Origin of the sequence: Streptomyces sp. NPDC001848 (assembly GCF_042891915.1) — a bacterium.
GTDB lineage: Bacteria > Actinomycetota > Actinomycetes > Streptomycetales > Streptomycetaceae > Streptomyces.
The window spans coordinates 56460-112472 of sequence record NZ_JBIATP010000001.1 but is presented as its reverse complement, the minus strand read 5'-3'; the positions used below and the strand labels follow the sequence as shown (position 1 = coordinate 112472).

Below are 56013 nucleotides of genomic sequence, written 5' to 3'. Positions count from 1 at the left end.
AGGAAGACCGCTCCGAGCAGCGCCACCAGGATCAGGGTGATCAGCATCTGCCGACCGTGCAGGACCCCCGTCAGATGCGGGTTCTCCACCAGGTGGGTGGAGGCGTCGGCGGCCGACAGGGTGATGGTGATCAGGAAGTCGGTGGCGGCGAAACCGAGCAGCGTGAGCACGAACAGCTTGCCCTGCCAGAAGGACAGCAGCCGCTCCAGCATGGCGATCGACCCCTCGCCGTGCGGGCTCTCCACGGCGACCCGGCGGTACACGGGAAGCGCGCCGGCCAGGGTGACGACGACGAGGACGATGGTCGCGATCGGCCCCAGCAGGCCGGCCGCGAGCGCCGCGATGCCCGGCTGGTACCCGAGGGTGGAGAAGTAGTCGACACCCGTCAGGCACATCACCCGCCACCAGCGCTGCCCCTGGTGCGGGGGTTCGGGGACAGCGTGGGGCCCGGTGTGGCCGCCGTTCCTGCCCATGTCGGACAGGCCCTCCAGCATCCACGTCCGCAGGCGGCTGGTACTGGGAGGGTGTTCGGTGGTGGCCATCGACGCGCTCTCCTGATGTGGGGCTCAGTTGATGTGGGGCTCAGCGTGGGGTTTCGGCCATCACACGGACGGCCGCACCAGCGTAAGCGGAGAGTGACGCCTGAGCCCACGGATCATCTCGCCGGAGGGCGTCAATCTTCCGTTAAGACCAGTGGGGTGAACGCTGCCCGCACATCAAGGTCTCAGGCTTCCCCTTGCCCGGAGAGCGACTGCGCCCTACAGGGGAGGGCGCCTTACGCGCTGAGGCTGCGCCGGCTCCCCACCGGCTGCCGACGGCGTAGTGGACGTATTGGCGGACCAGCCGGAAGCCGGCGTTCCAGGCCAGGAGTCGACTGGCCCTGTTGTGGACCGAGCAGTTCCAGCTGGGGAGGTGTCCCCGGGCGCCGATGTCGACACCCAGAGCGTTGACGCGGGCCAGGGCTAGGTGGTGGCGTGTGCGGCCGGAAGCGGTGTGGACGGCCACGTCCCCGTAATGGGTGCCGCGGAAGTAGGTGCAGGCCACCGCCTGGATGCGTGCCGTACGGTCCACCGCGGCCCACGCGTGCCCGGAGGCGGCGAGACCGCGCGGTCCGCCCCAGCCGGCCGAGAGCCAGGACGCGTCCGTGCCGAGGACGCGCACAGCGTCGGCGTCCGTCCGTTCCAGGCGCCGGACGGTCATCGCGCGCGGGATACCGGCGGGCTGTGGTGCGGCCTGAAGCGTCCAGATCATGCGCTCCCACGGGGTGAGCCGGTCGAAGGCGGCCCCGAGGGCGGGCAGGAAGCGGGCCGGAGCCTCGACGCGGTTGCCGGCGAGCGGGGCGAGGAGGTCCGGCGTCAGCTTCTCCGGACTGCCCCGCAGCACGGCGTGGCCCGCGCAGGAGACGGCGACCGCCCTCGGCGAGCTGCCGGGCGGTCTCGTGACCGATGCCGGAGGTGGCGCCGGTGACCAGGACGGTACGGGAGGAAAGGGGGCAGTCGGGCGTGATCCCATCCGGGGTTGCGGGCACGCGGACGCCGCCCGGTGAGGGCGGTGGGCGTGCCGCGGTGAAAGGGAGGGCGAGGGGCGCCGGGAGCCGATCACGGCGCCCCTCGGGTCTCGGAAAGCGGCGTCGGCGGGACGCGGCTCAGCGCGGCATGGCGTCGGCGGGACGCGATGCCGGCGCGGCGTGGACGCTTCCGGTCAGCGCGGCTCGCGACGCGACGGCCGAGCGGGACTCGGCGGCCGCTCGAAGAGGAGCCAGACGCTGTTCACGAGGTCCATGGAAGCCGTCCCGCACAGCCCGGGCAAGCCGGAACCCCATCCTCTGACGGGGTTCTGACGTGCGCATACGGGACGTTGAAGGCGAGCCAGGACACCGGACGTGGCTCACGCAAGGCCGGGCACCCCCGAGATCAGCAGGTCGATCAGCTTGATGCCCACGAAGCGCAGTACGAGGCCGCCGAGGCCGTAGACGAGGAGGTTGCGGCGGAGCAGGTCGTGCTGCAGGAGGGGGCGTAGCACACGCCGCGTAGGGCGAGCGGAATCAGCGCCACGCTGATCAGGCCACCGTCAACGTGCCGTCAAACAAAGCTGATTCGCCATCAGGGAGCCGTCAAGACGAGACATGGGTGGCTGAATCCGCTCGCAGACTGATCGGCAACGGGGGACGGGCGACCGTCCGTGGCGGTGACGTTGGAGGGACCGTGGCTCTCACGGCCGGATCAGCGCAGGGTTCTCGGACCGAGCAAGGAGCACCGCCACGAAGAGTGGTCGCCCAACCCGGGGGCAGCCCCGGACTGCGAAGACGAGGGTATTCGCGGACGGCCGGACCGGGTCCGGAGCAGCGAGCCCTGGCCACGCGGGCCGCTCTGCGCCGCCGCTTGTGGGCCACCGTGCCCGCGCGGCTGCGCCTTCTGCGCGCGGCCACGCTCCTGCTCACCATCGCCGTGACCGTGCTGCTGCTCGTGGCGGGGCTCGCCGTGAACAGCACCTGGAACAGCGTCGCCGGACAGGACGCACCGCGCACCACCAGCGCCGCCGACCTCAACCTCGCCCTGAACGACATGGACGCCCAAGCCGCCGACATCCTGCTGTCCGACGGCGAAGCCGGGAAGGGGCGCCTGGGCACCCCGTACGACAAGGCGGTCGGCTTCTACGGCAGCTCCCGACGCGAGATCGGCCACGACCTGCGCACCCTCGCCGTCGCGGCCCAGGGCGACCGGTCCGACGAGGAGACCGTCGAGAACCTGACCGACGACTTCGCCGAGTACCAGGAGCTGATCGGCCGCGCTCTGGAGAACGACGGACATGCCGGCGGCAAGCCGGCCGCCCTGGCCGACTACCGCAAGGCCACCGACCTGCTGCAAGGCAAGCTGCTGCCCGAGTCCCGCACGCTGGTGTCCGCCAACGACCGCGCCTTCGAGGCCGAGTACAGCGCCGCCCGCTGCACGCTGTCCGCACAGCTCGCCGCCACGGCCGCGCTGGGTGTGCTCCTGCTGGCCGTCGTCGGTGTCCTGCAGTGGTACCTGGCCCGGCGCTTCCACCGGATCCTGAACCCGTCCCTCCTCGCCGCGACCGTCTGCGCCCTGCTCGCAGTGATCCTCGGCACCCAGATGCTGACCTCGTCGTCAGGGAACCTGCGCGGCGCCCGCCGCGACGCCTTCGACTCCGTCGTCGCCCTCTCCCGTGCCCGCGCCATCGCCTACGACGCCAACGCCGACGAAAGCCGCTACCTCCTCGACCCGCAGCGCCGCGACCAGTACGCCCAGTCGTTCCTCACCAAGTCGCAGAAGCTGTACGGCATCCAGGACGCCACACTCGACACGTACGACGACGGGCTGACCACCAGCTGGCGGGCGTACCGGTCCGACCACCACGATCTGCGCTTCACCGGCGAGTTCCGGCGCGAGCTGGACAACGTCACCTTCCCCGGGGAGCGCGCTGCGGCCGAGCAGACCGTGGAGACGTACGCCGTCTACCAGCGCGACGACCGCAGGATCCGCGCGCTGCTGGCTGCCGGGAAGGAACGCGAGGCGGTGGAGTTCTGCATGGACTGGAAGCCGGGCACCTCCAACGCGCACTTCGGCGCCTGGATGGACGCCCTGGGCAAGGTGACGGACATCAACCGCGCCCACTTCGCCTCCTCGGTGCGAAACGGCCGCTCGGCGGTGAGCGGCCTGCTTCCCTGGGCGGGCGGCCTGCTGCTCGCGGCAATGGTCCTCACCGTGCTGGGACTGCGGCCACGGCTGGCGGAGTTCCGCTAGGCATCCGCCAGCCGTGCTTCCTCCAGATCAAGGGACCGCTGGAGCCGTCTCCGGGTCGTGTCGCTGATCCGGTGCGTGTCGTACAGGCGCTGCAGTTCCGCGGTCTCCACGGTGATCAGGTCGCGGCGCAGCTGGCGGTACACCAGGTCGGCGGACTCGGTGGCGGCAGCGGTGCCGTTGTGCTCGGCGAGGCGGTCGCGGGCGTCGTCCAGACGCGCTGTCAGGCCGCGGCGGAGCCGGTCGAGGACGATGTCGGGTACGGCTTCCAGCTCGGCGAGCTCCTCGAGGCGGGCGAGTCCGGCGTGGGCGAGGTGGGAGCGGGCCTCGACCTCCTCGCGTTCGGTGTGGGCGGGCTCCAGGGCGATACCGGAGGCGCGGACGACCGGGGCGAGAGTGAAACCCTGGACGACCAGCGTCATGACCACCACGGACGTGGTCAGGACGAGGACCAGGGGGCGGTCCGCCAGGCCGGTGCCGTCCTTGGCAACCTCGGGGATGGACAGCGCGGCTGCCAGCGGCATGACGCCGCGTGTGCCGGCCCAGGTCAGGACGACTGGCACCCGCCAGTTCATGCGGCTGATCCCGCCCTTGCGCTGCACGACCGCCGACAGGGGAGCGAGCCACAGCAGACGGACGGCGATCACCGTGGCGGCGACGGCGAGGGCATACACCGGCCAGGCCCGGTCACCGTCGGCCAGCGCCCGCACCTGCGCGGGCAGCGCCAGCCCTATCAGCGAGAACACCACGCTCTCCAGCAGGAACACCACCGTGCCGTACACCGCGTGCAGCTGGAGACGGATGCGGGCATTGGTGAGCCGGTCGCCCCGCCCGCCCAGGATCACCCCGGCCACCACACAGGACGTCACCCCGGAGGTGTGCGCCGCCTCCGCCAGCAGATAGGACGCGTACGGCGTGACCAGGGCGATCACCGTCTCCAGCACCGGTTCCTCGGTACGGCGCCGGATCAGCGCCACCACACCGGCCACGGCCGCGCCGATCACCGTGCCGCCGCCCGCCAGCAACAGGAACTCGCCCCCTGCCGCACCCCAGTTCGCCGCCGCCGACGCCACCGCGATGCCCGCCGCCACCCGGACCAGCACCAGGGAGGTGGCATCGTTGAACAGGCTCTCCGCCTGCACGAGCACCTGCACCTTCGGCGGGAGAGCGAGCCGACGGCCGAGCGCGGTGACCGCCACCGGATCGGTGCTGGCCAGTACCGCGCCCAGCACGAACGCCATCTGCCACGACAGGGGCGTGAACAGCGCCGCCACCGCGGCGACGGCCGCCGCGGAGGCGAGCACGAGGCCGATGGCGAGGATCCCGACCGGCTTCCACACCGCGCGCAGCTCCCGCCAGGGCATGTCCTCCGCGCTCGCGTACAGCAGCGGGGGCAGCACGACCAGCCCGATGATCTCCGGGCTGATCTCGATCTGCGGAGTGCCCGGCAGCAGCGCCACCGCGAGACCGGCGACCACCAGCAGCGAGGGGGCGGGCATCCGCCAGCGGCGCGCGAAGGTCGCCACCACGGTGGCCAGAATGACCAAGCCGAGAACCGTACCGACGCTCCGCATGCCGTCCCCCTGGAACTACGAGGGGAGCCACCCTGGCTCCCCTGCCGACCAGACTTCCCGGCACACCGCGGTCACTCTATCGGCCCAGCTCACGTCAAGACAGCGTCAATGTCCTCGGGACCGGCGCCAAGGATTCGCCAACGCGTCCCACCCGGCCCTCGGAAGGGCTCTCTCAGGAGCAGTCCCCCTCGACCACGGGGGAGTTGAGCCAGTGAGCGGAGCGCGTCGGCGGCGATGAGTGACGTACGGCCCGGACGACGGAAGGTCTACCTCGGGGCGGCCCCGGGGGTCGGAAAGACCTACCGGATGCTCGACGAGGGACGGCGCCGTGCCGCGCGCGGGTCCGGCGGGGACACCAACACCCTGGTGCCGATGTTCGCCATCGGGGTCTTCGTCGGCTTCACGATCGCCCAGGTGGGCATGGTCCGGCACTGGCGCCGGGAGCGGGGCCGTGGCTGGCGCGGGAAGGCGCTGTTGAACCGCTTCGGCGCGCTGCTCACCGGTGTCTCGACGGGCGTCGTCACGGCGAGCAAGTTCGCGGAGGGGGCCTGGCTGATCGTGGTGGCGCTGCCGCTGCTGATCGCCGCCTTCGCCGCCGTCCACCGTGCCTACGACCGAATCGCCGAGCGACTCGGCCTGGGCCGTGTCCCCGAGCCCCCGCACCGCGACCGCTCCCTGGTGGTCGTGCCGGTGTCCTCGCTGTCCCGGCTTACCTCCGAGGCCCTGACGGCCGCCGCCTCGCTGGGCGACGAGGTCCGTGCCGTCACCGTCTGCCACCCGGACCCGGAGGACCGCGCACAGCTGCACGCCCTGGAGCGAGCCTGGACCGAGTGGGACCCGGGCGTGCCCCTGGTGCGGCTGTCCTGCGAGAGGCGCAGCCTGGGCCGCCCGATCGCCGCGTACGTCCGTGAGGTGGCCGCCGCCGAACCGGCCACGCGGGTCACGGTGCTGATCCCGGAGGCCGAGCCGGAGCGGCTGTGGCTGGGGGTGCCCCCGCGCGAGCGAAGCCGAGCGTGGGGGAGGCTGCTGCAGAACCAGCGGGGTGCGCTCGTCGCACACGCCGTGCGGCGGGAGACGGACGCGGTGATCTGCCGGCTGCGGTTCCGGCTGTTCTGACGACAGACGCTCTGTTACTGGCGGTAGGGATCGGTGGCCGTAAGAGCCCCGTCAAAGCCGTGGGCGAGGCCGTAAGAGGGCCGTCAACGAGTGTCCGGATCCGGCCAGGGAGGCGGTTTCCTCTAACCGTCCTTGTTCCACCCCCGAACCTCTTCAGGAGTTCACGATGGCCGATCTGGCCTTCGTCGTCACCGTGCTCGCGGGCTTCGCGTTGGTGGCTCTCGTCGCCAAGGGGGTGACGAAGCTGTGACCGTCGAGAACGTCGTCGGCCTGGTTGTGGCCGTCGCCCTGCTGGGCTATCTCGTCCTCGCCCTGATCTTCCCGGAGAGGTTCTGAGCACAGACATGGGTCCAGAAGTCGCGGGCTTCCTCCAGCTGTTCGCCCTCATAGGCGCGCTGGCGCTCGCCTACCTCCCCCTTGGCACCTACATGGCCAAGGTCTACTCCTCGAAGAAGCACCTGCGGGTGGAGAAGTGGATCTACCGGGCCATCGGTGCCAACCCCGACGCCGAGATGACCTGGCCCGCGTATCTGCGCGGTGTGCTGGCCTTCTCCGCCGTCAGCGTCCTCTTCCTCTACCTGCTGCAGCGGCTGCAGGGCGTGCTGCCCGGCTCGATGCACTTCGCCGCGGTCAACCCGGCGCAGTCGTTCAACACGGCCGTGTCGTTCGTGACCAACACCAACTGGCAGTCGTACTACGGCGAACAGACCATGGGGCACGTCGTGCAGACCGCCGGTCTGGCCGTGCAGAACTTCGTCTCCGCCGCGGTCGGCATCGCCGTCGCGGTGGCGCTGGTGCGGGGCTTTGCCCGCTCGCGCACCGGTGAGCTGGGCAACTTCTGGAGCGACCTGGTCCGGGGCACGCTGCGGATCCTGCTGCCGGGCGCCGCGGTCGCCGCCGTCGTGCTGGTGGCGTGCGGTGCGATCCAGAACTTCTCCGGGATCCACGAGGTAGGCCAGTTCATGGGCGGCTCGCAGCAGTGGAACGGCGGTGCGGTCGCCTCGCAGGAGGCCATCAAGGAGCTGGGCACGAACGGTGGCGGTTACTTCAACGCCAACTCCGCCCACCCTTTCGAGAACCCGACCCCGTTCACCAACCTCTTCGAGATCTTCCTGCTCCTGGTGATCCCGTTCTCGCTGACCCGCACCTTCGGTGTGATGGTCGGGAACGTGAAGCAGGGATACGCGATCCTCGCCACGATGGTCACCATCTGGCTGGGCTTCACCGCCCTGATGATGTGGACCGAGTTCGCCCACCACGGCCCGGCGCTGCAGGCGGCCGGCGGGGCGATGGAGGGCAAGGAGACCCGGTTCGGCGTCGGCGCTTCCTCGATCTTCGCGGTGTCCACGACGCTGACGTCGACCGGCGCGGTGGACTCCTTCCACTCCTCCTTCACCGGACTCGGCGGCGGCATCACCATGCTGAGCATGATGCTGGGCGAGATCGCGCCCGGCGGTACCGGCTCCGGCCTCTACGGCATCCTGATCATGGCGGTCATCGCGGTGTTCATCGCCGGTCTGATGGTCGGCCGCACCCCCGAGTACCTGGGCAAGAAGATCGGCGGCCGCGAGATGAAGCTCGCCGCCTGCTACATCCTCATCACCCCCGCCCTGGTGCTCGTGTTCACCGCGGCCTCCATGGCGCTGCCGACCCCGCCGCACTCGATGCTCAACCCGGGCGCGCACGGGTTCTCCGAGGTGCTGTACGCCTTCACGTCCGCGTCGAACAACAACGGTTCGGCCTTCGCCGGTCTGAACGCGAACACCGACTGGTTCAACACCATGACCGGGCTCGCGATGCTGCTCGGCCGCTTCCTGCCCATGATCTTCGTCCTGGCACTGGCCGGCTCGCTCGCCGAGCAGACGCCGGTCCCGGTGACGGCGGGCACCCTGCGCACCGAGAAGCCGCTGTTCACCGGCCTGCTGGTGGGCGCAATCCTGATCATCACCGGTCTCACGTACTTCCCGGCGCTGGCGCTTGGTCCGCTGGCCGAGGGGCTGGCGTCATGACGACCCGAACGGAAAACCAAGAGGACGCCATGTCCACACCCACTCTGGCGCCCCACGAGGACGCGCCGACCGGGCACAAGCCCGCCGAGGGCCGTGTCGGAGCGGGCCTCTTCGACCCCAAGGCACTGGTGAAGTCGCTGCCGGAGGCCTTCCGCAAGCTCGACCCGCGGGTGATGGTCAAGTCGCCCGTGATGTTCGTGGTGTGGATCGGCTCCGTGCTCACCACCGTCTTCTCGTTCCAGCACCCGGGCGACTGGTTCGGCTGGACCATCAGCGCCTGGCTGTGGCTCACGGTGATCTTCGCCAACCTGGCGGAGGCCGTCGCCGAGGGCCGCGGCAAGGCGCAGGCCGACACGCTGCGCAAGGCCAAGACCGACACCGTCGCCCGCCGACTGCTCAAGGACGGCTCCGAGGAGCAGGTCCCCGGCACCGCGCTGACCATCGGTGACCTGGTGGTCTGCGAGGCCGGGGACGTCATCCCCGGCGACGGCGACGTCGTCGAGGGCGTCGCCTCGGTGGACGAGTCGGCGATCACGGGTGAGTCCGCCCCGGTCATCCGCGAATCCGGCGGCGACCGGTCGGCGGTGACAGGCGGTACGAAGGTGCTGTCCGACCGGATCGTCATCAAGATCACGACGAAGCCCGGCGAGACCTTCATCGACCGCATGATCAGCCTGGTGGAGGGCGCCGCCCGGCAGAAGACGCCCAACGAGATCGCGCTGAACATCCTGCTGGCCTCGCTGACCATCGTCTTCCTGCTGGCCTGCGCCACGCTGCCGCCGTTCGCCACGTACGCGGGCACGCACCTGACCATGGTCGTCCTCGTCGCCCTGCTGGTCTGCCTGATCCCGACCACGATCGGAGCCCTGCTCTCCGCGATCGGCATCGCGGGCATGGACCGGCTGGTGCAGCGCAACGTGCTCGCCATGTCGGGGCGTGCGGTCGAGGCCGCCGGTGACGTCTCCACGCTGCTGCTGGACAAGACCGGCACCATCACCCTCGGCAATCGCCAGGCCGCCGAGTTCGTGCCGGTGAAGGGCACCACCGAGGCGGAGGTCGCCGACGCGGCCCAGCTGTCCTCCCTCGCAGACGAGACGCCCGAGGGCCGCTCCATCGTCGTCCTGGCGAAGGAGCGGTACGGGCTGCGCGAGCGGCACCAGGGCGAGCTGGCCGGTGCCGAGTGGATCGAGTTCACCGCCCAGACCAGGATGTCGGGCGTGGACGTCGACGGCCGAAAGATCCGCAAGGGCGCCACCGCCTCGGTCATCGCCTGGGTCGAGGAGCAGGGCGGCACGGTCGCCAAGGACGCGGACGCCATGGCCAACCGCATCTCCGAGGCGGGCGGCACTCCGCTGCTGGTCGCCGTCGAGGACGCCGACGGCGCCCGCGTCCTGGGCGTCATCCACCTCAAGGACGTCGTCAAGGAGGGCATGCGGGAGCGGTTCGAGGAGCTGCGCCGCATGGGCATCAAAACGGTCATGATCACGGGTGACAACCCGCTGACCGCCAAGGCGATCGCCGAGGAGGCGGGCGTCGACGACTTCCTCGCCGAGGCCACCCCCGAGGACAAGATGGCCCTCATCAAGCGGGAGCAGGCGGGCGGCAAGCTCGTCGCGATGACCGGTGACGGCACCAACGACGCCCCGGCCCTCGCGCAGGCGGACGTCGGCGTGGCGATGAACACCGGTACGTCGGCCGCCAAGGAGGCCGGCAACATGGTCGACCTCGACTCCAACCCGACCAAGCTGATCGAGATCGTCGAGATCGGCAAGCAACTCCTCATCACCCGGGGCGCGTTGACGACGTTCTCCATCGCCAACGACGTCGCGAAGTACTTCGCGATCATCCCGGCGCTGTTCGCGGCGGTCTACCCGGGCCTGGACAAGCTCAACATCATGCACCTGTCCTCGCCCAACTCCGCGATCCTGTCGGCCGTCATCTTCAACGCGCTGATCATCATCGCCCTGGTGCCGCTGTCCCTGAAGGGCGTGCGCTACCGGCCGATGAGCGCCGACAAGATGCTCCGCCGCAACCTCGGGATCTACGGCATCGGCGGCCTGATCGCGCCCTTCATCGGCATCAAGCTCATCGACCTGCTCATCTCCCTCATCCCCGGAATCGGCTGATCGCCATGAACAACTCCGTTACGAACACCGTCCGGTTGCTCGGGGCGGGCCTCAGGGCCCTTCTCGCGCTGACCCTGGTGACGGGCGTCATCTACCCGCTGGTCGTGACCGGCATCGCCCAGGGGCTGTTCTCCAACAAGGCGAACGGCTCCGAGATCAAGGCGGACGGCAAGGTCGTCGGCTCGTCCCTGATCGGGCAGTCGTACAACCTGCCGCCGAAGAAGGGCCAGACCAGCCCGGCCCCGGACCTGAAGTGGTTCCAGGGCCGCCCGCAGAACGGGCTCGGCACCAACTCCGTCAACACCCGCTACACCCTGATCCTGTCGGGTGCCACCAACCTCTCCGCGGACAGCGGTGCGGTGAAGGGCGTCTGCCCGGACAAGCCCGCGGACAAGACGCTCTGCGCCCAGGTCCTTGCCGCCAAGGACGCCGTGGTGAAGGACAACTCGGTCCCCGGTTACACCGTCAAGCCGTCCGACGTCCCCGCGGACGCCGTGACCTCTTCCGGCTCAGGACTGGACCCGGACATCTCCCCGGCCTACGCCGAACTCCAGGTGCACCGGATCGCTGCGCGGAACGGCCTCTCGGTCGCCCAGGTCGAGAAGCTGGTCAAGGACCATACGGCCGGCCGCACCCTGGGCTTCATCGGCGAACCACGGGTGAACGTCCTGGAGCTGAACATCGCGCTCAAGGACCTCGTGGCGAAGAAGTGACCGCCTTACGCGAGCCGCGACGGGAGTCGGTACCTCGGGGTGCCGACTCCCGCGGGCATGACAGGAGAGGCACACACCCATGACCAGGGTGCTCGTGGTGGAGGACGACCCGCAGCTCGTACGGGCCCTCGTCATCAACTTGCAGGCACGGCACTACGGCGTCGACGCCGCCCCCGACGGCGCCACGGCGCTCCGGCTCGCCGCCACCCGTCAGCCCGATGTGGTGCTGCTGGACCTCGGCCTGCCCGACATGGACGGTGTCGACATCATCAAGGGCGTGCGGGGCTGGAGCCGGGTGCCGATCCTGGTCCTGTCCGCCCGGCAGGCGTCCGACGAGAAGGTGGCCGCGCTCGACGCGGGCGCAGACGACTACGTCACCAAGCCGTTCAGCATGGACGAGCTGCTCGCACGGCTGCGGGCCGCCGTCCGACGCACCGAGGACACCCCGCTGGTCCCCTCGGCGGCGCTGGTCGAGACGGAGCACTTCACCCTGGACCTGCTGGCCAAGAAGGCCGTACGGGACGGGCGGGACGTACGGCTGACCCCGACCGAGTGGCATCTGCTGGAGATACTGGTGACGAACCCCGGTCGGCTGATCACACAGAGGCAGCTGCTCCAGGAGGTGTGGGGGGTCTCCCAGAGCAACAAGACCAACTACCTGCGGGTCTACATGGCGCAATTGCGCAGGAAGTTGGAGACGGACCCCTCCCACCCCCGCTATCTGATCACCGAGCCCGGTATGGGCTATCGCTTCGAAGGATGACATGGCACGCGGCAGGCTCCGGATCTACCTCGGCGCGGCACCCGGCGTCGGCAAGACCTACGCGATGCTGTCGGAGGCACACCGACGTATCGAGCGGGGCACCGACTGCGTCGTCGCCTTCGTCGAACACCATCACCGGCCGCGTACCGAGGTGATGCTGCACGGCCTGGAGCAGGTCCCGCGCAGACAGCTGGAGTACCGAGGCGCCACGTTCGGCGAGATGGACGTCGACGCCGTACTGCGCCGCGCCCCGGCCGTCGCCCTGGTGGACGAACTGGCCCACTCGAACGTCCCCGGCTCGCGCAACGCCAAGCGCTGGCAGGACGTCGAGGAACTGCTCGTTGCGGGGATCGACGTCATCTCCACCGTCAACATCCAGCATCTGGAGTCGCTGGGCGACGTGGTCGAGTCGATCACCGGGGTGCGGCAGCGCGAGACCGTCCCCGACGAGGTGGTACGGCGGGCCGACCAGATCGAGCTGGTCGACATGTCCCCCGAGGCCCTTCGCCGCCGGATGGCGCACGGGAACGTCTACAAGCCCGACAAGGTCGACGCGGCCCTGTCCAACTACTTCCGGCCCGGCAACCTGACCGCCCTGCGCGAGCTGGCGCTGCTGTGGGTGGCGGACCGGGTCGACGAGTATCTGAACGAGTACCGCAGCGAGCACCGGGTCTCCAGGATCTGGGGCTCCCGTGAGCGGATCGTGGTCGGGCTGACCGGCGGTCCCGAGGGACGCACCCTGATCCGGCGCGCCGCGCGCCTCGCGGAGAAGGGCGCGGGCGGCGAGGTGCTGGCCGTCTACATATCCCGCAGCGACGGCCTCACCGCGGCCTCCCCGAAGGAACTGGCCGTACAGCGCACGTTGGTCGAGGACCTCGGTGGCACCTTCCACCACGTGGTCGGCGACGACATAGCGGCCGCCCTGCTCGACTTCGCCCGCGGCGTCAACGCCACCCAGATCGTGCTGGGCGTCTCGCGCCGCCGCAGCTGGCAGTACGTCTTCGGGCCCGGGGTCGGCGCCACGGTGGCCGTGGAGTCCGGTCCCGACCTGGACGTCCATCTCATCACCCACGACGAGGCGGGCAAGGGACGCGGACTGCCGGTGGCGCGCGGCGCCCGCCTCGGACGCTCCCGGGTCATCTGGGGCTGGGCCGTGGGAGTGCTCGGCCCCACCGTGCTCACCTGGCTCCTCACCAGTGCCGCGCCGGACGTCGGGCTCGCCAACGACATGCTGCTGTTCCTGACCCTGACGGTGGCAGCGGCCCTGCTGGGCGGCCTCTTCCCCGCGCTGGCCTCAGCGGTGGTCGGCTCCCTACTGCTCAACTGGTACTTCACCCCGCCCGTCCACACCCTGACGATCGCCGACCCGAAGAACATCGTCGCCATCGCGATCTTCGTCGGGGTCGCCGTCTCCGTGGCCTCGGTCGTGGACCTCGCCGCCCGCCGCACCCACCAGGCGGCCCGGCTGCGCGCCGAGTCCGAGATCCTCTCCTTCCTCGCGGGCAACGTCCTGCGCGGCGAGACCACCCTGGAAGCGCTGCTGGAGCGGGTCCGGGAAACCTTCGGCATGGAGTCGGTGGCCCTGCTCGAACGGACCGGCGAGACGGAACCCTGGACCTGCGCCGGCAGCGTGGGACCGCAGCCCGCCGAGGTTCCGGAGGACGCGGACGTCGACGTCCCCGTCGGCGACCACATGGCCCTCTCCCTGCGCGGTCGCGTCCTGCCCGCCGCCGACCGCCGCGTGCTGGCCGCGTTCGCCGCCCAGGCCGCCGTCGTCCTGGACCGCCAGCGCCTGCAGCGCGAAGCCGACCGCGCCAAGGAACTGGCCGAGGGCAACCGCATCCGCACCGCCCTGCTCGCCGCCGTCAGCCACGACCTGCGCACCCCGCTCGCCGGCATCAAGGCCGCGGTGACCTCGCTCAGGTCGGACGACGTCGAATGGTCCGAACAGGACCGGGCGGAGCTGCTGCAGGCCATCGAGGAGGGCTCCGACCGACTCGACCACCTCGTCGGCAACCTCCTCGACATGTCCCGCCTGCAGACCGGCACCGTCACCCCCATCATCCGCGAGAGCGACCTCGACGAGGTCGTGCCCATGGCGCTCGGCGGGGTGCCCGAGGACAGCGTGGACCTGGACATCCCCGAGACCCTGCCCATGGTGTGGGTCGACCGGGGCCTGCTGGAGCGGGCCGTCGCCAACGTCGTCGAGAACGCCGTCAAATACAGTCCGCCGGGGGAGAGGGTGCTGGTGTCCGCGAGCGCCCTGGCCGACCGGGTCGAACTGCGGGTCGTGGACCGCGGGCCAGGTGTTCCGGACGAGGCCAAGGACCGCATCTTCGAACCCTTCCAGCGGTACGGCGACTCGCCGCGCGGTGTCGGCGTCGGCCTCGGCCTCGCGGTCGCCCGCGGCTTCGCCGAGGCCGTGGGCGGCACCCTGCACGCCGAGGACACGCCCGGCGGTGGTCTCACCATGGTGCTCGCCGTACCGACGGCCCCGGCACGGCGTCCGGAGCAGCCGGACCTGCCGGCCACCGCTGCCCACTGAGGAGATCAGGCGCCGGGCGGCACGGTCTCGAACTCCCGCTGCAGGCGCCCCGCGTCCAGCGGCAGCCGCAAGGCGTTCCGCCGGTGCACGGTTGCCGGCGCTGCCTGCAGCGGTGACGGCGGCACCGCGAGAACGGGGCACGCGGCGTGGGCGAGACGGTAGCGGCTGACCGACGGCCACAGCACCCGGTGCAGTCGGCCACGTCCGCCTGCGCCGACCACGAGGATGTCGTCCTCCCGGCCGGCTGCCCGTACCTGCGGCCGGTCACAGGGCGAATGGTGTCAGCGGCCGGGCACGGCCAGGTCGCCCTCGGTGTACTGGGCGCGACCGAAGCCGAACGACCAGTCCTGAGGGCCGTTTTCGACGATGCCGATGAAGACGTCCTCACCGCGTGCCGGACGACGGCCGGCGGAAGGCGGATGCCTGCGGCTGTGCTCCGGGGTGCGACTGCTGCCCTTGACGGAGGACCACTCCGGACAGGCAGTGGCGCCGGAGTTCACCGGCGTTCGTCCGCCGCCGGCCGTCGGCCGCAGTCCGGGCACACCCCGGACAGCTCCACCGTGTGCCGGACGTTCGCGAACCCGGAGCTCTGGGCGACGGTGTCGGCCCATTCCTCCACCGGGCCGGAGTCGACGGGTCGGCTCAGGCCGCATTCGGTGCAGATGAGGTAGTGGCGGTGTTCCGGTCCCGGGCGGTAGCGGAAGAGGCGTTCACCGCTGGTGTCGCGCACCATGTCGGCCCGGCCGACGCCGGCCAGGCCGGCCAGCGTGCGGTAGACCGTGGAGAGGCCGACCGGTGAGCCGGCGGCGGCGAGCTGGTTGTGGAGGGCTTGGGCGCCGACGAAGCCGTCGGCCCGGATGAGCGCCTCGACCACGATGGTGCGTTGCTGGGTGAGGCGGCCGATCAGCGTGACGTCGTGCGACGGGGTGGGGGTGCGCTGGCGGTCGGGTGCCATCGGGTGCCTTCGCTCATGTGCCGGTGGGTACGGCGGTGTGCGTTCGGGGACCGGGGACCGGGCGCCGTATCAGGAAGGTGGCGGCGTATACGGCCGTGGCGGCGGCCATGATGGCGAAGCTCGGCGGCATCTTCGGCACCGCGTACGAGGCGAACAGCCCCGCCCACATCTCCAGTACCGCCAGCCCTGCGGAGAGGGCGAGCGCACGGTAGGGGCGGTCGGTGAGGCGGATCGCGGCGCCTGCCGGGGCGGCGAGCAGACCGAGCAGGAGCAGGGAACCGACCGCCTGGGTGGCCTCGGCGGCGCTGATCCCGGCCAGGGCGAGGAAGCCGTATCCGAGCAGCCGGACCGGTACCCCACGAGCGGCGGCCACGGCCTCCTCGAGCGTGGCGAACAGCAGCGGTCGGGCGATGAGGACCACCAGCAGGCCGACCCCGGCTGCCACCAGGGCGGCGACGGCCGCGCTGCCGGAGGAGATGCCGAAGATGGAGCCGAACAGCACACTCACCCCGGCGGTGCCGTCGGTGGTGCTGCGCGAGGCCGTGTAGAGGGTGATGAAGAAGGCGCCCAGGCCCAGGATCCAGGAGAAGACGCTTCCGATGACCACGTCGTCGGGTCGCGCCTTGCGGCCGAGGGTGCCGAAGAGCAGCGCCATGGCGATGGTGGCGGCGAACAGCCCGAGGCGAAGGTCGGCGCCGAAGGCGAGGGCGGCCAGCGCACCGGTGAAGGCGACGTGGCTGAGCGCGTCACCGGTGAAGACCTGGGCCCGCAGCACCAGGAAGTAGCCGACCAGCCCGCAGGCGGCGGCGATGGCGGTACCGGCGAGGAAGGCGTGCAGGAAGAACGGGTGGGACAGCGGGGAGACGGCGAGCAGGACGGTCATGCGATCACCTCCTTGGCAGTGGGCGTGGCCCCGGCCCGGGTGCGAGCGAGTACCTCGCGCAGCGAGCGTCGGCCCAGGGCGAGCAGGTATCCGGCGAAGGCGATGGTCGTCACGAAGAAGCCCAGAGGGTAGGGCGAGTAGTAGGCGGCGGTCAGTCCCAGCCAGGTCGCGGCGAAGGCCAGCAGGACGGCCAGCGCGAGGCTCAACGCCGGGCGGGCGGTGAGGACTTGCGCGGTGGCGGCCGGGATCACCATGAGGGCGAAGACCAGGAGGGTCCCGGTGATCTGGCTCGCCTCGGCGGTGGCCGCGCCGAGCAGGACGAGGAAGACCACGGACAGGGTGCGGACCGGGACACCGCGCCCGGCGGCGACCTGCGGGTCGACGGAGGCGAACAGTAGCGGCCGTCCGATCACCGCGAGCACCGCGAGCACCACCGCGCCGACCACCGTCAGCACGGTCACCTGGGAGGAGGTGATTCCCAGGAAGGTGCCGAAGAGGATGGTCTGCGGCCCCTCCAGCAGTCCTCTGTACAGGGCGGTGAACAGGAACCCGGACGCGAGCAGGAACGCCTGCACGGTCCCGGTCAGCGCCGACTCCTCGTGCTCACCGCCACCCCGCAGGGCCGCGATGACCAGCGCGGCGGCCACACACAGCGTGAAGTAGCCGTAGACCGCGCTGAACCCGAGCAGCAGCGCCCCGGCGGCGCCGGGGAAGGCGACGGCGGAGACGGTGTGCGCGGCGAACGTCTGCCGCCGCAGCACCACGAACCACCCCACGACCGCGGAGACCACGGCCACGACCGCGCCGGCGCGGAACGCGTTGACCATGAAGGGGTAGGACCACATGTCCTGGACATCGGTCAGGAGGTTCCACGACCAGGTTGGTGCCCCTGTCTCAGCCAGCAGCATGACCGCTCCCCGGGGTGTCGTGCCGGTCGGTGTGCACGGCCGGTGCCTCCGGCTGGCCCACCACGACCAGCCGGCCGTCGGAGGTCTGCAGCACCTCGACCGGTGTGCCGTACAGCCGGGTCAGGGTCTCGGAGGTGATGACCTCGGTCGGTGTGCCTGCGGCGGCGCCGCCCTCGGCCAGGTACACCACCCGGTCCAGGTGGTGGAGTATCGGGTTCACGTCATGGGCGACCATGACCACCGACACGCCCTCCTGGTGGCAGATGCGCCCGATCAGCGCGGCGACGGCGCTCTGGTTGGGCAGGTCGAGACTGTCCAACGGCTCGTCGAGCAGGAGCAGTTCGGGCCGACGGACCAGTGCCTGGGCGATCAGTAGGCGCTGCTGCTCGCCGCCGGAACACTGCCCGATGGGCCGGTGTGCGTACGCCGACGCCCCCACCAGCTCGATCACCTCGTCCACCCGCGCACGGGCGGCCCGCCGACGCGCACTCGGGAACGGCAGCGGCACCCCCCACCGGTCACCGTCCAGGCCCATGCGCACCACGTCAATGCCACGGATGCGCAGGTTGGCGTCGAAGCTGCGGCGCTGCGGCAGGTAGCCGATGCGGTCGTTGGCCTGCCCGGGCCGGGCGCCGAGCACCCGAACCTCGCCGGCCGCCGCGGGCAGAGCGCCCAGCAGAACCTTGATCATGGTGGACTTGCCGACGCCGTTGGCGCCGAGCACGGCGGTGAACTCGCCGGCCCCGATGCGAAGGTCCACCCCCGACCACAACGTACGGCCGCCGACCCGCACCGCGGCCCCGCGCAGAGCGACCACCGGATCGCCTCCCGCTCCTGTGGCCGTGTCGTGACCCCCGCTTCGGCGGCTGGGCACGGTGTGCCCGCTGGTGTGTGTGACGGCTTCGCGGGCCTTCGCTATCGGGTTCATGGCTTCAGTTCACTTCCCGGTGGCCTTGGCCAGGGCCTGCTCGATGCCCTGCAGCTGGGTGGTCTGCCATTGCTGGAAGGTGGCCCCGGCGGGGGTGAGGGTCTCGGTCACCGTGGCGACCGGGATGCCCTGGGCCTTGGCCTCCTTGACCTGCGCCTGCACGTCCGGTGTGGAGTTCTGGGAGTTGTAGACGTAGATCTTGATCTGCTTGTTCTTGATCTGCTGGTCGATGGTGGCCTTGTCCTTGGCCGTGGGGTCGGAGCCCTCGCTCATCGCGTCCAGGAACGTCTCCGGAGTGAGCATCTTCAGCCCCAGGCCCTCGGCGAGCGGCGTGACGATGGACTCGGAAGCACCGATCGGCGTGCCCGCGTACTTCGCTTTGATGTCGGCGATGAGCTTGTTGTAGCCGGCGAGCGTCTTCGTCTCGAAGGTCGTCTTCTGCTGGTCGAAGTAAGCCGCGTCGGCCGGGTCGATCTTCTTGTAGTCCGCGGTGATCTTCTCGATGACCTGGTGGACGTTGTCCGGGGAGTACCAGCGGTGCGGGTTGCCGCCCGGCCTGATGCCGACCAGGTCGCCGATCTTGAGCTGGATGCGTCCGCTGCCGGGGTTGGCGGCCAGCAGCTTGTCGGCCCATGCGTCGTAGCCGATGCCGTTGACGATCGTGTACTGGGCGCCGGCCACGGTACGGGCGTCGGCGGCGGTCGGCTCGTAGTCATGCGGGTCGGTGTCCGGGTTGCTGATGATGCTGGACACCTTCACGTGGCTGCCGCCGAGCTGGGAGGCGATGCTGCCCCAGAAGTTCTCCGCCGCCACCACCTGGATCGTCTTCCCCGAGCCGCTGCCGCTGCCGGTAGCGGCGGTGTCGGTGGTGTGCGAGGAGGAGGTCGAGCACGCGGTCGCCGTCACGGCCGTCAGGGCGGCCGTTGCCGTGACCAGGGCGATCCTCGCGGTCGGCCGGGCGGAACGGGAGGCGGGGGCGGTGGACATGCGGAGCTCCTTCGGGCGATACCGGGCGCGCGGCGCACACGCGCCGGCCGTGTGGCGACACCTTCGACGCTAGATGGAAATGATTTTCAGATCAATGGTAGATGAAAACCGTTGCCATCTTTTGACCGGGCGTACGACTGCTCGGGGGGCTGCGCAAGTAGGGGACGCGGCGGATGCCGCCGGGACAAGCGCTGGCGACCGTCGCTCACGAGGACCGGGTGTCCTGGTGGGCGACGGCCGCCGAGGGGACGAAGTGGCCGGCCGGCCCGATTGCCGAACGCCGGTTCCGGCAGTCGGCGGTCGCGACCGGCAGCGGTTCAGCAGTCGCGGAACTCCGGCGACTGGTTGAGGATCTGCGCACGCAGCGAGGTGAAGCGGGCGTGGGTGGCGCCGCCGCGCGCCTCGGGGTGGAAGGCCGCGACGCGGTGGCAGTTCTGGAAGGCGAGGGTGATGCCGAAGTGCCGTTCCAGGCTGCGCCGGATGGCGTCGCTGGACAGGGCGCGCAGCAGCTGGCCGCGCTCCTTCTCGGAAGGCGGCGGCGTCTGGTTGTCGGCGAACTCCGCCGTCCCGGAGCGCAGTTCGTCCGCCAGGCGGGCGATGAGGTCGTAGGCGTACGGCAGGGAGGTGCGCACCGTTTCCACGAAGTCCTGCTCCCGCACCTCGCCGTTCTCGGCTTCGGCGAGCAGCTGCGGGGAGACGTCGAGTGACATGAAGGGCTGTCCTGTTCTGTGGTTCTTTTGGTGGAGGGGATGGGGTCAGGCGAAGGCGGTCAGGGCTGCGGGGCCGTGCCGGAAGTCCGGGTCGACCTGGGCGGCGAGGTCATGGCCGGTGGCCTCGTTGGCCCAGGCGGCGGCGTTGCGCAGGTGGAACTCCACGGCGTGCTTCTGGAAGGCCGCCCAGTCCTTGGGGCGGGTGTCCACGGCCGCGCGCAGCAGGTCCAGGGTGCGAGTGTTGTGCGGCTCCAACTCGCCGTGGCCGCAGCCCTGTTCCTGGGCGCGTACGTAGAAGGACTGCGCGAAGTGCGCGAGCAGATCGTCGCCGACGTGCTCCTTGAGGAAGAGCAGGTCGTCCTCGCCGGTGACCTTGTTGCCGACGACGGCGACCGGGACGCCGAACTCGGCGGCGTGGTCGCGGTACTGGCGGTAGACGGAGAGGCTCTTGCGGGTCGGTTCGACGACCAGGAACGTCATGTCGAAGCGGGTGAACAGGCCGGAGGCGAAGGCGTCGGCGCCGGCGGTCATGTCGACGACGACGTACTCGCCGGGGCCGTCCACGAGGTGGTTGAGGTACAGCTCGACCGCGCCGAGCTTGGAGTGGTAGCAGGCCACTCCCAGGTCGCTCTCCTTGAAGGCGCCGGTGACCATGAGCGGTACGCCGCCGACCTCCTGGACGTGGTGGCGGTGGATCTCGTCGTCGCCGAGCAGCCGCAGCAGCCGGGACCCGCGTCCGGGCGGGGTCGTCTTCACCATAACTTCGATGGAAGGGATCCGCGGATTCGTGCCCCGCAGGTACTCCTTGATCTCACCGGTGCGGGCGCTGAGCGGCGGCGCGGCGAAGACCTCGTCCTCGTCGAGGCCGAGGGCGTACGCCAGGTGCTGGTTGATGTCGCCGTCGATCGCGACGACCGGCGCTCCGGAGTGCGCCAGGTGACGGGAGAAGAGGGCCGACAGGGTCGTCTTGCCGCTGCCGCCCTTGCCGACGAAGGCAACGCGCATGGCTAGCCACCCTGCTTAATGAAAATGGATGTCATGCGCATAGGTTGGTGGTGAGGCCGGGTGCTGTCAAATCACCAGAGCCGCAACTGGCTGGTTCCCACAGCGGGTTGGGGACCACGCGGCGGCAAAAACAGGGGATCCCTTTCACTCATACGAAGGAGACTCAGAGATGAGCGATACCGCAGGCGGCCGTCAGAGGCGCCCTTTCACCCTCGTGGTCTGCGGCTCATGCCGTGCCGCCGCGAGGGGGCGGGTGATGGACGCCCTGTGCCGTGCGGTCCGGGAGTGCCCGCACGGGGTGATGGTCTCCACCGGTTGCCTCGCGAGGGTGCTGCACTGCCGCAGGCGCCGCGGGCTGCACGCCGCCGTGCAGCCGTGCGGGGCCGACCGCAGGCCGAGTGGTGTCGCCGTACGCCTCGGTCCGCTGGTGACCGAAGTCGACGCCGAGGCGGTGGGGGCCTGGCTTCGGGCTGGAATGCCTGACGACGGCACGCTGCCCGACCGGCTGCGCGCGGCCCCGGCGCCGCAGCAGGTGGCAGACCTCAACTGACGCACCGCTCCTGGATGCTGTGCGTCAGCCGAGGTCGCGTACGCCGAGGCGCAGGTGCTCGATGTGGTGGACGGCCTGGTCGAGGAGTTGGGCGACGTGGTCGTCGTAGAGGCTGTAGACGATGCGCCGGCCGTCGCGGCGGCCGGTGACCAGGCCCAGGGCGCGAAGCAGGCGCAGTTGGTGGGAGACGGCGGACTGTTCCATGCCGATGGCGGCGGCGAGTTCGCCCGGCGCACGACCTGTCCGATGGTCTCCTCGTCGGCCAGGTCGGTCTTGTTGAGGACGACGCGGTCGGCGAAGGCGATCTGTTCGACGGCCTCGTTCTCCACGCCCTCCGGCTTGATCTCGTCCAGGTGCTGGAGCACGTGGGCCGCGTCGACGAGCGTGACGATGGCGTCCAGCGCAGCTGGGAGGCGATCTCGTCATCCATGAAGAAGGTCTGCGCGACGGGCGCGGGGTCGGCGAGGCCGGTGGTCTCGGTGAGGATGTGGTCGAACTTCTCGCGGCGCCGCATCAGCGCACCCAGGATGCGGATCAGATCTCCGCGCACGGTGCAGCAGATGCAGCCGTTGTTCATCTCGAAGATCTCTTCCTCGGCGTCGAGGACGAGGGCGTCATCGATGCCGACCTCGCCGAACTCGTTCTCGATGACCGCGATCCTCATGCCGTGGTTCTCGGTGAGGATGCGGTTGAGGAGGGTGGTCTTGCCGGAGCCAAGGAAGCCGGTCAGGACGGTGACGGGGACCCGTTCGTCGCGCGGCTCTTCGGTTACGGGGGTGGTCAAGTCGGTCTCCTGGTCGTGCTGTTCATCGGCGAGCAGGGCGGCCCGCACGTCGTCCTCGGTGATCTGGTCGGCTGGGCGGTGCGAGGTCCAGCGTCGGGCGTCGCCCTCCATCGGCAGCACGACGACGACCGTTTCCAGCGGCGGGCAGCCCGGTTCGGTGCAGACGAGCCGGCGGATCGGGACGGCGGTGTCGTCGTCGAGATCGAGCAGGGCGCGCACGGTCTCCTTCAGCTCACGCAGCTGTGGACTGGGTCCCGGAGGTCCGGGGTGAGCTCCCAGTGGCATGGCTGTTCCTCTCTTCCGTCTCCGTCCCCGGACGGCCGGCCTCCGTCGGTGTGGGGCAGACAGCCGGCGCAGACGCCGGTGAGTTCGACGGTGTGCTCCACCGCGGTGAAGCCGGTCGCGGCGGCGATCCGGCCCGCCCACTCCTCGACGACCTCGGAGTCCACCGGCCGGCTGCGGCCGCAGTCGCGGCACATCAGGTAGTGGCGGTGCCCGTCGGCCGGACGCAGCCGATAGAGCCGCCCGCCGGTCTCGTCGCGGACGACGTCCACACCGCCGTCCGCCTCCAGCTCGCGCAGGGCGCGGTAGACGGTGGTCAGGCCGATCGCGTGGTCGCCGGCCACCAGAAGGGCGTACAACTCCTGGGCCGACACGAAGTCCTGGCAGCCCGCGAGTACCCGCGTGACCGCCTTGCGTTGTCGGGTCGTCCGGCCGCCCATGGCGCATCACCCCCTGTGGCTCGTGCCCGGTCGGCACCTCTACGGTAGATGGAAATGAAATCCATATCCATATGAGCGGCTGGTCATGTGTTGCACGCGACGCCTCGCTTCGGCGGCGCTGCCGGAGCGATCGGACGGCAAGGCCCGCCGCGCCAGTGCTGGTGTGACGGGCCGTGGGGCTCGGCGGGTCAGCGGCGGCCCTCCTCGCGGGCCCGCGTCCAGGCGACCTCGCGCAACAGCCGCAGGCCGTTGAGGCCGACGATGACGGTCGAGCCCTCGTGGCCGAGGACGCCGAAAGGGAGGGGGAGGGTGGCGATGAGGTCCCAGACGACCAGGCCGGAGATGAACACGGCGGCGATGACCAGGTTCTGCACGACCAGGCGGCGGGCCCGGCGGGAGAGGACCACCACGGCGGGCACCGTGGCCAGTTCGTCGCGGACGATCACCGCGTCGGCGGTCTCCAACGCGAGGTCGGAGCCGGCCCGGCCCATGGCGATGCCGGTGTGGGCGGCGGCCAGGGCGGGCGCGTCGTTGACGCCGTCGCCCACGACCAGGACCTTGCGCTTACCTCGGATGCCTTTGACGGTGGCGCGCTGCGGCCACGCTTCTTCTGCATTTCGCCGAGGAGCGGACCGACTGGCAGGCCGCGGGGATGCCGACGCAGGCGATCGCCCGGAAGTACGCCATCGGGGCGGAGCCGGCGGACACCGGGATCGACGCCAGTGTGCTGAGCATGTCGCGCATCCGGCCGGTCGGCCGGGCACGGCATGGAACGTGTCGTTTTCGATCGGCTGGGGGACTGAGACGAGACAAGGGCTGGGCGCGCGCCGCAATAGTGCGAAGCGGGCGCAGCCCCTGTCGGCCAGAGGGCGCCGCCGTCAGAAGGCGCCAGTGCCGTTGGGCCTGCCGAGGCCGGTCGGAGCGACGGGGCCAGTACGGAGAGTTGACTGGCCCTCGCCTGTTCGCGCAGTAGGGTCTGGCGTCATTCGGCCGACGCCATCCGGTCAGCGACCGCCCCACGAGAGCCTGCGGACATGCGCGGACTGCCGCGGGCCGCCCCGGCCGCATTACGGTGTCCGGCCGACGTGTGCCGAGGAAGCGCGGTTCTCTGCGCCGCCTCGGCACACCGAGCCCGTCGGCCGGGTGGGCCGGCCGGGCGCTGTGCGGTCTGTCAGCCCATGTCCGTCAGGAGGGCGTTCAGTTCCTTTTCCTGCTGCGCGGGCGACATCGGCGGGTTCGGGTGGTCGATGCCGAAGGTCTTGAGCATCTTGTCCATCTGGGCGTCGACGGAGGTCCAGCCGGTCTGGTCCAGCGGCTGCAGCGACGCCTGGTCGGCGTCCCACAGGTCACGCAGTGACTGGGCGGCCGCGTGCGCGCCGGTCGCGTTCCCCGAGCGTGCGTCCGCGAGCGAGGTGGAGGCGAGGGTCTTCAGCGCGGCGACCTTGGCGGGCGGGAACTTCTTCACCGCCTGGCCGGGAGCCATCTGGACGGCGGAGGTGTTGTCGGTTTCCGGCGCCGGGCCGACGTGCGGCTGGCCGTGGGCCCAAACCAGCAGGCCCGCGGTGGCGACGGCCAGCAGTCCGAAGCCCGCCAGCGCGGTGCGCTCCTTGCGCGGGTTGCTGGTGGCCGGTGCGGCGTGGGTCGCCTCGTGGGTCTCGGTCACATCCGAGCGCGTCACGGTCAGGTAGACCACGGTAGCCAGGATGAGGCCGAGGAAGATCAGGCTGGTGGTGAACGTGCCCAGCGCGAGACCGGTCGGGTCGCCCGGGTTCTGGGCGACCTTGGGGGAGGCGAGCCAGTCGCCGATGTTCGCGCCCAGCGGGCGGGTCAGGATGTAGGCGAGCCAGAAGGACAGCACCGGGTTCGCGCCGAACTTCCACAACAGCGTGATCGCCGCGATGAGGCCGAGCGGGAGCAACACGGAGACGCCCGGGCTCCAGCCGGTCAGCTCCAGAGTCCAGTCACCGGTCGCGGTGCCGAGCGCGAAGGTGACGAGAACGGCGAGCCAGTAGAACGACTCACGTGGCAGCGTCGTGACCGAGTGGATCGACAGCGTGCGCTCACGCGCCCACCACACACCGAAGACCACCGCGAGCAGCACCGAGAAGACCGCGGAACTGATCCACAGCGGCACGTTCAGCTGGTCGGTCAGGATGTCGGTGTACAGGGTGCCCGTGACGCTGACAACGACGACGGTCAGCCAGTAGGGGAACGGAACGTACCGCTTCAGCCGCAGCTGGACGGCCAGGACCACCACGAACACCGCGGTGAAGATCCAGGCCGTGTTCACCAGGCCGACGCCCAGCTTCATGTTGATCCAGTCGGCGAAGCTCTCACCGACCGTCGTGCACAGGACCTTGATCACCCAGAACCAGATGGTGACCTCGGGGACCTTGTTGAGCATGAGGCGCCCGCTGCGGGTGCGTGCTTCCGTTGTCGTTGTCATGCGGGGAGGTTTACGCGGGGAATCTGCACGTAACCTGACTACGTGGTGGCACGGGCGGCTGGGAGCGTCACCTCCACGTGACCGCGGCCGTCCGCGATCGCGCGGACCTCCGCACCGGCCGAGGCGGCGATGCGCCGGACCACCGGCAGCCCGAGCCCGTACCCGTCGCCGCCGGTCACACCCGCTTCAAAGACCCGGTCGACCTCCGCGGGATCGAATCCGGGGCCGTCGTCAAGGACATCGACCACGATTGCCTCACCCTGGATGCGCGCGGTGATCCACACACGCGACCGCGCATGCCGCAGGCCGTTCTCCAGCAGGGGCGACAGCAGCGACACGGCGACGTCGGCTGCCACTGCGACCTCGACCTTCGAGGGAAAGGCGACCTCGACCGCGCGGCCGGCGATCGCCTGCCGCGCGGCGGAGCGCAGATCGCACCGGGTCCCAGCGTCTGTCCGTGCGCGCGCGGCACGCAGAATCGTCGTGATCGCCGCATCGAGGCGGTCGACCTCGCCCAGCACCGCCTCCGGCGCCACCGGCTCGCCGGACAGCTGCGCCAGCTGCGCCTCGCCCCGCAGGACCGTGAGCGGTGTCCGCAGCTCGTGGGCGATCTCATCGGTGAGCCGGCGCTCGTCCGCCAGCGCGTTGTCGACGCGCTCCAGGAGATGGTCCAGGGTCCGCCCCAGTTCCCCGAACTCGTCGCGGGGGACCCCGAGGTTGAAGCGGCGCCCGGGTTCGTGATGGCCCCATTCGTCGGCGAGGGCGGCCATCTCGTGCACGACCCGCAGCGCACGGCGCACCACGAGGTGCGCGACACCGCCGGCGAGGAGGATCGCGAGGCCGCCCAGTACCAGGGACAAGGTCAGGCTGCGCTGCTCGGATGTCTCGTAGGGCGTGAGGTCCACCCGGACGATCACCATGACGTGGTGGCCGTCGATCGGGACCTGCCGCGCGTACAGGAGGTAATCGCCGACGGCGGCGGTCTGCGATCGCCCCGAGTCCGCCAGCGCCTCGACGCGCTCGACCACGCTGGGCGGCACGTTCCCGTCGATCAGGCGGCCGTCGGCATACACCCAGGCGACCTCGTCCAGCGCCTCGCTGCCGTTCTCCGTCACTACGACACGGCCGTCCTTGGCGGTGACGTTCGCCACGACCGCCTCGGCACGAGTACGCGCCAGATCGCGCGCGTCGGCGTCCGTCACCCGGCTCAGCAGCACGTGCGAGACCACAACCAGGACCGCGACCACGGCGGTGGCGATCAGCACAGTGAGCGCGACGACCCGCTTACGGAATCCCGTCACTGCCATCGGTAGCCAACCCCGCGGACGGTCGCCAGACGCTCGGCCACACCCAGCGGACCGAGCTTGGCCCGCAGCCGGCGCACGAAGGAGTCGAGGGTGTTGTCGCTGACCTGCGCCCCGTGCGGCCAGCCGGCAGCGATGAGGGCGTGGCGGCGTACCGCGTCGCCCTGCGAGGCGATCAGGCGGCCCAGCAGCCGGAACTCGGTCGGGGTCAGGCTCATGCTCACCGAATCGTGGGTCACCACGTGCTTCGCCGGATCGAGAACGACCTCGCGCGGTGCGGGCTCCACGGTGGCCCGGCGCAGCAGCGCCCGGACGCGGACCAGCAGTTCCGGGACGTCGAAGGGTTTTGTCATGTAGTCGTCGGCGCCGGCCTCGAAGCCGCCCACCTTGTGATGCAGGCCGTCCAAGGCTGTGAGCATCAACACCGGCGCGTCGACGCCGCGAGCTCGCAGGGCCAGGCAGACGTCGCGGCCGTCGGCGTCCGGGAGCCCGAGATCCAGGACGACCAGATGAGGCGCCGGTGCGAGCTGCCGCAGCAGGCTGTCGGCCGTGGCGGCGACGGAGACGGTGTGGCCGTCGTGCTCCAGGGCGCGCTTGAGGACGCCGCGGACCGCAGCGTCGTCTTCACACACCTTGATGAAAGCCACGTCCTGACCCTAGATTCTCCCGTCCCCGTTCTCCATCTGCCCTGGTCAGCCGCCTGACGGTCGGGAGCGGGCCGCTGGTGCCGCACGGCCCTGCCCTGCCATGAAGCCGCGACGGTCGGGCTCGAGGGGCCGAGCCCGCAGCAGCGGTGTTCGCGGGAGGACCACAATGGGTCGCATGGACTGTGTGCAGGAGTACGTCGACTCCATTGCGCCAGGTCACCGTTCGCTCTTCGACCGGGTGAGCGGACTGACCTGGCGGAATTTTCCGTGGCGCCCAGCAGCAGCGGGCGTGGCCGAGCGACGAAGGGGGCGAGGGCGCCGCTGGCGTTGACGTACGTCAGGACCAGCGAGCCGGCCAGGGCTGCAGGCACGACTGAATGTATCCACCGGACCAATACTCCGGAGGCAGGGAAGTCACGCGCAACACGCGCCCCGGGGACTTGGTGCGATCAACCAAGACACGTCCGTTTGCTGACGCAAAGTCCAGCGTCTCCTGGAGCGGCTCACGAGGCCAGCCTGAAGTCGTCCTGCATAGGCTGACCCTCGCTGCGGCAGGCCCAGGGGAAGCAGCGGTTGACCACCCCGTTCTCCGGCTCCTCCGTAGCGGTTCGGGCCTCCCAGTTGCTGTCGGCGTGCGGTCGATGCGGCGGCAGTGACTCGGTCGATCGGGGCCTGGGCAGGCGGTTCCCGGGGGGCGGTGCAGGAACCCTGCCCGAGCAGCCGACCCGCCGCACGACGGCACGCCCCGGTGCGAAATACTCTCCCGATGGGTTCACGCACTTCCCCGATCAGCCAGCCGATCACGATACGGAGGGCCGTTGCGCGGGATGCCAAACGGCTCACGCGGCTCGTGCGTGGCTCAGGCGCCTACGCGGGTAAGTACGCAGCCGCAGTCGCGGGCTACCGGGTCGGGCCTGATTACATCGAGGCCCACCGCGTCTTTGTGGCCGTCGGTGCCGACGAGCATGGAGGCCGGGTCCTCGGGTTCTACTCGCTCGTCCTCGCTCCACCGGAGCTCGACCTGCTGTTCGTCGCCGACGAAGCGCAAGGACGGGGTATTGGGTCGCTGCTCGTCGCGCACATGCAGTCCGAGGCCCGTGCCGCCGGGCTCGACCGTGTCAAGGTCGTGTCGCATCTTCCCGCCGAGGACTTCTACCACCGCGCAGGTGCAGTGCGGATCGGGACCGCGCTCGCGAACCCGCCCGCCGTGCCGTGGGACCGTCCCGAATTCGAGTTTCGCGTTTCTTCGGAATGACGCGGTTTGCCGGTTTGCAGGGCACCCGGCTCCGCCTGCATGGTGGCCGGCATGCTGAGCCGCTGGACGCCGCCCGTTCCGTGTGTGCCGTCCCCTCTGCCCTGGCGGGGGAACGCCTGCGCCAGCGGTTGGGGGAGGTGGAGTATGGCCTGTACCGGGGACGGGCGAAGCGGCAGCCCGGGGACGATGACGCTCCTATTGCTCGGCAAGCGGCTCGAAGCCATTCGGGGTAGGCGTGGGTCAGGGTGTCATCGCGGCGGCTTCCTCGTCCGAGGGTGGAGATGGTGACCGGTGTTCTTCGACTGCCGCAGGGGCCGCAGGTCGGCGATGCCGGGAACAGTGACCGTGGTTGTCGGGCAGCGGAACATCTCCCGCGCGATGGCCCGTTTCAGAAGCCGGATGATCTCCTTCTTCGACCGGCCGGCGGCGGTACATCAGGTCATGTTTCGCCCGGCCGGATCCATGAGAACAAGCCCCGGCGGCCGTACAGCACAACGCCAAGACAGCCCAGCAGGACGTCAGTCGGTGCCCGGGTCACGACCACCGGAACCCGAGTATCAGCATCAATGTCAGTGCCCTGTGCAACGCTGTCAGGCCGACGGCAAGGGGGGCGGATGAACGAGCCGATCAGCGAAGAAGCCGCTGAGACGATCCGCAGAATGGCCATGGCCCGAATGCGTGCTGGTGCGATCGGGAGATTTGGCGTCGGGGTGAAGAGCGTACTGGTTGTCGACGATGCCGTCGTGCCCTCAGAGAGCAGGACGACTGATGCTTTCGGCTTGGAGAAAACGAGGGCTGCGGGAACAGCCATGGACGGACAGCACAGGCTGTCGTCGCTCGTTGAGTGGCCGGGAGTTCCGCCAACTCAGTTGCGCGGAGCGGCATCTGCTACCGGACATGATGTCCGGCCCGCCTGGCTTGAACCAGTGCCGTACGCACTTCGGCGGATGCGTGCGCGGGTCATCTCGGATGAGGCTGCCTACAACGCCGCATGCGACACACTGTTGGTGCGTGAAGCAGCGGGCAGGCACGAGGTCGTCCGTGAGACGACGACAGAGCGCCGTGAACGGGACGACGCCGCGAGACGGGCAGTTCTCAGGCGCAGCGAAGGCCGTTGTGAGAACCCGGAGTGTCTTCTGCCGGATCTGCCGTATCGCACGACGACGGGAGAACCGCTCCTCGAAGTCGATCACATCGACAACCATGCGGCAGGTGGGCGCGACTACCCGAGCGCGATGATTGCCCTCTGCCCCAATTGCCATGCCAACAAGACCCGTGGCGCAGACCAGGATGAGCTGAGGGAGCGGCTCCGGGCGGTGGCTCTGCGACGTCACCAAGCGCTGCGGGGCAACGGCCGGGACTGAAGCCGACTGCTTGAGGCCGCGTGCCTCGGGCAGCAGTAGGCGCGCCCGCTCGGGACACGTACGCCGGAAGTGCTGCGTCTACTGCTGGAACGGTCGCAGGGATCACTCGGGCTTGGCCGCCGGACATGCGTACGACGGTCCAGGTTGGCCTGGGCCCTTGTGGCTTTTCCCGCCACGGCGGCCGGCTACCGTCGGCTGCTCGCCTGGGCCCGCAAGCTGGGTAAGGTGCGCCGGGCCGGCGTGGAGGGCACCGGCACCTTCGGAGCGGGCCTGTCCCGTTACCCGCTGGCTCAGCAGGTCCAGGCGTATGAGGTGAACCGGCCCGACCGCACCGCTCGCCGTCCGCTCGGGAAGTTTGACCCGCTCGATGCGCAGGCTGCTGCGCTGGCCGTGCTCGATGGCCGCGCCCGGGCCAGGGCGGTGCGGTCGGGGAAGGTGCCGACCACGTCGGTGCGGCGGCGGATCTCCTTGTTCAGCCGTTCTTGCGGATTGTTGGACCAGATCTGCCGCCACATCTCGCGCGGAAAGGCGGTGAACGCCGGCACGTCGGCCCGCGCGGCGTCGAGATGCTCGGCGGCCTTGGGGAACTTCGCCTCCAGGGCATCGAGCACCGACCGCGCGCGCCAGGCGCGGAAGGATCTCCGCCCGCGGATGCCGTTCGCCGGAGAGGTAGAAGCTGACCGCCCTGCTGCCGGTCCCGGCCGCTCTGGCGATGGCCGACCGGCGTAGCGAGGTCGTGTCCGACCTTCAGCAAGACCGCCGTCGTCGTCATCACCGCGAAGTCCGCCGGCGCGAGGTCTTCGACCTCGCCACCGCAGACGTCCGTCTTGCTTGACCTCTTGCGCGTCAGTCCGGCAGCCAGTGCAGCTCGTGCGCCAGGGTTTTGGCGACGGCACGGATGCGGCGGTGTAGTCGCGACTGCTCGCGTGGGAGGACCAGGTGGATCGTCAGGCTGGGCGCGCCCCGCAGCGGTCGCCAGGTGAGACCGGCCGGTTGTGCCGTGACCACGGCTTCTCCGGCCGGGGCGAGGGTGACCCCGTCGCGCAGGTCGCGCTGAGACATGTCGAAAGAGACTGCGGGCGTGTGGAATCGGGGGTGTGGTCGGGTGTCTCGGAACAGTGCGGACAGCTGATCGTGGATCACGGGGTTGGCCGCACGGTCCGGGAGTCGCAGCGGATACGCGGCCGCATCGGCGATCTCGATCTCCGGGTGTTCGGCCAGCGGATGGTGCTGCGCCAGCTGGACCCCGGTGCGCTCACGCCGCAGCAGGAACCGGCGCACGCCACGGCCTGGCTGTTCACCGCGGGTGATCCCGGCATCGATGCGGCCGTCGGCGACCGCGGGGGAGATCTCCGGTGTCGCCATCGGGACCGCGCCGACCTCGAGTCCGCTGTTGCCGCGAATCAGCCCGTCCACCAGGGCCGGTGCCGTCTCGGCCCCGGCGCTGAGGCTGTATCCGATGCGCAGCGTGCCCAGTTCACCGGCCGCCGCGCTCCGGGCGGTCTCCCATGCCCGGTCCAGCGCCGCCAGCGCGGGCGGCGCGGACTCCGCCAAAGCCGCACCGGCCGTGGTCAATACGACGCTACGCGTGTTGCGGACCAGCAGGGCCGTACCGAGTTCCGCCTCCAATCGGCGCATCCGGGCGCTGAGTGCGGGCTGTGCGATACCGATCCGTGCGGCCGCGCGGGTGAAGTTCAACTCCTGCGCCAGCACCAGGAAGTACCGCAGGCTCACCGTATCCGGCGCCACGTGCCCTCACTGCCGATTGATAACGATCCGTTCTGAGTCTATCCCGTACCGGTCTTTCCCTCGACCGCACATCAAGCCCTAGCCTGCGCATATGACGATTCAACTGACGGCAGTACCCGTCGCCGGGATCGATCGATCTGAGTGTCAATTCGAAGTCGGACGTGTCCGGCCGAACACAGGAGGTTTCCATGGCCAAGGGCTACTGGGTCAGTGTCTACCGCGCCATTTCCGACCCTGAGAGGCTGACTGCCTACGGCAAGCTGGCCCGACCGGCTGTCCAGGCTGGGGGCGGGCGCATCCTGTCCCGTGAGGGTCGAGTCGTCGCCCACGAGGCCGGAATCACCCAACGCGTCGTTCTGATCGAGTTCGACAGCTTTGAACAGGCCGTCGCGGCATACGAGAGCGAGGCGTACCAGAAGGCGCTGGTGGCCCTCTCCGACGGCGTCGAGCGCGACTTCCGCATCATCGAAGGCATCGACTGACCGACGGGCCCAGCCATCGCTGAGCATCCGTCACCTGATACGCACACGGTGGTGAACGACGACTCGCGAGACGCGTTCGAAGCGATGCCCCGCGTCCCAGTTCGTCGTCGACATCCTCGACGGCCTGATCCCTGTCGGCGGCTCGCCGCGCTACCCGACGTCGAGCATGGACCCGCGGGAGCTGGAACGGCGGACCGGGTTGGCGCCGTGGCAGATCCTCGCCGCGGCGACGGCGCCGACGGCTCGGACGGGGGCGGGGACGGCGAGTCTCCGCGGCGATGACTGTGGCGGTGCGTGGCTGGAAGTCCAAAACGGCCAGCTCTCCGAGTAACTCGCCGGCGCCACGCACGGCAAGGAGCGTTCTTCCCCCGCAGTCCCCGGCAAGCGTGATCAGCGTTGACTCGGATTCCAGCACGACTGACCGTCCGCACGGCCCGGTGCCGGCTACGCGACAAGCCGTCGGCCTGAAATGAATCGAGCATGATCGACACACCCTGCGCTTCGCGTTCTCATCGGCGGCGACCGGCGAGGGAGGTGGTCCTGGGAGTGGACACGCATCGGGATGCGCATGTGGCCGCTGTGCTCTCCCTGGTGGGGGAGGTGATCGGCACCGAGGAGTTCCCGGCCAGCGCGGCCGGCTACCGCAACCTGCTGGGGTGGGCCAGGGCGTCGGGTACGGTGCGGCGGGCCGGAGTGGAGGGCACCGGTTCCTTCGGGGCTGCCCTGTCACGCTACCTGCTGGCCCAGGGCGTGGCCGTCTTCGATGTGAACCGGTTCGACCGGGCCGACCGCCGCCGGCGCGGCAAGTCGGACCCGCTCGATGCCGAGAACGCGGCCCGGACAGTGCTGAGCGGGCCGACGCGCGCCCAGGCCAAGACGGGCGATGGGCCAGTGGAGATCGCCCGGATGTACAAGCCGGCCAAGGGGACCGGCAGCAGCCTGTGTGAGTCGGCGACGAGGTATTCCTGCCAGGTGCCTGTCACCGGGGGCCCGGGTACGGCCGGGATCACGGCGGCCACGACGCGCTCACCGACCTTCAGCCCCTCGGTCTGCGGGGCCAGGTCAGCGATGCGGCCCACGCACTCCATGTAGCCCCCGACAGCGGGAAACTCCGGCGAGAAGCCGTACCGGCCGCGCAGCACGTGCAGATCACTCGCGTGAACCGGGGTCGCCTTCACCCGGATCACCGCCTGACCGGCGTCCGGCGTGGGAACAGGCCGGGATTCCAGCCGCAGGACATCGGCGGGCTCGCCGGCCGCTACGGCTACGAGCGCGCGGATGGATCGAGGCATGAGTGGCCTTTCGTCTCCCGGTCCGCGAGGAACCTGGCGGACGCTCCAGGCGGAGCGATGCTGGGGTCGGCGCCCGGGCGGGTGCCGAGGCTGTGATCGGCATTGGACTCTTCCGGACCCTTGACCGGCTCACCCGAGGTGATCATGCAAGGGCTCTGGGCTCACCGGTTTGCCGAGCCCCGTGCCCCGGACCGCTCGCTGTAGTACGAGTCCGGACAGGCACCCGTCACTTCACGCTACGCCCAGCTTCGGGAAGGTTCTCGGCGGTGGACCATGACCAGGGAGAGAATGCCCGCTGCGCCGATTCGGGACTCGGCATCAGCCGCTTGTGTCGGCGTCGCCGTCATCAGGCCGGTCCCCCTGTCTCCTGCCGCCCGGAGGGGAGCCGTCCCCGTGCTCTTCCAGCAGTTCGAGGAGCGCGGCGTCCGCTCTCCTCTGATCTTCCTTCGTCAGCTCGACCGGTGCGTTGTTGTACACGGTGTAGCGATCTGGATGGATGATGTTGGCGGCCCTCAAGCTGAACGTCAGCAGGGGGCGCCACCCCTTGCGGTGGCCGACCCGCACCTGTATCTGGGCCTTGTAGTCACGGGCCTCCGGGAGGAATCCGGAAAACGGTGCCTCGAACTCGAGGAAGAGCTGTTGCGCTTCTCTGCCGGGCACGACGAATCCGGCGGGCAGCTTCGCCTCCTCGTCCGGCCCCGGTCGGAGCCGGGACGGGGAGGACACCCACAGGAGGGGCAGATGAGAGGCGGGCTCATCGGGGAAGGTCAGGATGAGGTCCTGCACGACGATCGGTTTGGGACCGGTGTTGTGCAGGACGAGCGGCAGTCGTAGGCGTGCCGTGGAACCGTGGACGATGGCCGCGAAGGAATGAGGTTCCCACGCCTGCAGGCGACCCTGTCGGGCGTTGAGCCACCAGAACGACGCGACGGTGAAGAGCAGTGCGCAGGCTGATACCACACTGGCGCCGGTAAGCGATGAGGACGCGATCTGATCCGCCGCGACCATCAGCGGAACCACGGATTCAGTCTGCCAGCCCCGCCGTGGGCTCGCTAACAGGACGAGTGGCCGCGAACGTCTCCCGGAACGGGTCAGAGGCCGGCGAGGAGTACGCACCGGCACGAACCTCTGATCGTGCCTGCGGCACGAAGAGAGGGCGTCGCACGACACCGGTGCCGCGCGAGCTACTCCATTTCGTTTCGAAGCGGGGGTTGCGGACCGGCGCTGATCACATGGGTGCGGTGAGCCCAAAGCAAACGGAATTTTGAGTTCCGGGGACCAAGATCCCGTGCCGTGGTCGCGGGTTGACTGCTCTGTGTGGGTGGCAGGAGCCGGCCACTCGGCCCGGCCGCCGGGCCGTCACCGTGGTGCTGCGACGGTGTCTGCGCGGCCGGGCCGACGGAACTGAAGCACGGTGCGAGGCACACATGGACAGTTTGCTCGGAGCCTGGGTCCTTGAGGACTTCTCGCTGACACGACAGGGGACGGTCGTCCGTCCGCTCGGGGAACGTCCCAGGGGGGTGCTGCACTACGCCGCCGACGGCTGGATGAGCGCACTGCTGACAGTCCATCCCGATGATGCCCCGCTGGTATCCCCGTTCGAGGAGACAGCCACCGGGACCGTGGCGTACGCCGGACGCTGGGAGCGCGAGGCGGACGGGTCGGTCGTGCACCACGTTCAGACCAGTCACTACGCACCGTGGACGGGGACGGACCTGGTACGCGAGGTCCAGTTCGGCCCGGGACGGCTGGAGCTGACAGCTGCCGGGGCCGACGACTCCCAGGTGCGCATTGCCTGGCGACGGGCGGACGCCTGACGACGTAGGACGGGCCCGGTCTCCCGTCACACAGCCGGAGCAGGGACAACGCCAGTCCGACTGATCACCCGATCGTCCCGTTCCCCCTTTCCCTTTTCGCTTTCTGAACATGGAGGTGTTGTGCCATGCGGACAGCCACGCTCAACAGCCGTCTCGTGCTCGTCTTCCCCGACGGCGCCGTAGATGTGGAGAAGGCCAGCGACGGCCTGTTCTCCTCGGACCCGCAGGCGGTCTTCGACCGCTGGGCCGAGTTCCGCGACTGGGCCCAGTCTGCGGCCGCGACCGGCCACGAGCGGATCGCCGTGGTGGAGCAGCAGCTGGGCGCGCCGGTGCCGCGCCCGCGGCAGGTCTTCGCGGTCGGGCTGAACTACGCCGACCATGTGGCGGAGTCGGGGGTTGCCGTACCGGAGCGTCCCGCTGTCTTCACCAAGTACGTCACGTCCCTGACCGGGCCCTACGCCACGGTCGAGCTGCCGAGTGCCCTGGTCGACTGGGAGGTCGAGCTGGTAGCGGTGATCGGTCGTGAGGCGTACCGGGTCGCCGCTTCGGACGCGTGGCGGTACGTGGCCGGCCTCACGCTCGGCCAGGACCTGTCCGAGCGCGGCATCCAGTTGTCGGGACCGGCGCCCCAGTTCTCCCTCGGCAAGTCGTTCCCCGGCTTCAGCCCGACCGGGCCGGTGCTGGTCACCCCGGACGAGTTCGACCACCCCGACGACCTCGCGCTCGGCTGCGCGATCGACGGCGAGACCATGCAGGACTCCCGTACCTCCCAGATGATCTTCTCGGTGTCCCAGCAGATCGCCTGGATGTCGTCGATCTGCACGCTGCTGCCCGGCGACCTGATCTTCACCGGCACCCCGGCCGGCGTGGGCGGCGCCCGGAACCCGCGCCGGTTCCTGGCCCCCGGCGAGGAACTGCGCAGCTGGATCGACGGCATCGGTGAGCTGCGCAACCCCCTGGTCGCCGGCCCCACCTACCCCGAAGGCACCCAGGCCGTCTGACGCGCGGCCCCACACCTGTCTGCGTACACCACCCGCACACTGAAGCTCTTTGAGGAGACTGCCATGGCCCTGCACCGCGTGGCGCACATCACGATCGGGGTGCCCAATGTGGCCGACACCTCGGCCTACTACGCCGATTTCGGACTGACCGACCTCGGCGACGGCCGATTCGCCACTGCCGACGGTGGCGAACAGCTCAAGCTCGTTCACGCGGTGCGGCGCCGCCTGGAGGAACTCACCCTGAGCGCCGACGACCAGGACGACCTCGGGCGGATCGGCTCGGCCCTCGACCGGCTCGAGGTGCCGTTCGTCCGGGACACCCACCGCCTGCGCGCGGTCGACCCGGGCACCGAGGTGACGGTGACCGTCGAGGTGCAGCCGCGCATCGTGCAGCCCGCCGCCGCGCGGATGCCGTACAACGCTCCCGGGCGGATCGAGCGGACCGGCGAGCGTGCCCCCGGCGTGCTGCGAGAGGGTCCGGTGCGCGTCCGCCGCCTCGGACACGTCGTCCTGGGCTCCACCGACCAGGAAGCCTCCCAGCGCTTCTTCACCGAAGGGCTCGGCTTCAAGGTCAGCGACCTGGTACCGGGCGCGGCGTTCCTGCGGTGCTCCACCGACCACCACAACGTCCTCGTCCAGAAGGCCCCCATCTCCTTCCTGCACCACACCTCCTGGCAGGTGGACGACGTGGACGAGGTGGGACGCGGCGCCACCCGGATGCTGGAGGACCACCCCGAGCGCCACGTCTGGGGTCTGGGCCGCCACCAGCTGGGGTCGAACTTCTTCTGGTACCTCCGGGACCCGGCCGGCAACTTCTCCGAGTACTACTCCGACATGGACTGCATCGTCGACGACCAACTGTGGACCCCCGGGACGTGGGAGGGCGCCCGCCTCGCCCTGTACAACTGGGGCCCGCCCGTACCGCCGTCCTTCCTCCGCCCCGAGGACCTCGCCGCGATGATGACCGGCGCGCACGACGCCGGCTGAACGGACGCAAAGGAACGCACATCATGAGCACCTCGACCGAGGGTCTCGCCGTGGAGACCTACGACGTGCTGGTCGTCGGCGCTGGTCCGGTCGGGCTGGCCACGGCCATCCAGCTGGCGACCCGAGGCCGCCGCGTCGGCATCGTCGAACGGTGGCCGCAGCCCTACCCGCTGCCACGCGCGGTCGTCTTCGACCACGAGGCCGGCCGCATCCTGGCGTCGCTGGGGTTGGACATGGCCGCTGTCAGTGAACCCGCTGTCGACTACGAGTGGCGCAACGGAGAGGGTCAGCTACTCCTCCGTTTCGACTTCTCGGACGACAACCACTCCGGCTGGCCCAACATGAGCGCGTTCAACCAGCCCACCGTGGAAGCGGCCCTGAACGAGCGCGTCCAGTCGCTGCCGGGGATCGACATCCTGCGCGGCTGGGAAGCCGTGGTCGTCCAGGCGGGCCCCACGGCGGTGGAAGTCACCGTGGCGGAGAGCGCGGGAGACGAGCCCCTGCTCCGTGACGGGGTGCGCGCGCAGCGTACCCTCCGGGCCGCGTACGTCGTCGGCTGCGACGGCGCCAACAGCTTCATCCGCTCGTGCATGCGCACCTCGGTCACCGACCTCGGCTTCAAGTACGACTGGCTGGTCCTCGACGTCATGCCCCATGACCGGGACCGCGCATGGACGCCACGGAACCTGCAGCTCTGCGATCCGGCCCGGCCGACCACAGCGGTGGTCGGCGGCCCCGGCCGCCGTCGGTGGGAATTCATGCGCCTGCCCGGCGAGTCCATCGCCGATCTCCACCAGGCCGAGACCGCCTGGAAGCTGCTCGAGCCGTGGGACCTGCACCCGGACAACGCCACCCTGGAGCGGCAGACCGTCTACACCTTCCGGGCACGCTGGGCGGACTCCTGGCGCGACGGCCGGCTGCTGCTCGCCGGGGACGCGGCCCACCAGATGCCGCCGTTCGCCGGGCAGGGCCTGTGCTCGGGCCTCCGAGACGCCATCAACCTGAGCTGGAAGCTCGACCTGGTGCTGTCCGGGAAAGCCGACGACAGTCTGCTGGACACCTACACCACCGAGCGATGCCAGCATCTGCAGAACGCGATCGAGAAGTCCGTGATGCTGGGGAGGGTCATCTGCGAGCCGGACCCGGCCGCGGCCGCCGAGCGCGACGCCCGCATGATCGCCGACCAGCAGGCAGGCCGCGTACCACAAGGAGACCAGTTCCTGGGGACCTTCACCGGCGGACTGCTGGACCGCGACTGCACCGGTGCCACCGCGGAGCCGACCGGGCAGCTCAGCCGGCAGGGACGGGTGCGGTTCAGGGGCCGTACCGGCATGTTCGACGAAATCGTCGGCATCGGGCTCACCCTGCTCACCACCGGTGATCCGCGTGACGGGCTCGACGAGGACACCCTGGCCTGGTGCGAGCAGATCGGGCTCCGCCTGCTGAGGATCACCGACGACCGGGCGGCGAACGGCCCCGACGACGTCGTCGATCTCGACCGCACCTACCTGTCCGACCTGGCCCGTACGGGCATCGAGGCCATGCTGGTGCGCCCCGACTTCTACGTCTTCGGCGGCGCCAAGAGTACGGCCGACCTCCCGCGTCTGGTCACTGCGCTGCGCGGCGGGCTCACGGCGGCCCCCGCCCCGGAGGTCACCGCTTGAGCCACCGGCGCCACAGCCGGTGCCCATGGCAGGCCACGCCGAGCACAGCGACGCGCGGCACGGGGCGGCGCTTCACGCACCGCGCCGCGCCGCCGCGCGGGGTGAGCAACCCCTGCCGGTGAACGGTGCGACCGTGCAGGCCGGCAGCAGGACGCATCCTGCAGCCGGCCTGCACGGCGGCGCTCGTCGTCCTCAGCGGCGGGGTCCGCGGCTGCTCGACTCAGCAGGGAAGATATGGTTCCCTGACCTGGGTTGCAGCTGCGTGCGACCCGCTCGCCCACCTTCCCCGCGACGGAGGGACGAGAAGCGTGAGGGGACAGTGGCTCCAGTGGTTGCGGCCGGACCCCGGCCGCCTGACCGAGCCCGTCCTGTCACCGGCGGAACTGGCCGCGGCACGCACGGAGCTCGGCGCGGGCCCGGTCGAGTGGGCGCTCCAGAGCGCCGACGCCATCGCGGAGGAGGTCCTCAGGAAGGTGCCCGAGCACGGCGGCGGTCCCGCTGCCGCGACCACCCTGCGGCGTGTGACCCAGTCCGCGGTGCTGACGGGCCTGCACCTGATGGTCTCCGACATCGGCCGGCCCCTCCCCACCCTCACCGAGGAGGCGCTGGAAGGATGCCGGGAGTTCGCGCGCCGCGGCATCCCGCTGGAGCTCGTCCTGCGGGGGGTGCGGCTCGGGCACGCGCAGCTGGCGCGCGGCCTGGCAGCAGCAGTCGAGGAGCACGTCCCGGCCGACCAGCGCCTGGCCGAGCTGCGCCGGATCGACGACCTGATGTTCACCTACGTCGACGCCCATGCGAGCGTGATGGCCGAGGAGTACATCGCCGAACGGGACCGCTGGCGCGGCAGTGACGAAGCCGCCCGCCGCGCCGTCATCGACGAACTGCTGGGCGGCCGCCCGGTCGACCGGGAAGCCGCCGCCCTGCGTCTGCGGTACGACCTGTCAGGCACGCACGTGGCCGCGGTGCTGTGGAGCGACGACACCGCCACCGCCGCGCCCGCCGCCCAACGGCTGCACCACGCGGCCTCGACCATGGCCCGCGCCCTGGGAGCGGCCAGGACGCTCGTCATCCCGGCTCACGACAACCATGTGTGGGCATGGTTCGCCGTCAGCGGCAGGACCGACGAAGACCACGTCCGGCACCTGCGCAGCTCCCTGCCCGAGCCGGCAGGAGTGCGCGCGGCTCTCGGCCCGCCCGCACCAGGGCCCCACGGCATGCGCCGCAGCCATCTGGGGGCGTTGCAGGCACAACGGATGGCCTCGCACGCGTCGGGCTCCTGGCTCTGCGACTACCAGGACATCCGCCTGGCGGCCCTCGTCACGGCCGACCCCGAACACGCACGCTGGTTCGTGCAGGAGGTCCTCGGGCCGCTGGCCTCCGAGGGGGACCGCCTGCGTGAGCTGCGCGAAACTCTGCGCGTCTACCTCGCCGAGGAACGCAGTCCCCGCGCCGCGGCCGAACGCCTGCACGTAGCCCGCAACACCGTCACGTACCGCGTCAAACGCGCGGAGGAACTGCTGCCCGTCACCACCACGGCAATCACCTCGCTGGAAGTGCGCGTGGCGCTCGAAATCGCGGCCGCCTCGCCCCTCGGCCCATCGGTCAGGAGCTGAGCTCGAGTACAAGGTGCCGTGACGGACGGTCCGCCAGGCGGAGTCGAGGGCCGGAGCGGCTGCTGCCGCCGCAACCCTTCACCCCCGTGGTGTGACCGGACCGGTTGGCGAACCACGCCGCTGCCCTGGGCGGCACCCTGCTGTAGCTGGTGGCTCTGAGGCTGGGACGCCCCGACCTCGACGGCGACGAGGCCGCCTCCGACCTGGCCGCGATGGTCCTGCGTATGCTCGGGCTCCCGTCGGAGGACGCGCACGAGGTCACGCGGCGCCCGCTGCCCGATCTCGTCTGAGGGTCCGGATTGGCGCGCCGCCGCTGGCCAAGTCGGCTGGGCCCGTGCTACGGCAGCGTTGCCCTGCAGGCCGGGGCGTAGGAGATCCACGAGGTCGTGGACACCGATGACACGTGGCGGCCCAGGCTTGCGACCTGTGACGGTGTCATTGGCCTAGCTCCGCGGCGTGATCGCCAGTCCGACGGGACATAGCGTCGCCACAGCGAGGCTCCGGCCGTCTTGGAATGAGCGCCCGCCCCGCTCGGCGGGATGCACGGCGGTGCGGGAGCCCTCCCATGGGTGCCGGGCGGCATGGGGCCGGCGCCGCCCGAGGTGCACCCACGGGCGCTGGTGCTGGACGTGTCAGTCACCCCTGGGAGCTGCTCCAGTGCTCCTCAAGGGCGGCGGCGACCTCGGCCGGCTTCTGGATCGGCGTCCAGTGGCTGCTGTCCAGCCTCAGAAAACGGGTGGCGCGCACGGACGCGGCCATCTTCTCGCCGAATTCGACGGGGCAGACTGGGTCGAACGCCCCCCAGAACACCAGGGACGGTCCGGTCAGGTCCGCCAGATCCGGTTCCCACTCCGCACCGACCGTCAATGCGGAGCGGTACAGCTTGAGAATGCTGTCGCGCATGGTCTCGTCCACGCGGCCGGCCGTCTATTCAGCCAGCTCAGCCGGGATCTGGAGGTTGTCGGTCAGGTCCCTGGCGAACGCGCCGGGGTCGTACTCCTTGGCCCAGCGGTCGCCCGCGACCGGGTCCTGCCACAGCTTGGCCAGCGGATGCCAGACGTACTCGGCGCTGACCGGACCGTTGCTGCCGGCCCACGTGCGGATCAGGTCCGGCCGTACGGAGGCCACGCGCGCGGTGAGGAGGCAGCCCCAGTCATGGCCGACCAGGTCGACCGGCTCGCCGATTGCCTCCAACCGCTCGATGAGCCAGGAGACGTACTCCTCCTTGGTGCAGTGGAAGCCCTCGGGGCGCGGCGAACCGAAACCGGGCAGGTCCCAAGCCTCCACGTCGCTGCGGGTCAGGTGCTCGCGCACGCCGTCCCACACGTGGTGGGTGTCGGGTACGCCGTGGATCAGAATGGCAGGAATGAACGAACTCCTACAACGATGGATATTCTTATTGAGAAGCGAAGAAACAGCACAGGGCGGGTAAAGAGGCCGAAGCCTCGTGCCGCGGGCCAGGGCCTTCGCCCACGTGGACGGGACCGAGTGGCGCGGCACTTCGTGCCTGAGGCGTTTCGATCCACACTGGTCAACGAGTCGGTACAGCTGTCCCGACCGGGGTGACCACCAGTACCGCGCAGCCAGGCGGCGTTCCGGTCATGTCATGGCTGCATCTGGCTGCAGCACAGACACCACTTGGTCATGCAACACGGCTCGAACCCGGCGTGATGCGGTCTGTGGTGCTACGCCGGCGGCGACGAGGAACGCGGTCGCCGCGGCCTCACCCGTGGGGTCCGCCCAGGTGGACGTGGTGTTCTCCGCGGCGAGGGCCAGCATCAGTGCTTCCAGCGCTTGTGCGAGGACGGGCGCGGGGACGTGGTTCGCGAACACGCCTTCGCGCTGGCCACGTCGTATGGCCGCGATGGCCTCTTGGCGGGCAGGTGCCAGGGTGGCGCGGATGGCCTCCTCTCCGAGGTGGCGGCGACCGAGGGAGATGAGCATGCGGTACTGGTCGCCCACCGCCCATGCCGCCAGGGCCATCCGCGCCATCGCCTCCAGCGGATCAGCGCCCGGGATGCGTGTCATGGCGAACGCTTGGCGAAGCGCCTGGGCTGCTTCCTGCGCCAACTCGGTGATGAGCGCGTGCCGGCTGGGGAAGTGTCCGTAGAAGGTGCGCCGCGCGAGGCCGGCCGCCTGGGAGATGCTGTCGAGACTTGCGTCCGGGTCCTCCCGCAGTTTCCGTCGAGCGGTGGCGAGAATGCGTTGACGGTTCGCGCGAGCGTCGCTGCGCTGCGGTGCGCGGCCCGGGGTGTCGGTCGTCTGCATGGTTGTGTCTCTCCGCGGTTGCCGGAAAGCCGTGGGCGCCGGTGTTCCCTCACGCACCGGCGCCCACTCACCCCTGCCCAGGGTGGCTTGTCGTCCTGCTGACGGGCGTCAGGGGACGAGGATGAGGCGGATCGGGTCGCCGATCTTGTTCTCCAGTCGGTGGACGGCGTCGGCCGCGTCGACGAGCGGGATGTGGTCGGTGATGGAGGGGGCGAGGTCGAGGCGTCCGGCCGCGGTCAGCTGCACCAGCTCGGAGACGGACTCGGGCGTGCCGCCGTAATGGCCGCGCACCTGCTTCTGCAGGTAGTTGAAGGTCAGGCCCTCGGTGATGGTCAGCGGCCTGGCCGTGATGCCGACCAGGATGAGAGAGCCGCCCAGGCCGAGTACGGAGGCGGCCTGGTCGCGGACGGCCGGGACGCCGGCGCAGTCGAAGGCGAAGTCGAGGCCGCGTCCGCCGGTGGCTGCGCGGACCTGGTCGGCGAAGTCGGGGGCTGCCGGGTCGAGCGCGAGGTCCGCGCCGAAGGCCAGGGCGCGCTCGCGGGCGCTGGGCAGCGGGTCGACGGCGATGATCGGGGCGGCGCCGACCAGGCGGGCGAGGCGGACGTTGTGCGCGCCGACTCCGCCCACGCCCCAGACGCCGACGGACTGGGCGGCACGGACGCCCGCGGTGGCGACGACGGCGGCGTAGGGGGTGGAGACCGCGTCGGGGATGATCGCGGCCTGGTCGAAGGGGAGGCTGTCGGGGATGGGGATGAGGGTGTCCTCGCGGGCGATCGTGTACTGGGCCCAGCCGCCGTCGTAGTCGATGCCGGCGGTGAGCATCTGGGTGCAGGGACGGCGGCGCACGCAGCCGGCGCACTTACCGCAGGTCTTGCCGGCCTCCAGGGTGACGCGGGTGCCGACGGGCAGGCCGCGCTTGAGGTCGGGGCCGAGCGTGTGGATGACGCCGGAGACCTCGTGGCCGACGGTGATGGTGTCGGAGGTGGCGAAGAGGGGGACGAGGGAGCCGTCGAGGAGGTGGACGTCGGAGAGGCAGACGCCGGCGGCCTTGACCTCGATGAGGACCTCGCCCGGACCGGGCACGGGGATCGGGACTTCCTCCACGGCGAACTTCTTGCTGTCCAGGTGGAAGCGTCCGGCGAGCATGGTGTCCATGAAGGTCTGCTTTCTGTGACCGGCACCGCCCGATGATCCGGGACGCTGGGTGCCATGGGCTGCGTGAGGGGCTTGTGGTGGCCGGGAGGCGTACGGCCGGCAGCGGGGGTGCCGCACGCCTCCCGGCGGCTGGGGGTCGGCGCGCCTTGACGGCGTGCGGCGGTCAGGCGAAGACGTCCTGCTGGTAGCGCTGGTCCGCTTCGAGTTGGGCGAGCCACTGCTGGGCGGTCTCGTCGTCGCTGCCGGTCTGCTGGCGGTGGATGGCGGCGAGGGCCTCGCGGACGGCGGGGGCCATGCGGCGGCCGTCACCGCAGACGTAGATGTACGCGCCGTCTTCGATGGCCTGCCACACCGTGTCGGCGGCATGGGCGATGGCGTTCTGCACGAAGCGGGCCGGGTGGCCGGTCACCGCGGAGAAGGCGGTGTGGATCTGCGCGATCCCGGCCTGCTCCCAGTCCTGGATCTCCTGCTTGTAGAAGTAGTCGTGCTCCGGGTGGCGGCAGCCGACGAACACCTGCGACAGGCCGACCTGGGTGCCGTTCGCGTGCTGTGTCGCCCGCTCCTCCAGGAAGCCGCGCAGCGGCGCGATGCCGGTGCCGGGGCCGATCAGGATCAGCGGTGTGGCGGGGTCGGCGGGCGGGGCGAAGGTCGGGGAGGGCACGCGGACGTAGCCGTAGACGACGTCACCGGGCTCGAGGCCCGCGATGTAGGCGGAGCAGGTGCCGCGGTATTGGCCGTCGCCGGACAGGGCCGGGCCCTCCAGCAGGCCGACGGTCAGGCGCACATGGCGCGGGTTGGCCGACGGGGCGGAGGAGATGGAGTAGAAGCGCGGCCGGATCGGGCCCATCATCTCCAGGAACACCGCCAGCGGCAGCTCGACGGCCGGGAAGCGCTCCAGAAGCCCCAGCACCGAGACCCGCCTGGCGAGGATCTCCTTCTGGTAGCGCTCCTCGGCCTCCTGGGTGTCGGCGGTGTACGCCTGGAGCTGCGGCCGGGTCCACGGGCACTGGGTGTGCTCGGCGAGCGTCTGGATCTGGGAGCGGGTGGCCACGTCCTGCAGCTCCAGGAACTCGGTGAGCAGGATGCCGGCGGTGACCGGGGTTCCTACCGGCAGGTGGGTGCGGCCACCGGCCGGCTGGTCGAGCCGGAGCACCTGGTCGTAGTCGACGCCGAGCCGCCTCAGGGCGCGCTCCACCAGGGCGAGTTCGTTCTTGGCGAAGACGGCCAGGTGGTTGCCGGTGTCGTAGGTGACGCCGTCGGGCAGCTCGAAGGTGATGGACTTCGCGGACGGGCGCGGCGGCTCGATCTGGAAGTCCCAGAGGCCGGTCGCGTCGGCCACGAGTTCTTCGTTGGTCACCACGGTGAGCGGGTACGCCTGCTCGGAGACGACGGCCGGGCGCACGTCGGCCTCGGTGAGCAGCTGGACCTGGTAGCGGGGGCCGCTCGCCTGGGAGGTGTCGGCGGCGTACTCCTCGGCCAGGGTGGCCCACAGGTTGTCCATCCACCGCGTGGCCATGCCGTCGAAGTCACCGGCGGCGTCCGCGATGCCGCGCTCGACGACGGGCGTGGCGCCGGCCGCCAGCAGACCCTCCTCGATCCGCTTGGGGAATGCCTGGTAGGTGGCCACCCATTGGGTGTTGCCGGCGCCCAGCAGCGCGTACCGCACGTTCGACAGTGAACCCTCGGGCAGTCCGGCGGCGAGCAGGTCGTCGAAGCGCTGGGCGTTGTCGGGGGCCTTGCCGTTGTAACTGGCGGCCACGACGGCGAGCAGGCCCTCGGAGGGCAGGTTCTCACCCAGCTCGTCCAGGCTCACCAGCGTGGTGCCGAAGCCGGAGCGCTCGCCGCGGTCGGCGATCGTGCGCGCCAGGTCCTCGCACGAACCCAGGCTGGAGCCGTAGGCGACGGTCAGGTTCACCCCGACGCCGCTGACCGCTGCCTGCGCCTGCGTGTCGCCCGTCTGCACGTCCGCGGCGCCGAAGACGGTCCGCTGGTGCTCCTGACGACGGCGGACGATCAGCTCGAAGTTGCCGGGCTTGCGCGTCAGCGCCTCGCGGACGTCCATCTTGTAGTCGCTGGTGTCGGAGAACTTGAACTTCTGCAGCACCAGCGCGAGGGCCAGGCGGGCCTCGGTGAGCGCGAACTGGCGGCCGATGCAGGCGCGTACGCCGTTGCCGAACGGCTTGTAGGCGTGCGGGTGCTGCTTGGCGCGGTTCTCCGGCAGCCACCGGTCGATGTCGAACTCGTCGGGCCGCTCCCACGCCTTGGGATGGGTGTGCAGCGGGCCTTCAAGGATGCTGATCCGTGTGCCCTTCTTCAGCTCGTAGCGGCCGCCGATGACGGTGTCGTCGATGGGCGCCTTGGCGATCATCGGGATGGGAGCCCACAGCCGCAGGGTCTCCTCCAGGATCCGCGGGATGACGTCCAGCTTCATGATCGTGTCGTAGTCCGGCACGGTGTCGCCCGGCAGCAGGCGGTCCGCTTCGGCATACGCCTGGGCCAGGACATGCGGGTTGCGCATCAGCGAGTACGTGGCGAACGACAGCAGACCACTGGTGGTCTCATGCCCGGCAATCAGGAACGTCAGCACCTGGTCACGCACGTTGTCGACGTCCAGCGGCTTGCCGGTCTCCGGGTCGGTGGCCTCAAGCATCAGGCCCAGCAGGTCGTCCTCAGCGCTGCCCTTGCCCTCCTGGCGCTCCTTGATCACGCTCTCGACCAGCTCGCGCATCACCTGGATGTTCTCGCCGTACTTCTTGGCATCGGCCTTGCGCAGCTTGGTCATCATCGGCAGCTCCTGAGAGCGCCGCATCGACTCGGTCAGCGCGCCCAGCATCGCGTTGAGGAACGGGTGCAGCTCCTCCTTGTCGAAGGAGTCGAACCGGTAGCCGAACCCCGACAGGGCGATGGTGTCCAGCGTCAGGCGGGTGTAGTCGTCGGTGATGTTGACCGGCTTCCCTTCCCGGCGCTCCCACTTGCCCGCCAGGTTCTGGGCGATCTCCAGCATCTGCCCGAAGTAGTTCCTCATGGCCCGCTGGCTGAAGGCCGGCAGCAGGATCCGGTGTGCCCTGCCCCATTCCTCTTCGTGCTGGTGGGCGGTGAACAGGCCGGCGCCGGCGAAGTCCCGGATGTGGTGCAGCGGCGTCTTGTCGATCTGCTTGAAGAACCGCGTCTCGTCGCTGACCTCGGCCACCAGGTCCGGGTCGTAGACGAAGACCTGCTCGATGCCGGCGATGTCCATGCCGTAGATGCCCTCGGGGAACTGCTTGGACAGCTCACCGAAGTACTCCACCGGGTTGGTGTCGGGGATCTGCGGCGTGTGGCCGAGCAGAGGGATCCCCCGCGGGGACCGGATGGGGCGAAGGTCGTTCGCGGTGTTCGTGCTCATGGCTTGCTCCTTTGTACGGAGAGAGGGGGGAAGGGCAAGGGCGCCGGTCGATGCCGCGCTGCACGACAGAACCATACGTCGTATGGCATTAAAACCATACGTGGTACGGAAAGTGGAGTGCAACCCGGGTGGGCAGGCGGTCGCTGTGAGGAAGCTCATTTCCGTACGACGTATGAAACTGGTACCGTACGTGGTATGGAAAAGCCGAGGCGTCCCCCGCGGGGCACAAGGAAGAGAGACGTGCCTCTGACCGAGGCCGGGATCTACGCCGCCGCCCTGCGGCTCATCGACGCGGACGGGGTCGAGGCGCTCACCATGCGCAAGCTCGCGACCGTGCTCGACGCGAACCCGATGTCGCTGTACCACCATGTGGCGAACAAGGAAGCCGTGCTGCGCGGCGTGACGAGAAGGGTGGGCGCCCAGTTCCGCACCGTGACGCTGGAGGACGCCCCCTGGCAGGAGCGGATCCGCCTGCTCGCCACGGACTTCCGGACGCTGGCGCACCGGCACCCCAAGCTGATGGCCTACTCCTTCAGCCACCAGCCCGACTTCATCCAGCCCGACGACCCGTTCTGGACCGCGCTCACCGCGATCGTGGCGGCTGCCGGAGTGCCGCAGTCAGAGGTCTCGGAGATCGCCGCGCTGATGGTCGCCGTCGTAGTCGGTGTCCTCAGCGCCGAACTCAACGGCTCGCTCCACCAGTGGGCGAACCTCACACCCCCCGGCCCCGACATCGACGAAGAGGAAGCCGCGGACGCAGATCCCGGCCCTGCGGCTGCAGCGCATGAAGGCCCTGATCAGGACCACATGTTCCGCCTCGTGCTGGACACGCTGATCACGGGCCTGGAAAGCCGGCTCACCGGCGATCGTGACGGCCAGGGCACCGACCGCTGACCCGATCATCCTGAGGCGCTGTGCCCCAGGCACTCGCACCTGAGCCGCGCCCGCAGTCGGGCGACGCGGGCTGCGACACGCTGGAGCCACCCCCGTGACATCGGGGAAGACCGCCCGGGGGGGGTGGTTCCACAAATCCTGCACGGCAGCCCTATGCCGACGCTGCGTGCAAGGGCGCGTGTTCGTAAACCTTTCTGAGGCAGGAAATCGTCGGCCTCGTCGAGCTGCATAACCGCGCCTCCGTTCGAGGCGGGCAGCCGCCGACTGCTCCCGCCCGTGAGCGCGAGGTGGCGCCCCGTACCGCATGAGCCGTACCGGATCACTCCATCCGTTTTTCTCTCTTACGCCATCCCCACCGCTGTCCGGAGGGCTGCCCCCATGTCCCAGAACGCCACCGCCGCTGCTCGCGGCGCCGAGACCGCACCTGAGCATGTGCCCGACCGCTCGCATCGGCGGCGCTGGTGGATTCTGCTGGTCGTTTCGCTGTCCATGCTGATGGGCGTCCTCGACGGGACCATCGTGAACATCGCCCTGCCGTCCGCCCAGCACGACCTGGGCTTCTCCGACGCCTCTCGGCAAGGGGGCAGAAAGTGCCGACGACCTGTTGGACGCCGGCCGCCATGGCCGAAGCATCCGGTCGCGCGAGAACCCTCAGCGCAAGGGTGAGTCGGCGGTGGGCGTCAGCGCGGTCTCGGTGACGCCGACGATCTGGCTGAGGTCGAAGCCCTCCATATCGGCGCGGAATTCCGGGCTGGCCAGATACGCCAGTAGCCGCTCCTGCACGTCGTCGCCGTCCCGGTAGGAGACGAGGGCATACAGCTGGGGCGTCTCACTGCCGGGAGCCGCGGGTACCGTCCAGACACCGTGCGTGGTGATCCGGTACTTCGCCATGCCGGGAATGTGCTTGGACCATATGTTCGCGTAGGCGACGAGCGCCTTCCGGCTGCACAGCGTGTAGACACGAAGCTGGTACTGGGACATGAACAGTCGATCCTTTTCTGTCTGAGCATGGACGATCAGTGGTCAGCTTTGCGAGAGCAGGTATGCCAGTTCGGCGTCCCAGTCGATGCGTCCGGCCTCGGTGCCCCGTGGCACCACGGTCTCCGTGCGCTCAAGGAATGCCTTGACGTCGTGTGCGGGGACCTCGACAAGGGCGGTGCCCGCGCGAGACCCGAGAGCGATGTACATCGCCTGGTCGCCACGGCCGACGGCCGACCAGATCCGGACGTCCCCATGACCTGCGCAACCGTTCAGGCCGTCGGCCAGAAGGTCACGCCCCAGGACCCATTCGACCGGCTCGTCGCTGTGGACGAAAAAAGCGGCACGGACGACGTAGGGATCAGCAGGCTCGTACCGCAGCCGCATGCACAAGGGCTGTGAGTAGGTGCGCGAGACGACGAGCTGCGCGGTCACCGCCCGAACCACGGTCCTCGAAGACTCCATGGGCATTCACTCCAAGGCACCCCCCTTGCCTCGGCTGCGCCCCGGCGCTCGTGGCGACAAGCACGCATCGAATCAGGAGGTGTTCAGCGGGGCCCGGGCGCCGGACAGCATCGGCGGACCGCGCGGGTCGTGGCGTCGCGGCAGTTGGGCGACGCGGGCCTGTGGGACGAGGTGGTGCCGCAGGCGGGTTCACAGGGAGCGGGGAGCAGGCCCTCGCTGGATCACCCGCCCGGGCGGCGGGCACGGGACCGCTGGTCCGTGACCAGCGGTCGCATCCCCGCCGCCGACAGGCATCAAGGCGAGGGGTACAGCCTCCGCTCAGGGGCACAGACGGGACCCGTCCTACCGGTCACCGTGGTTCCGGCCGTAGTGGTCCCATCCGTAGGAGTCCCAGCCACCGCGGTTCCAGTCATGGTGGTCCCAGCCCCGGCCGTCGCTCTCGTAGCGGTTCCAGTCGTGCCGGTAGGACCTGTCGGACTTCCACCCGCGCCGCTCATCGTCCCAGCGGTAGCAGCGACCGTCGCGGCTGTGCCAGAGGGAGCCGGCGACATGGTCGTCGTGGTGCCAGCCATGCTCTGCGTCCCAGCAGTAGCCCTGCTCGATCAGGTAGCCCACGCCGTGGTCCCAGCGGTAGTCGGCGGGGTTGACCTCGGCCGACCGCTGGACGTGTACGGAGGCGGGAGTCGCGGCCGAAGCGGTGCCCCCGGCACCGACAACGGCGACACCCGCGACCGCCACGGAGGAAACGGCGACAGCAATCCGCTTCGTGAGCTTCTTCATGATCTTTCCTTCCGGTTGGTGCGGTCTGCACCAACGGCTGCTTTTGCAGGCGATGTGTAGCGCCTGGCGTTGTGCGGCGTTGTCCGTCAAGCAGTTCCATACGTTGTACGGAATCGCCCTGCCAGGATAACCATACGACGTATGGAAATGGGGCGGCGGTGACAGTGACTCGGGTCACTCGGACCACCTGACCGAAGGGATGTACCTGAACGCTTCTCAGCAACTGGAAGGTGGTTGCCGGGAGTTCGTCTCCTTCCCCCTCACCCTGCCGGCCCCGAATACCAGCTCTTCATCACAAGGCATGCAGGCACTCAGCTCTGGCCCCACGCTGGAGAGGAGGGGGGTGTGACAACGGAGGAAGAAGTGGTGGAGATGCGGACCGTTGTCGACCTCACACGCTGCCAGGGCTACGCACAGTGCGTGTTCCTCCCCCCGGAGGTGTTCGAGGTGCACGGCGACGAGGGGCTGCTGTACGCCACTGCGGTCCCGGACGACCAGGTGGAGCGGGTACGCCAGGCCGCGGCGGCGTGCCCGGTGCAGGCGATCCTCCTCGGGGAAGAGGTGAGCACCGGTGCCCGGTGACCTGAAAGACGGCCGCATTGTCATCGTCGGCGCGTCGCTGGCCGGGCTGAGAGCCGCGGAGGCGCTGCGCGAGGAGGGCTTCACCGCATCCCGAGCAGCTGGACCGGCTGCGCCGCGACCCCGAACTGCTGCCGCGAGCAGTGGAGGAACTGCTGCGTAACGAGCCCCCGGTCCACATGCGCGAGCGCATTCCCACCCGCGCCCGAGCCTCACTCGCCGAGGACTGCCCCGGTCCACATGCGCGAGCGCATCCCGCACGCCGACCTCGACGTCGCCGGCACCAAGATCCCGCAACACGCGTCCGTCATTCTGGTGCTGGCATCAGGCAACCGCGACCCCATGCGGTTCCACGAGCCCGACCGGTTCGACCCCACCCGCCCAGACAACCGACACCTCGGCTTCGGCAGCGGTATCCACCTCTGCTACGGCGGACCCCTGGCCCGGATCGAGGCATACATCGCGCTCAGCGCGCTGCTTCCCCACCTCGGCAGCGCCCGCCTGGTCGAGGACCCGCCCCCCTACCGCCAGAACGCCATGCTCCGCGGCCCCCGCCACCTGTCCATCCAACTGTGAGGTCGCGTCGTCGGCATTCAGCACATCGTCTTCACGCCGCAGCGGGAAGGGGCCGCCGGGCGAGGTCACGGGCCTCGTCCGCGGAGACGCCAAGCATGTGCAGGAGCATCTCGGCCATCTTTGCGGCTGCATGGTCCCTGTCGGCCTCGGGCTGATGGAACCAGAGCTGCAGGAGCGCCAGCAGGCTGCCGTTCAGCACGGTCAAGGCGATCACCGGGTCGACCACGGTGAAGCGGCCAGAAGTCATGCCCTGCTCCACGTCGTGTCTCGCGCGCGGAGCCAGTCCGCAGCCGGCGCATATGCGGCCGAGCTCGCTGTGGCAGAGAATCCGCATGATCTCCGGGTGTGAGCTGGCCATGCGTGCGCTGAGCCGCATAGCGGCGGCGAGGCGCTCGGCGGGGTCGTCGACGCCGTACAGATGTTTGTCGACGGCTCGGGCGAACTCCTCCAGTGCATCGGCCACGGCTGCGTCGAACAGGTCCGGCTTGGACGTGAAGTGGTTGTAGAACGAGCCGAAGCCCACGTCGGCGAGCTCCGCGATGGTCCGGATGCTGGCGCTCGTATCGCCCGAATCGGCCAGGAGCTGCCGCGCGGCGCGGACGAGTGCCTGCCGGGTCTCGGCCCGACGGCGTTCGAATCGATTCCTGGATGAGGCTGACATCGGCATACACCGCACACAAGGTCACCAGTTCTGATGAATTCATCATCACGCTGCCGCTTCGAATTGTCCAGCCTGAACCTCGCCGGACCCCAACTTCGCCGCCCAGGGGTCAGTGATTGCAGCGGCGACAGAGGCCGCCGCACCTTCCCCGTCGCACCGCATGGCCATATTTGATTGAACGATCAGTTTCGGTGGCCTTGACGATGAAGCGGTCGTATCTGACTATTTCATCAGAAGTGGGCAAAACGGTGCAAGGGTGGCGAATGCCGGGCTGCGGGTCACAGGGCAGCGGCGGAGGTCGCCCGCTGCACCGCAAGGCTCCCGCTACCCCCGGGGTCTCCGCCTCCTGCCCATCACCGTCCACCACGGCTACAGACCGGGCGGCCGCGCCCGCATGCCGGCACTCCCTCACCTCCGAACTGAAGGGGATCAACCACGATGACGCATACCGACCACACGCCACTCGCCAAGCCGGTGAGCCCCGGCGAGATACCGGACTCGGCGATAGCGGTGATCAATGCGGACGGGACGGTGGCGGCGTGGACCCAGGCCGCTGAGCGACTTGTCGGGTACTCGGCCGCGGAAGTGGTGGGCCGATCCGCCGCGCACGTGCTACCGCCCCCTGAGGAGGCCCGAATGGCTTCGCTGTTCGCCGAGCAGCGCCGTGCCCAAAGTGGCTGGTCCGGTACCGCCGCGGTCCGCCACCGCGACGGCCACACGCTCAAGATGTCGCTGCGGGTCTCGCTGTTGTGGGGACAGGACGCCGGCACCCGGTGGCTGGTGTCCGTGACCGACATAGGCGCCCTGTCCTCGGAGCCTGCCAACGGACCGGTGCGGGAGTCGCTCCTTGCCCATGCACCGATCGGCATCGTGGTGTATGACCCACAGTTGCGCTGTACCTGGGTGAACGACGCCATGGAGCGCCACGACGGCATTCCCCGTGACCGGCGCTTCGGACGCCGTCTGAAGGACTCGCTGCCCGCCGTGGAGGCCGAAGCGCTCGAGGTGGTGATGCAGCAGGTGCTGCAGAGCGGTACCACCATGGTCCACGAATACCGGGCGTGGCCGCTGTCGGACGGGCGCCGTGAACATGCGTTCTCGGCCTCGTTCTTCTGCCTCCAGGACGCGGACGGCACGGCAATGGGAGTGTGCTCCATGACCGTGGATGTCACCGGGAACCGGCGGGCGCGCGAACGCCTGGCCATCCTCAGCGAGGCGAGTACGCGCATCGGCAGCACCCTCGACGTCATGCAGACCGGGCAGGAACTGGCCGAGCTCGCCGTGCCCCTGCTGGCCGACCACGCCCTCGTCGATCTGGTCGAGTCGGTTCCCTTTGGCGTGGAACCCGCGGCACGGATCGGCACGACGAGCGGCCGCCCGCCGCTGCTGCGCCGTGCCGGGGTGGCCTCCATCGACCTGGGGCTCCTGGAGTTGCCGTGGGTCCGGGAAGAGGTGATCCACGCCCACCCGAGCTCATCGTTCGCCGTCGCCCTGCGCACGGGCAGGTCTCACCTGGAGCCGGTGCTCGACACCCAGACCGGTCCGTGGGTCGACCACGACCCGGTGCGGGCGCAGAAGGTGCGGGACAGCGGCGTCCACTCCTTGCTGGTCGTGCCCATCCGTGCGCGGCGCTGCGTGCTGGGACTGGCGCTGTTCGGCCGCTCCGCGGAACAGACGCCGTTCCAGGAGGACGACCTGCTCCTCGCCGAGGAGCTCGTCACCCGGACCGCGCTCAGCCTGGACAACGCCCTGCAGTATGCGCGCGAGCGCACCGCGGCCCTCACCCTGCAACGCGACCTGCTTCCCCACCGGGTGCAGGGCGGTGCCGCCGTCGAGGTCGCCTCGCGCTATGTGCCGGCGGACATGGACCACGGCGTGGGCGGTGACTGGTTCGACGTGATCGAGCTGTCCGGCGCCCGGGTGGCCCTCGTCGTGGGCGACGTGGTCGGACACGGCATCAACGCCGCGGCGACCATGGGCAGGCTGCGCACCGCCGTGCGCACGCTCGCGGACCTCGACCTGCCCCCGGACGAACTGCTGACGCACCTCGACGACACGGTCCGGCGACTGAACGACGAGGACACCGACGACACCGACCAGGCCCCCGCGGTGGTGGGCGCCACCTGTCTGTACGCCGTCTACGACCCGGTCACCCGGCGGTGCACCATGGCGCGGGCCGGGCATCCGCCGCCCCTGATCGTCGGCGCACAGGGCCGGGTCACCGTCCCCGACCTGCCCGCCGGAGCCCCGCTCGGCCTCGGCCTCGGCCTGGTCCCCTTCGAGTCCGTGGAACTGGAACTGCCCGAGGGAAGCGTGCTCGCCCTCTACTCCGACGGGCTGGTCGAGTCCCGGGACGAGGACATCGACGCCGGCCTGCGCCGCCTGGGCGCCGCCCTGGCACAGCCGGGCGCATCCCCGGAGGACATGTGCTCGCGAGTGATGGAGACCTTGCGGAGTCACACGCCGGCCGACGATGTCACCTTGCTCCTTGCCCGGACCCGCGCGCTCGAGCCCACCCAGGTCGCCTCCTGGGACCTGCCGAACGAACCGGTCACCGTCACCACAGCCCGGCACCTGGCCGCCCGTCAGCTCAGGGAATGGGGGCTGGAGCCGCTCGTGACGCCCGTGGAGTCGATCGTCAGCGAACTGGTCACCAACGCCATCCGCCACGGCGGCGGACCCAGCCGCCTACGGCTCATCCAGCACCGGGTGCTGACGTGCGAGGTCTTCGACAGCAACACCGGCCAGCCACGCCCCCGCCATCCCCACACGCTCGACGAGCACGGCCGCGGCCTCCAGCTGGTCGCCCAGCTCTCGCGCCGGTGGGGCTCCCGCTGCGCAACGGACGGCAAGGTCGTCTGGGCCGAACAGGACCTGCCCTCCAGCGCCAGCGCCGGTGACCTGCCGGCGAGCCGCGCGCCCGACAGCGAACGTCCGCACATGCCGCCACAGGCGCTCTCACCCTGAGTGGCAGTCAGGTCGACCAAGTGTCACCTAACTCGAAAAGTCGCACAAAAGCCTCGGCGCCCCGGCCGGACCCCAGGTCGTGACGGGCACCGCCCGCTACACCTTCGACGTCGAGGCGCCCGGGATGCTGCACATGAAGCTGCTGCGCTCCCGGCACCCACACGCCCGCATCCTCGCCATCGACACCTCCGCCGCCCTGCGCGTCCCCGGCGTGCACGCCGTCCTCACCCACGAGGACGCCCCCGCCACGCTCTACTCCAGCGCCCGGCACGAGCACCCCACCGAGGACCCCGACGACACCCGCGTCCTGGACGACGTCGTCCGCTACGTCGGCCAGCGCGTGGCCGCCGTGAGTTCCGTGCCGTTGGTGTGATGTGTGGCACTCGGTCGGTCGCGAGGGTCGGGCGGCCCGGCGTCGTGCGGCGACCGGAGCAGGGAGTCGCGCATGCGGGCCGCCTTCGCGTTGCCCTGCGGCGGTCGGTCAGGCGATGCCGTCCAGCTTGCCTGCCTTGGCGTCCGCGACGATCGAGGAGAACTGGTCGGCGCTCATCTGCACGCGCTGACCGAAGTCGTCGGTCAGGATGATGCGGCGGTCGTCGGGGGCGCTCGGGTCGACGAAGAGTTGGGGACAGCCGCAGTTGCAGT

General features: G+C 70.0%; 48 protein-coding genes and 12 pseudogenes (2 of these 60 running past the window's edge). 26 read left to right on the top strand and 34 right to left on the bottom strand.

Annotation, left to right across the window (positions count from 1 at the left end; genetic code table 11):
* The 3 genes from ACFYZJ_RS00570 to ACFYZJ_RS00560 all read right to left on the bottom strand — a co-directional run.
* On the bottom strand, positions 1–542 hold the beginning of the coding sequence (locus ACFYZJ_RS00570) for an amino acid transporter (RefSeq protein WP_388561317.1). It extends 1417 nt beyond the left edge of the window; 542 of the gene's 1959 nt are visible here — the first part of the coding sequence; it begins with the start codon at positions 540–542; its stop codon lies beyond the left edge, outside the window.
* Positions 543–684: 142 nt separating this feature from the next.
* Complete coding sequence (locus ACFYZJ_RS00565; protein ID WP_388561315.1) at positions 685–1383, bottom strand: GNAT family N-acetyltransferase; 699 nt, start codon at positions 1381–1383, stop codon at positions 685–687.
* 504 nt (positions 1384–1887) lie between these two features.
* The gene (locus tag ACFYZJ_RS00560; protein ID WP_388562230.1) at positions 1888–2022 is read right to left on the bottom strand and encodes a hypothetical protein; all 135 of its coding nucleotides are present in this window, start codon (positions 2020–2022) and stop codon (positions 1888–1890) included.
* 371 nt (positions 2023–2393) lie between these two features.
* Between ACFYZJ_RS00560 and ACFYZJ_RS00555 the strand changes: the two genes are divergently transcribed.
* The gene (locus ACFYZJ_RS00555; protein ID WP_388561313.1) at positions 2394–3764 is read left to right on the top strand and encodes a hypothetical protein; all 1371 of its coding nucleotides are present in this window, start codon (positions 2394–2396) and stop codon (positions 3762–3764) included.
* Here ACFYZJ_RS00555 and ACFYZJ_RS00550 read toward each other — a convergent pair.
* The gene (locus tag ACFYZJ_RS00550; RefSeq protein WP_388561311.1) at positions 3761–5335 is read right to left on the bottom strand and encodes a Na+/H+ antiporter; all 1575 of its coding nucleotides are present in this window, start codon (positions 5333–5335) and stop codon (positions 3761–3763) included. The two genes, ACFYZJ_RS00555 and ACFYZJ_RS00550, sit on opposite strands and share 4 nt — an antisense overlap.
* Before the next feature lie 234 nt (positions 5336–5569).
* Between ACFYZJ_RS00550 and ACFYZJ_RS00545 the strand changes: the two are divergent.
* The 8 genes and pseudogenes from ACFYZJ_RS00545 to ACFYZJ_RS00510 all read left to right on the top strand — a co-directional run.
* Positions 5570–5665 (top strand): annotated as a pseudogene (locus tag ACFYZJ_RS00545) (hypothetical protein); the annotation flags it as partial.
* A gap of 12 nt (positions 5666–5677) precedes the next feature.
* Positions 5678–6451, top strand: a pseudogene (locus tag ACFYZJ_RS00540) (amino acid permease); the annotation flags it as partial.
* A 246-nt stretch (positions 6452–6697) separates the two neighbouring features.
* Complete coding sequence (gene kdpF / locus ACFYZJ_RS00535) at positions 6698–6787, top strand: K(+)-transporting ATPase subunit F (RefSeq protein WP_037770757.1); 90 nt, start codon at positions 6698–6700, stop codon at positions 6785–6787.
* Positions 6788–6795: 8 nt separating this feature from the next.
* On the top strand, positions 6796–8460 hold the full coding sequence (gene kdpA / locus ACFYZJ_RS00530) for a potassium-transporting ATPase subunit KdpA (RefSeq protein WP_388561308.1): 1665 nt from the start codon (positions 6796–6798) through the stop codon (positions 8458–8460).
* Entirely contained in the window at positions 8457–10586 is a 2130-nt protein-coding gene (gene kdpB, locus ACFYZJ_RS00525; RefSeq protein WP_388561306.1) for a potassium-transporting ATPase subunit KdpB, read from the top strand. The genes kdpA and kdpB overlap by 4 nt, the downstream gene beginning before the upstream one ends.
* A 5-nt stretch (positions 10587–10591) precedes the next feature.
* Entirely contained in the window at positions 10592–11299 is a 708-nt protein-coding gene (locus ACFYZJ_RS00520; protein ID WP_388561304.1) for a potassium-transporting ATPase subunit C, read from the top strand.
* Positions 11300–11378: 79 nt separating this feature from the next.
* Positions 11379–12062 (top strand): response regulator, encoded by a 684-nt coding sequence (locus ACFYZJ_RS00515; RefSeq protein ID WP_388561302.1) that lies wholly within the window; start codon positions 11379–11381, stop codon positions 12060–12062.
* Position 12063: 1 nt separating this feature from the next.
* Complete coding sequence (locus ACFYZJ_RS00510) at positions 12064–14607, top strand: DUF4118 domain-containing protein (RefSeq protein ID WP_388561300.1); 2544 nt, start codon at positions 12064–12066, stop codon at positions 14605–14607.
* Positions 14608–14612: 5 nt separating this feature from the next.
* Here ACFYZJ_RS00510 and ACFYZJ_RS00505 read toward each other — a convergent pair.
* The 9 genes and pseudogenes from ACFYZJ_RS00505 to ACFYZJ_RS00465 all read right to left on the bottom strand — a co-directional run.
* Positions 14613–14861, bottom strand: a pseudogene (locus tag ACFYZJ_RS00505) (universal stress protein); the annotation flags it as partial.
* A 27-nt stretch (positions 14862–14888) separates the two neighbouring features.
* The gene (locus ACFYZJ_RS00500; protein WP_388561298.1) at positions 14889–15107 is read right to left on the bottom strand and encodes a hypothetical protein; all 219 of its coding nucleotides are present in this window, start codon (positions 15105–15107) and stop codon (positions 14889–14891) included.
* Positions 15104–15562, bottom strand: a complete 459-nt coding sequence (locus ACFYZJ_RS00495) for a Fur family transcriptional regulator (RefSeq protein ID WP_388561296.1) — start codon at positions 15560–15562, stop codon at positions 15104–15106. Before ACFYZJ_RS00495 ends, ACFYZJ_RS00500 begins: the two co-directional genes overlap by 4 nt.
* A 13-nt stretch (positions 15563–15575) precedes the next feature.
* On the bottom strand, positions 15576–16445 hold the full coding sequence (locus ACFYZJ_RS00490; protein ID WP_388561294.1) for a metal ABC transporter permease: 870 nt from the start codon (positions 16443–16445) through the stop codon (positions 15576–15578).
* Positions 16442–17353 (bottom strand): metal ABC transporter permease, encoded by a 912-nt coding sequence (locus tag ACFYZJ_RS00485; RefSeq protein ID WP_388561292.1) that lies wholly within the window; start codon positions 17351–17353, stop codon positions 16442–16444. Before ACFYZJ_RS00485 ends, ACFYZJ_RS00490 begins: the two co-directional genes overlap by 4 nt.
* The gene (locus tag ACFYZJ_RS00480; RefSeq protein WP_388561290.1) at positions 17340–18281 is read right to left on the bottom strand and encodes a metal ABC transporter ATP-binding protein; all 942 of its coding nucleotides are present in this window, start codon (positions 18279–18281) and stop codon (positions 17340–17342) included. Before ACFYZJ_RS00480 ends, ACFYZJ_RS00485 begins: the two co-directional genes overlap by 14 nt.
* A 9-nt stretch (positions 18282–18290) precedes the next feature.
* On the bottom strand, positions 18291–19268 hold the full coding sequence (locus ACFYZJ_RS00475; RefSeq protein WP_388561288.1) for a metal ABC transporter solute-binding protein, Zn/Mn family: 978 nt from the start codon (positions 19266–19268) through the stop codon (positions 18291–18293).
* A gap of 317 nt (positions 19269–19585) precedes the next feature.
* Entirely contained in the window at positions 19586–19978 is a 393-nt protein-coding gene (locus ACFYZJ_RS00470; protein ID WP_388561286.1) for an SCO5389 family protein, read from the bottom strand.
* A gap of 45 nt (positions 19979–20023) precedes the next feature.
* Positions 20024–20983: an ATP-binding protein gene (locus tag ACFYZJ_RS00465; RefSeq protein WP_388561284.1), complete on the bottom strand. Its 960-nt coding sequence runs from the start codon at positions 20981–20983 to the stop codon at positions 20024–20026.
* A gap of 169 nt (positions 20984–21152) precedes the next feature.
* Between ACFYZJ_RS00465 and ACFYZJ_RS00460 the strand changes: the two genes are divergently transcribed.
* Positions 21153–21533 carry a hypothetical protein gene (locus tag ACFYZJ_RS00460; protein WP_388562181.1) on the top strand — a complete coding sequence of 127 codons (381 nt, stop codon included), beginning with the start codon at positions 21153–21155 and terminating at the stop codon, positions 21531–21533.
* A gap of 24 nt (positions 21534–21557) precedes the next feature.
* On the opposite strand, the pseudogene ACFYZJ_RS00455 reads toward ACFYZJ_RS00460, so the two are convergent.
* The 7 genes and pseudogenes from ACFYZJ_RS00455 to ACFYZJ_RS00425 all read right to left on the bottom strand — a co-directional run.
* Positions 21558–21758: pseudogene (locus ACFYZJ_RS00455) on the bottom strand (ArsR/SmtB family transcription factor); the annotation flags it as partial.
* A 62-nt stretch (positions 21759–21820) separates the two neighbouring features.
* A pseudogene (locus tag ACFYZJ_RS00450) lies at positions 21821–22428 on the bottom strand (GTP-binding protein); the annotation flags it as partial.
* Between the two features lie 116 nt (positions 22429–22544).
* Positions 22545–23039: a Fur family transcriptional regulator gene (locus ACFYZJ_RS00445; RefSeq protein WP_388561282.1), complete on the bottom strand. Its 495-nt coding sequence runs from the start codon at positions 23037–23039 to the stop codon at positions 22545–22547.
* A 188-nt stretch (positions 23040–23227) separates the two neighbouring features.
* Positions 23228–23605, bottom strand: a pseudogene (locus ACFYZJ_RS00440) (heavy metal translocating P-type ATPase); the annotation flags it as partial.
* Between the two features lie 605 nt (positions 23606–24210).
* Positions 24211–25485, bottom strand: coding sequence for a hypothetical protein (locus tag ACFYZJ_RS00435; RefSeq protein ID WP_388561280.1), 1275 nt, complete (start codon positions 25483–25485; stop codon positions 24211–24213).
* Positions 25486–25523: 38 nt separating this feature from the next.
* Positions 25524–26792, bottom strand: a complete 1269-nt coding sequence (locus ACFYZJ_RS00430; protein WP_388561278.1) for a sensor histidine kinase — start codon at positions 26790–26792, stop codon at positions 25524–25526.
* On the bottom strand, positions 26783–27436 hold the full coding sequence (locus ACFYZJ_RS00425; RefSeq protein WP_388561276.1) for a response regulator transcription factor: 654 nt from the start codon (positions 27434–27436) through the stop codon (positions 26783–26785). Before ACFYZJ_RS00425 ends, ACFYZJ_RS00430 begins: the two co-directional genes overlap by 10 nt.
* A 766-nt stretch (positions 27437–28202) precedes the next feature.
* On the opposite strand from ACFYZJ_RS00425, the gene ACFYZJ_RS00420 reads away from it, so the two are divergent.
* Together ACFYZJ_RS00420 and ACFYZJ_RS00415 are read left to right on the top strand one after the other, a co-directional pair.
* Positions 28203–28691 carry a GNAT family N-acetyltransferase gene (locus ACFYZJ_RS00420; RefSeq protein WP_388561274.1) on the top strand — a complete coding sequence of 163 codons (489 nt, stop codon included), beginning with the start codon at positions 28203–28205 and terminating at the stop codon, positions 28689–28691.
* Between the two features lie 614 nt (positions 28692–29305).
* Positions 29306–30055: an HNH endonuclease signature motif containing protein gene (locus ACFYZJ_RS00415; RefSeq protein WP_388561272.1), complete on the top strand. Its 750-nt coding sequence runs from the start codon at positions 29306–29308 to the stop codon at positions 30053–30055.
* A 407-nt stretch (positions 30056–30462) separates the two neighbouring features.
* Here ACFYZJ_RS00415 and ACFYZJ_RS00410 read toward each other — a convergent pair.
* Positions 30463–30666 (bottom strand): annotated as a pseudogene (locus ACFYZJ_RS00410) (transposase); the annotation flags it as partial.
* Positions 30667–30901: 235 nt separating this feature from the next.
* Entirely contained in the window at positions 30902–31804 is a 903-nt protein-coding gene (locus ACFYZJ_RS00405) for a LysR family transcriptional regulator (protein ID WP_388561270.1), read from the bottom strand.
* A 188-nt stretch (positions 31805–31992) separates the two neighbouring features.
* Here ACFYZJ_RS00405 and ACFYZJ_RS00400 point away from each other — a divergent pair, with 188 nt between their 5' ends.
* Both ACFYZJ_RS00400 and ACFYZJ_RS00395 read left to right on the top strand, forming a co-directional pair.
* A complete protein-coding gene (locus tag ACFYZJ_RS00400; protein ID WP_388561268.1) occupies positions 31993–32286 on the top strand; it encodes a DUF1330 domain-containing protein in 294 nt (97 codons plus the stop codon).
* Positions 32287–32766: 480 nt separating this feature from the next.
* Positions 32767–33132, top strand: a pseudogene (locus tag ACFYZJ_RS00395) (transposase); the annotation flags it as partial.
* On the opposite strand, the gene ACFYZJ_RS00390 reads toward ACFYZJ_RS00395, so the two are convergent.
* Together ACFYZJ_RS00390 and ACFYZJ_RS00385 are read right to left on the bottom strand one after the other, a co-directional pair.
* Complete coding sequence (locus tag ACFYZJ_RS00390; protein WP_388562179.1) at positions 33018–33578, bottom strand: alcohol dehydrogenase catalytic domain-containing protein; 561 nt, start codon at positions 33576–33578, stop codon at positions 33018–33020. The pseudogene ACFYZJ_RS00395 and the gene ACFYZJ_RS00390 sit on opposite strands and share 115 nt — an antisense overlap.
* 318 nt (positions 33579–33896) lie before the next feature.
* Positions 33897–34598, bottom strand: a complete 702-nt coding sequence (locus ACFYZJ_RS00385; protein ID WP_388561266.1) for a hypothetical protein — start codon at positions 34596–34598, stop codon at positions 33897–33899.
* A gap of 407 nt (positions 34599–35005) precedes the next feature.
* Here ACFYZJ_RS00385 and ACFYZJ_RS00380 point away from each other — a divergent pair, with 407 nt between their 5' ends.
* The 6 genes and pseudogenes from ACFYZJ_RS00380 to ACFYZJ_RS00355 form a co-directional block, all read left to right on the top strand.
* Positions 35006–35395, top strand: a complete 390-nt coding sequence (locus tag ACFYZJ_RS00380; protein ID WP_388561264.1) for a lipocalin-like domain-containing protein — start codon at positions 35006–35008, stop codon at positions 35393–35395.
* 125 nt (positions 35396–35520) lie between these two features.
* A complete protein-coding gene (locus ACFYZJ_RS00375) occupies positions 35521–36396 on the top strand; it encodes a fumarylacetoacetate hydrolase family protein (protein WP_388561262.1) in 876 nt (291 codons plus the stop codon).
* Between the two features lie 63 nt (positions 36397–36459).
* Positions 36460–37383, top strand: coding sequence for a VOC family protein (locus tag ACFYZJ_RS00370; protein ID WP_388561260.1), 924 nt, complete (start codon positions 36460–36462; stop codon positions 37381–37383).
* A 23-nt stretch (positions 37384–37406) separates the two neighbouring features.
* Entirely contained in the window at positions 37407–39047 is a 1641-nt protein-coding gene (locus tag ACFYZJ_RS00365) for a bifunctional 3-(3-hydroxy-phenyl)propionate/3-hydroxycinnamic acid hydroxylase (RefSeq protein WP_388561259.1), read from the top strand.
* Between the two features lie 308 nt (positions 39048–39355).
* The gene (locus ACFYZJ_RS00360; RefSeq protein ID WP_388561257.1) at positions 39356–40660 is read left to right on the top strand and encodes a PucR family transcriptional regulator; all 1305 of its coding nucleotides are present in this window, start codon (positions 39356–39358) and stop codon (positions 40658–40660) included.
* A gap of 119 nt (positions 40661–40779) precedes the next feature.
* Positions 40780–40950, top strand: a pseudogene (locus tag ACFYZJ_RS00355) (TetR/AcrR family transcriptional regulator); the annotation flags it as partial.
* A 346-nt stretch (positions 40951–41296) separates the two neighbouring features.
* Here the strand turns inward: ACFYZJ_RS00355 and ACFYZJ_RS00350 are convergent.
* From ACFYZJ_RS00350 to ACFYZJ_RS00330, 5 genes are all read right to left on the bottom strand, one after another.
* Positions 41297–41575: an alpha/beta fold hydrolase gene (locus tag ACFYZJ_RS00350; protein ID WP_388561255.1), complete on the bottom strand. Its 279-nt coding sequence runs from the start codon at positions 41573–41575 to the stop codon at positions 41297–41299.
* A 12-nt stretch (positions 41576–41587) separates the two neighbouring features.
* Complete coding sequence (locus ACFYZJ_RS00345; RefSeq protein ID WP_388561253.1) at positions 41588–42160, bottom strand: alpha/beta fold hydrolase; 573 nt, start codon at positions 42158–42160, stop codon at positions 41588–41590.
* Positions 42161–42259: 99 nt separating this feature from the next.
* Positions 42260–42928, bottom strand: coding sequence for a TetR/AcrR family transcriptional regulator (locus ACFYZJ_RS00340; RefSeq protein WP_388561251.1), 669 nt, complete (start codon positions 42926–42928; stop codon positions 42260–42262).
* A gap of 108 nt (positions 42929–43036) precedes the next feature.
* Complete coding sequence (locus ACFYZJ_RS00335) at positions 43037–44083, bottom strand: zinc-binding dehydrogenase (RefSeq protein ID WP_388561249.1); 1047 nt, start codon at positions 44081–44083, stop codon at positions 43037–43039.
* Between the two features lie 163 nt (positions 44084–44246).
* Positions 44247–47468 (bottom strand): bifunctional cytochrome P450/NADPH--P450 reductase, encoded by a 3222-nt coding sequence (locus ACFYZJ_RS00330; protein WP_388561247.1) that lies wholly within the window; start codon positions 47466–47468, stop codon positions 44247–44249.
* A gap of 240 nt (positions 47469–47708) precedes the next feature.
* On the opposite strand from ACFYZJ_RS00330, the gene ACFYZJ_RS00325 reads away from it, so the two are divergent.
* Together ACFYZJ_RS00325 and ACFYZJ_RS00320 are read left to right on the top strand one after the other, a co-directional pair.
* Positions 47709–48362 (top strand): TetR/AcrR family transcriptional regulator, encoded by a 654-nt coding sequence (locus tag ACFYZJ_RS00325; protein WP_388561245.1) that lies wholly within the window; start codon positions 47709–47711, stop codon positions 48360–48362.
* A gap of 378 nt (positions 48363–48740) precedes the next feature.
* A pseudogene (locus ACFYZJ_RS00320) lies at positions 48741–48941 on the top strand (MFS transporter); the annotation flags it as partial.
* Between the two features lie 72 nt (positions 48942–49013).
* Here the strand turns inward: ACFYZJ_RS00320 and ACFYZJ_RS00315 are convergent.
* From ACFYZJ_RS00315 to ACFYZJ_RS00305, 3 genes are all read right to left on the bottom strand, one after another.
* Positions 49014–49343 carry an NIPSNAP family protein gene (locus tag ACFYZJ_RS00315; RefSeq protein ID WP_067055418.1) on the bottom strand — a complete coding sequence of 110 codons (330 nt, stop codon included), beginning with the start codon at positions 49341–49343 and terminating at the stop codon, positions 49014–49016.
* Between the two features lie 42 nt (positions 49344–49385).
* On the bottom strand, positions 49386–49805 hold the full coding sequence (locus ACFYZJ_RS00310) for an SsgA family sporulation/cell division regulator (protein WP_388561242.1): 420 nt from the start codon (positions 49803–49805) through the stop codon (positions 49386–49388).
* A 342-nt stretch (positions 49806–50147) separates the two neighbouring features.
* Entirely contained in the window at positions 50148–50585 is a 438-nt protein-coding gene (locus ACFYZJ_RS00305) for a hypothetical protein (protein ID WP_388561240.1), read from the bottom strand.
* Positions 50586–50957: 372 nt separating this feature from the next.
* On the opposite strand from ACFYZJ_RS00305, the gene ACFYZJ_RS00300 reads away from it, so the two are divergent.
* Both ACFYZJ_RS00300 and ACFYZJ_RS00295 read left to right on the top strand, forming a co-directional pair.
* Positions 50958–51167, top strand: coding sequence for a ferredoxin (locus tag ACFYZJ_RS00300; RefSeq protein WP_388562177.1), 210 nt, complete (start codon positions 50958–50960; stop codon positions 51165–51167).
* A gap of 86 nt (positions 51168–51253) precedes the next feature.
* Positions 51254–51740, top strand: a pseudogene (locus ACFYZJ_RS00295) (cytochrome P450); the annotation flags it as partial.
* A 31-nt stretch (positions 51741–51771) separates the two neighbouring features.
* Here ACFYZJ_RS00295 and ACFYZJ_RS00290 read toward each other — a convergent pair.
* On the bottom strand, positions 51772–52407 hold the full coding sequence (locus ACFYZJ_RS00290; protein ID WP_388561238.1) for a TetR/AcrR family transcriptional regulator: 636 nt from the start codon (positions 52405–52407) through the stop codon (positions 51772–51774).
* Between the two features lie 432 nt (positions 52408–52839).
* On the opposite strand from ACFYZJ_RS00290, the gene ACFYZJ_RS00285 reads away from it, so the two are divergent.
* Both ACFYZJ_RS00285 and ACFYZJ_RS00280 read left to right on the top strand, forming a co-directional pair.
* The gene (locus ACFYZJ_RS00285; protein ID WP_388561236.1) at positions 52840–55368 is read left to right on the top strand and encodes a SpoIIE family protein phosphatase; all 2529 of its coding nucleotides are present in this window, start codon (positions 52840–52842) and stop codon (positions 55366–55368) included.
* A 46-nt stretch (positions 55369–55414) separates the two neighbouring features.
* A pseudogene (locus ACFYZJ_RS00280) lies at positions 55415–55720 on the top strand (aldehyde oxidase); the annotation flags it as partial.
* 129 nt (positions 55721–55849) lie between these two features.
* On the opposite strand, the gene ACFYZJ_RS00275 reads toward ACFYZJ_RS00280, so the two are convergent.
* Positions 55850–56013: the 3' portion of a hypothetical protein gene (locus ACFYZJ_RS00275; RefSeq protein WP_388561233.1), read on the bottom strand. Its footprint extends 46 nt past the window's final position; 164 of the gene's 210 nt are visible here — the last part of the coding sequence; its start codon lies off the right edge, out of view — the gene reads right to left on this strand; it ends in the stop codon at positions 55850–55852.

What these genes read in the sequence shown, in the direction of transcription:
- ACFYZJ_RS00550 (WP_388561311.1), bottom strand. Translation starts at nt 5,335, where the DNA reads ATGCGGAGCGTCGGTACGGTTCTCGGCTTGGTCATTCTGGCCACCGTG.
- kdpA (WP_388561308.1), top strand. Translation starts at nt 6,796, where the DNA reads ATGGGTCCAGAAGTCGCGGGCTTCCTCCAGCTGTTCGCCCTCATAGGC.
- kdpB (WP_388561306.1), top strand. Translation starts at nt 8,457, where the DNA reads ATGACGACCCGAACGGAAAACCAAGAGGACGCCATGTCCACACCCACT.
- ACFYZJ_RS00520 (WP_388561304.1), top strand. Translation starts at nt 10,592, where the DNA reads ATGAACAACTCCGTTACGAACACCGTCCGGTTGCTCGGGGCGGGCCTC.
- ACFYZJ_RS00515 (WP_388561302.1), top strand. Translation starts at nt 11,379, where the DNA reads ATGACCAGGGTGCTCGTGGTGGAGGACGACCCGCAGCTCGTACGGGCC.
- ACFYZJ_RS00510 (WP_388561300.1), top strand. Translation starts at nt 12,064, where the DNA reads ATGGCACGCGGCAGGCTCCGGATCTACCTCGGCGCGGCACCCGGCGTC.
- ACFYZJ_RS00495 (WP_388561296.1), bottom strand. Translation starts at nt 15,562, where the DNA reads ATGGCACCCGACCGCCAGCGCACCCCCACCCCGTCGCACGACGTCACG.
- ACFYZJ_RS00490 (WP_388561294.1), bottom strand. Translation starts at nt 16,445, where the DNA reads ATGACCGTCCTGCTCGCCGTCTCCCCGCTGTCCCACCCGTTCTTCCTG.
- ACFYZJ_RS00485 (WP_388561292.1), bottom strand. Translation starts at nt 17,353, where the DNA reads ATGCTGCTGGCTGAGACAGGGGCACCAACCTGGTCGTGGAACCTCCTG.
- ACFYZJ_RS00480 (WP_388561290.1), bottom strand. Translation starts at nt 18,281, where the DNA reads ATGAACCCGATAGCGAAGGCCCGCGAAGCCGTCACACACACCAGCGGG.
- ACFYZJ_RS00475 (WP_388561288.1), bottom strand. Translation starts at nt 19,268, where the DNA reads ATGTCCACCGCCCCCGCCTCCCGTTCCGCCCGGCCGACCGCGAGGATC.
- ACFYZJ_RS00470 (WP_388561286.1), bottom strand. Translation starts at nt 19,978, where the DNA reads ATGTCACTCGACGTCTCCCCGCAGCTGCTCGCCGAAGCCGAGAACGGC.
- ACFYZJ_RS00465 (WP_388561284.1), bottom strand. Translation starts at nt 20,983, where the DNA reads ATGCGCGTTGCCTTCGTCGGCAAGGGCGGCAGCGGCAAGACGACCCTG.
- ACFYZJ_RS00460 (WP_388562181.1), top strand. Translation starts at nt 21,153, where the DNA reads ATGAGCGATACCGCAGGCGGCCGTCAGAGGCGCCCTTTCACCCTCGTG.
- ACFYZJ_RS00445 (WP_388561282.1), bottom strand. Translation starts at nt 23,039, where the DNA reads ATGGGCGGCCGGACGACCCGACAACGCAAGGCGGTCACGCGGGTACTC.
- ACFYZJ_RS00435 (WP_388561280.1), bottom strand. Translation starts at nt 25,485, where the DNA reads ATGACAACGACAACGGAAGCACGCACCCGCAGCGGGCGCCTCATGCTC.
- ACFYZJ_RS00430 (WP_388561278.1), bottom strand. Translation starts at nt 26,792, where the DNA reads ATGGCAGTGACGGGATTCCGTAAGCGGGTCGTCGCGCTCACTGTGCTG.
- ACFYZJ_RS00420 (WP_388561274.1), top strand. Translation starts at nt 28,203, where the DNA reads ATGGGTTCACGCACTTCCCCGATCAGCCAGCCGATCACGATACGGAGG.
- ACFYZJ_RS00415 (WP_388561272.1), top strand. Translation starts at nt 29,306, where the DNA reads ATGAACGAGCCGATCAGCGAAGAAGCCGCTGAGACGATCCGCAGAATG.
- ACFYZJ_RS00400 (WP_388561268.1), top strand. Translation starts at nt 31,993, where the DNA reads ATGGCCAAGGGCTACTGGGTCAGTGTCTACCGCGCCATTTCCGACCCT.
- ACFYZJ_RS00390 (WP_388562179.1), bottom strand. Translation starts at nt 33,578, where the DNA reads ATGCCTCGATCCATCCGCGCGCTCGTAGCCGTAGCGGCCGGCGAGCCC.
- ACFYZJ_RS00380 (WP_388561264.1), top strand. Translation starts at nt 35,006, where the DNA reads ATGGACAGTTTGCTCGGAGCCTGGGTCCTTGAGGACTTCTCGCTGACA.
- ACFYZJ_RS00375 (WP_388561262.1), top strand. Translation starts at nt 35,521, where the DNA reads ATGCGGACAGCCACGCTCAACAGCCGTCTCGTGCTCGTCTTCCCCGAC.
- ACFYZJ_RS00370 (WP_388561260.1), top strand. Translation starts at nt 36,460, where the DNA reads ATGGCCCTGCACCGCGTGGCGCACATCACGATCGGGGTGCCCAATGTG.
- ACFYZJ_RS00365 (WP_388561259.1), top strand. Translation starts at nt 37,407, where the DNA reads ATGAGCACCTCGACCGAGGGTCTCGCCGTGGAGACCTACGACGTGCTG.
- ACFYZJ_RS00340 (WP_388561251.1), bottom strand. Translation starts at nt 42,928, where the DNA reads ATGCAGACGACCGACACCCCGGGCCGCGCACCGCAGCGCAGCGACGCT.
- ACFYZJ_RS00335 (WP_388561249.1), bottom strand. Translation starts at nt 44,083, where the DNA reads ATGGACACCATGCTCGCCGGACGCTTCCACCTGGACAGCAAGAAGTTC.
- ACFYZJ_RS00330 (WP_388561247.1), bottom strand. Translation starts at nt 47,468, where the DNA reads ATGAGCACGAACACCGCGAACGACCTTCGCCCCATCCGGTCCCCGCGG.
- ACFYZJ_RS00315 (WP_067055418.1), bottom strand. Translation starts at nt 49,343, where the DNA reads ATGTCCCAGTACCAGCTTCGTGTCTACACGCTGTGCAGCCGGAAGGCG.
- ACFYZJ_RS00310 (WP_388561242.1), bottom strand. Translation starts at nt 49,805, where the DNA reads ATGGAGTCTTCGAGGACCGTGGTTCGGGCGGTGACCGCGCAGCTCGTC.
- ACFYZJ_RS00305 (WP_388561240.1), bottom strand. Translation starts at nt 50,585, where the DNA reads ATGAAGAAGCTCACGAAGCGGATTGCTGTCGCCGTTTCCTCCGTGGCG.
- ACFYZJ_RS00300 (WP_388562177.1), top strand. Translation starts at nt 50,958, where the DNA reads ATGCGGACCGTTGTCGACCTCACACGCTGCCAGGGCTACGCACAGTGC.
- ACFYZJ_RS00290 (WP_388561238.1), bottom strand. Translation starts at nt 52,407, where the DNA reads ATGCCGATGTCAGCCTCATCCAGGAATCGATTCGAACGCCGTCGGGCC.
- ACFYZJ_RS00285 (WP_388561236.1), top strand. Translation starts at nt 52,840, where the DNA reads ATGACGCATACCGACCACACGCCACTCGCCAAGCCGGTGAGCCCCGGC.